We start from the raw sequence: 57,671 nt of genomic DNA on the forward strand, positions 1-57,671 counted from the left end.
TTATAGAGGATATAGTTATAGAAATGAATGGAAATCCAGTTGTAGAGGCAGAAAAAATAAAATAATTGAATAAAAGAGTAGTTTAGTTACGCAAAATATATTAAAATATATTATATAATTAACCAATTATTTAGATTTTAGGAGAGTTGAAAGATGGAAAATTTACATGAAGAGTTTTATAGAGAAATGCAAAATCTTGAAGAAAAAATAAATTGTTCACTTAAAATAAAGATGGATTTAAAAGCGTTTGAAGATAATAGTGAGCTTATAAGTTATGTTGAAAAAGTTATAGAAAAAAATGGTGGTAGAGCAACATTTACTAAACTTTGGGGAAAAGGAAGACTTGACCTTAGCATAGAATATCTTGTTTTAAAAGATAGATATAAGAGTTTATTTTCAGATTATATAAAAGAGAAAAGCAGAGAAACACTTCGACAATATGGATTTGAGATTGACTAAAATAGAAAAACTAAAGAGAAGATGAGGATTTAGACTTTAAATATTTAAATGAAAATTTAAGTTTAAAGCATAAATTAGAGTCAGGAGGAATTTGTATGAAATTAATATCATGGAATGTAAATGGAATAAGAGCTTGTGTGAAAAAAGGCTTTATAGAGTATTTTAAGGAACAAAATGCTGATATATTTTGTATTCAAGAAAGTAAGCTTCAAGCAGGTCAGATTAACCTTGATGAAGAGCTTAAAGATTATCATCAGTATTGGAATTATGCTGAGAAAAAAGGTTATTCAGGAACAGCTATATTCACAAAAAAAGAACCTATAAGCGTAAGTTATGGAATGGGTATAGATGAACATGATAAAGAGGGTAGAGTTATAACACTTGAATTTGAAGATTTCTATATGATAACAGTTTATACACCAAATTCTAAATCAGAACTTTTAAGACTTGATTATAGAATGGAGTGGGAAGATGCATTTAGGGAGTATATGATGAAGCTTGATAATATTAAGCCTGTTGTTGTATGTGGTGATTTAAATGTAGCACATAAGGAGATAGACCTTAAAAACTTTAAGACAAATAGAAATAGTGCAGGATTTACACAGCAGGAGAGAGGTAAGATGGATATTCTTATGACATCAGGTTTTGTAGATAGTTTTAGATATTTTTATCCAGAAGTTAAAAGCCGATATTCTTGGTGGTCATACAGAGCTAATGCAAGAAATAATAATGCAGGATGGAGAATTGACTATTTCCTAGCATCAGAAAAACTTAAAGAAAGAATAAAAGACGCAGACATACATCATGATATACTTGGTTCAGATCATTGTCCTGTTGTTTTGTATATGGATTAAAAGATAGGTGGTTGTAAATAATACAGCCATTTATTTTTTTTATCTGATATTTAAAGGGTAAAAAAGGACAGGTTGAAAAACAACCTGTCCAGATATAGAATTATTTTATTAAGTTAGATTCAGCTATGTGAGATTTTAATAACTCACCTGATTCTTTTAATTTAGCCTGCTCTGAAACACTTAAAGGCATTTCGATAATTCTTCTTCCTCCACCTCTATTAACAATAGTAGGTATAGCTAAGTGAACATCACTAATTCCATATTGACCTTCGAATAATGAAGATAATGGAAGGATTGAATTTTCATCTCTTAAGATAGCTTCAACTATTCTTGCAACAGATAATCCGATAGCATAGTTTGTATATCCTTTTCTGTTTATGATTTCATAAGCAGCATGTTTAACCTTCTCAGGTATTTCAATTCTCATAGTAGTATCACATTTTTCATGTGATTCACAGTATTTATCAACTGGCATACCAGCAATATCTGTTAAACTCCAAGCAACGATTTCTGAATCTCCGTGCTCTCCAACAATATAAGTATTAACATCTTGAGGAGCTATTTCTAAATGCTCACCAAGCATGTACTTAAGTCTTGCAGTATCAAGAACAGTTCCTGATCCGATAACTCTTTCTTTTGGGAATCCTGATATTTTGTAAGCTATGTGAGTTAATATATCAACTGGGTTTGAAACAACTAATAATATTGAGTTAGGGCTATATTTAACGATTTGAGGTATTATTTGATTAAATACTCCAACGTTTTTGTTTATTAAATCAAGTCTTGTTTCACCTGGTTTTTGTCCAACACCAGCTGTAATAACAACTATATCTGAGTTAGCTGTATCAGCATAATCTCCTGAAGTTACATTTACAGATTTAACGAAAGATGCTCCGTGAGCAAGATCCATTGCCTCTCCTTCAGCTTTTTCTTTATTTATATCAACTATAACTATTTCTGAAGCTAATGATTGAATCATTAATGCGTAAGCAGATGCTGATCCAACGAATCCTGCTCCAATTATAGAGATTTTGTTAGTCTTTTTATTTATCATTAAAATCACTCCTAAAGTTTTTTCTTATAGTATGTTTAGATTTATTATCTTAAGTAAGATATGAACAACTGTGTTATAAAAAACACAATGTTTTAAGTTTTTATGTACAAACCTATCATATATTATGATTATATACTATAAAAATGACATAATCAATGGATTTTCGACAATTCAAAGTTTGTTAACAATTAGGCAAAAAAACTTTGAAAAAAAGTAAAAATGATTAAAAAAGAGAAAAATAAGAGGTGAAGAATAATTAAGCTATTTTAAAATAAAGGTCTAATAAAGCCTTAAATACATTAATTTGGAGTGAATTTTTTTTGTTTAACTGAGCAATAAGTAATATAATGATTATAAATATAAATGTTAAAAATATGTGAATATTGTGAAGGGGTGGAGTTTTGGAACATGGACAAATTAAACATATGCTTAATAATCGTAAGAATTTAAAGACAAAACTTATTATTGAAGGAGCTTTAGTTGGTCTGATTGCTGGGGTAGTCATGGTACTAAATAAAGTTATAGTTGATTTATTATTCTCACATTTTAAGGAATTATATGCTTGGGCAAGAGAAGACTATACTGGTATGGTTGTTGTTTTCTCATTACTAATAGTAAGTGGACTTATTGTTGGTAGAATGGTTAAAAAAGAACCTATGATAGCAGGAAGTGGTATTCCACAAGTTGAGGGTATACTTAGTAGAAATTTAAAAGTAAGTTGGATTAGAGTATTAATCTATAAATTCTTTGGTGGGATCTTAGTTCTTGGAACAGGATTATCAGTAGGTAAAGAAGGTCCATCTGTTCAGATGGGGGCATCTATTGGACAAGGTTTTGGAAAACTTTTTAAACGAATTAACATAGAGCAAAAGTTTTTAATTACAGCTGGAGCATCAGCAGGACTTAGCTCAGCATTTAATGCTCCGTTATCAGGAGTTATTTTTGCATTAGAAGAAGTACATAAAAATTTCTCGCCAATTGTTTTAATATCTGCAATGACAGCATCACTTAGTGCTGATTTTGTATTAAGACAAGTACTACATGCGGGACTTGCATTAGATTTTGGAGTGCAAATGCAAACATTGCCACTTGAATATTATTGGACACTTATAGTACTTGGTTTAATTATAGGAGTAGGTGGTGCTATTTTTTCAAAAGGAATAGTTGTAGCTCAAAATTTATATGGAAAAATTAAATTACCAGTAGAATTTAAAGTAATAATTCCATTTTTACTTACAGGAATTATAGCTTTAACGCTTCCTGTATTACTTGGTGGTGGGCATCAGTTTATTATGAGTCTTCCAAATGGAAACTATACACTTATTATGCTATTTGCACTTCTTGTAATTAAGTTTTTATTTACAATATTATGTTTTGGTTCAGGTATACCAGGAGGTATTTTCTTCCCACTCCTTGTACTTGGTGGAGTTATAGGAGATATATTTGGAATTATAATATGTCACTATCTTGGGCTTCCTAGTATATTTATACTGAACTTTATAATTCTTGCAATGGCAGGGAATTTTGCATCAATAGTAAAAGCACCAATAACTGGGATGGTACTAATAATGGAAATGACAGGTTCATTTGAGCATTTACTAGCACTTTCAATAGTTGTAATAGTATCATATACAGTATCAGATTTATTAAAGATGGAGCCGATATATGAAACTCTCCTTGATAGGCTTTTGGTGAAAGTTGGATATAAGAAAGGTGAAATTATTTCGAGTAATAAAACTTTAATAGAAACTGTTGTTGAAGTTGGATCAATTGTAGAAGGTAATCTTGTTAAAGATTTAAATCTTCCAGAATGTTGTCTTCTTGTTTCAATTAAAAGAGGAGAAAAAGAAATTATACCAAGAGGCTACACTAAAGTAATTGCAGGAGATTATCTTGTTGTTATGGCTAGTGAAACTAAAGAAGCAGAAATGTTTGAGATTTTAGAGAGAATATCAGTTGCTAATAGATACGTAATTGATGATATAGAGTAAAAGAGAAAGGTAGTCTAGTTTTTAAAACTAGGCTACCTTTTTTTGTACATTTAGACTATGTCCCAATGCTCTTTTTATACTAATAACTGAAATTCCAAGACATAGAAGTTCAGTTATAGGTGTTGATATCCAGATTCCATTCGCTCCAAGTAATTTTGTAGAGATAAATAGAACTGCAATAATTATTACTATTCCTCTTGAAAGTGAAATTACAGTAGCAATAGCAGGCTTTTCAATCGCAGAAAAGAATCCTGATATGATAATGTTGAATCCCATAAGTAGGAAGGTAAGGCTATATATTTTTAGAGAAATATTAGCTAAATTATTTAGAGATGGATCAGATCCATCTATAAAGATTGAAACTATACTTGATGTGAAAACATTTGTTAGTAAAAATGTAGTAATTGATGCAATTAAAATTGCAGTAATACTCATTTTAAATAAATAACGTACTGATTTTATAGAACCTTTTCCAAAATAATAACTTACAAGTGGTTGCATTCCTTGAGTTATACCAATCATTGTCATAAGAACAAGTGAACTTGTATAACTTATAATACTATAGGCAACAACACCATTTTCTCCGATATACATTAAAATATACTTATTGAATAATAATATAACAATACCAGCAGCAAGTTCAGTTAATGAATCAGGGAATCCAATAGTAACAATTCTTAGAATTTGCTTAAAGTTAATTTTAAATTTAGCAAATTTAAGAGTAGATCTTTTACTAAGGAAATGGCTTAAGAATATTGCACCAGATAAAATCTGAGAAAGTCCAGTAGCAAAAGCTGCTCCTTCAATTCCCATATTAAGTTTTGCTATAAATATATAATCAAGTAAAACATTTGTAAGAGCAGCTACACCAACGGCTATAATTGATAGGTATGGTGAGCCATCAGTCTTACATAAAACTTCTAAATAATATGAAATCATAAAGAAACCATTGAAAAACACTATTGTTTTTAAATATTTTAGGACTAAATTTATATTATTAGGTTCCGCACCTAAGAAATATGCAAATGAATCAATATTAAAATATATTAGTATAAAAGTCACGATACTTATTGTGATAAGACACACAAGTCCAAGTGTGAAAGTTGAATTTGCTTTATTAGCTTGTTTTTTACCAAGGTACATAGCTATAATTGTCGATGATCCTATGGCAAAAAGTATAGACACAGCAAATATAATATTAATAAATGGCATTGATATGTTTACAGCAGCTAGTGCTGATGGTCCAACATATTTACCTACAAATATACCATCGATGATAGTATATAATGAAAACACCCACATCGCACAGATTGATGGGATTAAATAATTGAAAAATTGTTTTTTAAGAGATTTCTTCTCTTGCGAGCTCATTTTATCACTTCCTTATATACCATACTAAACTATGGTATAATACTATAGTCAATAGGTTAATTTACTAAAAGTGGAAAATTAATTTTAAGGGGGAATATTTTATGAAAGAATATTATAAAATTGGTGAGATATCAAAGATATATGATATAGGAAAAGATTCGCTTATGTACTATGAAAGACTTGGTATTTTAAAGCCAATAAGGGATGAAAATTCATATAGGCTTTATAGTATAAATGATATATGGAAGTTAAACCTTATAAAGGAACTTAGAGCTTTAAATTTTCCAATGAGTAGAATAAAGGAGTATATTGATAATAGATCAACAGAGTCTACAATAGATATTTTTAATGAAGAAGTAGATATTTTAGATAGAAAAATAAGTGAGTTTAAGAAAAAAAGAAAAGAAGTTTCAGAGAGAGTTAATATAATAAAGAGAGAAAGTACTTCTGAAAAAATTGGAATGATAGAACTTAGAGATATACCAGAGCGAAAAGCTATAAGGTTAAATGGAAATATAAAAAGGGATGAAGAAGCAGATTTTCTTATAAAAAAATTACATGAAAAGTTTGAAGAGAAGTTTAATATTCTTGGAAATAATAATATTGGTTCAATATTTTCACTTGATAAGGTTAAATGTGGAGAATATAACTATTATAAAAGTGTTTTTTGTTTTTTAAAGAGTAATAATATAGAAAAAAATGATTATAGTAATATGAGTTTTAATGAAGGTAAGTATTTATGTTATACATATAAGGGAGATTATTCTAAAAAAGAAGAAGTTTTAGATTTTATGTTCAAGTATGTAAATGAAAATGAACTTACTATAATGGGTGATATAATAGAGGTTTATAAGATTGATATACATGAAACTTCTAATAAAGATGATTTTATAACTGAGATACAAATAGAAGTTAAGGATAAAAATACCTCTAATAAAATTTAGAGATAGTGATAATACTAGTAGTAACTAATTGAAAGAGGAGTGAAGATAGTATGGGAAAAAATAAAAAGAAAAAAGCTAAGTTTGATAATTTAAATGAGTTTACAAAAGGTGATAGTAATCAACTTAAACAGAATATAAATAACAATAATACTTTTGAGGAAAGATTTGATAATACTAAAAATAGATTTTCTTAAAATCGATAGTATTATTAAAAAGAGTATAAGGTTTTCATAAAGATTTGGCATTATTTTTAATGCTAAATCTTTTTTTTATGTCTAAAAACAGAATAAGATGGCTATATTAATACATAGAATTATATATCTAAGTATATTGGAGGGATGTAAATGAGATATGAAAGTATATCTGTAAAAAGAGTTATAACATATTTTAATAACCCTATCGAGCAAGGTGGTTTTTGGCTTCCAAACATAGAAAAAGAGTTTGTTTGGAGAGAAGAACAAATAGAGGCTATTGCTGATAGCATTATGAGAGAATACCCAATTGGTACATTTCTAGTTTTAAAAACTAAGAAACCTATTAATTACAGAAGATTTGTAAATACTTATAGCGAAGGTGTAAATATAAATAGTAATCCAGAAGCAATAACAGAAAATCAAAAACTTTTGGTTTTAGATGGACAGCAAAGACTACAAAGTTTATATATAGGGCTCAATGGTAGCTATAATGGAAAAGAATTATATTTTAATGTTCTAAGTGGGTATAAATCTAATGATAAAGGACTAAAATATGATTTTAAGTTTATGGATGATGATGAAAAGGAAGATTACTGGGTTAAGGTAAAAGAAATTATAAACTCAGATAAAAAAAATAATGCTAATAGAAGAAATGCTATAGCTAGAATTGAAAAAGAAGCTAAAGAAGAATTTAGTCAAGAAATTAAAAATATAATTGATGATAATTTAGATAAGCTTATAAACTGTTTTACAGTTAAAGAAATAGTTTGTTTTGCACTGCTTGATGATGTTGATAGTGATGGATTATATAATAGAAATGATATTTGTGATATTGTAACAAGGCATAATTCTATAGGGTCTGTTTTTAATAGGGATGATTTAAGCAAAGCACTAACATAGCAAAAAAGATTTTACTAATGCATTTAGTAAAGTCTTTTTTCTTTTTAGTAGGTTACATAAGAATTTTATCAAAAAATGTTGTTTTTACTTACTAAAAGAAGAAACTTTTGAATATATATTAAGGAATAAATATATATGGAGGGTTAATTTATGAATCCAATGGTTATAGTTATACTTATAGCAATATTTGCTCTTATTATAGCATTCTTTATAGCAAAAGAGGTGAGTGCTAAACCTGATGGTAATGAGAAGATGAGAGAAATTGCTGGATGTATTTCAGAAGGTGCTATGGCATTTTTGAAAAAAGAATATCAGTATATAAGCGTTTTTGTTGCTGTTATAGCTGTCGTTATTTGTATATTTTTAAGCTTTAAAACAGCTATTAGTTTTATTCTAGGAGCAGTTTTTTCTAGTTTTGCTGGATATGCAGGAATGAAAATTGGTGTTAAAGCTAATGTTAGAACTACTGAGGGGGCTAGAAAAGGACAAAAGGAAGCTTTATCAGTAGCATTTTCAGGTGGAGCAGTTATGGGACTTTGTGTAGTAGGACTTGGAATACTTGGGCTTGCTATGCTTGTAGTTATTTTTGGTCTTGATAAAATTGGTGTGGATAGTATAACAGGTTTTGGACTTGGAGCATCTTCAATAGCTTTATTTGCTAGAGTTGGTGGTGGGATTTATACAAAGGCAGCAGATGTTGGAGCTGACCTTGTTGGAAAAGTTGAAGTTGGAATTCCAGAGGATGACCCAAGAAATCCAGCTGTTATAGCAGACAATGTTGGTGATAATGTTGGTGATATTGCAGGAATGGGAGCTGATTTATTTGAGTCTTATGTTGGTTCAATAATTGCAGCAATAACACTTGGACTTGCTGTGAGTGGAAATATTGGAATGGAAAATGCTTTGATTTTCCCAATACTTATTTCAGCCGCAGGAATTATAGCTTCAATAATAGGGATTTTTTATGTTAAAGTTTCTAAAGTTGATAATCCACAAAAAGTTTTAAATATAGGTATGTATATTGCAGTTGCTATTATGATAGTTTTTGCAGGGGTTTTAAGTAATATGCTTTTGACTAGTATGAAACCATTTATTGCAGTTATAGTTGGAATAACAGTTGGAACTATAATTGGGAAAATTACAGAGGTATATACATCAAGTGAGTATGCTTCTGTAAAATCAATAGCTGATAAATCAGAAACAGGAGCAGCTACTAATATTATTCAAGGGCTTGCAGTAGGAATGAAATCTACTGTTTTACCTATTATTGTTATAGGTGCAGGAATAATTGTTTCATATGCAGCAATGGGAGGAATGCAAGAGCCCAATATGGGACTATATGGAATAGCTTTATCAGCTGTTGGAATGCTTGCAACATCAGGAACTATAATTTCAGTTGATGCTTATGGACCAATAGCAGATAATGCTGGAGGGATTGCTGAGATGGCAGGACTTGATGAAGATGTTAGAGATATAACAGATAAACTTGATTCAGTTGGAAATACCACAGCGGCAATTGGAAAAGGTTTTGCAATTGGATCAGCAGCACTTACATCTTTAGCACTTTTTGCCTCATATGCACAGGCTGTTAAAATTGATACTATAAATTTATTAAACCCATTAACACTTGTGGGACTTTTAATAGGTTGTATGCTTCCATTCCTTTTTGGAGCTTTAACTATGGAGGCAGTAGGAATTGCAGCTACAGAGATGGTTGAAGAAGTTAGAAGACAGTTTAGAGAAAAGAAAGGTATTATGGATGGAACAGAGAAACCAGATTATAAAAGATGTATTGATATCTCGACAGCAGCAGCACTAAGGCAAATGATATTACCAGGAATACTTGCAATAGTTATTCCACTTAGCGTAGGTTTATTATTTGGAGTTGAAGCTTTAGCAGGAACAATAGCAGGTGGAGTTGGTTCAGGAGTTTTAGTTGCAATATTTATGTCTAATGCAGGTGGTGCTTGGGATAATGCTAAAAAGTATATAGAATCAGGTGAGCATGGTGGAAAAGGAAGTCAGGCACATAAGGCAGCAGTGGTAGGGGATACAGTTGGAGATCCATTTAAGGACACTTCTGGGCCTTCTATGAATATTCTAATAAAACTTATGACTATCGTATCAGTAGTTTTTGCAAGTGTTATATTAGAATATGGTAATATAATTGGAAAATTATTTTTTTAAGTAAATATATAAATAAAAATCAGGCATCTAATTTAAGATGTCTGATTTTTTTGTTGTGCTAAGTGAGAAGTAGAATAAAACTCCATTCTCTGTATTTCTAGAACCAAAATCACTATGATGAAGTTCTAGAATGTTTTTAGAAATAGAAAGCCCAAGACCTGTACTTCCACTATCTCTGTTTCTAGAATTATCAGCTCTAAAGAACTGTGTCCAAATTTTGCTATGAGTATCTTCAGTTAAGGTAACATCTGTATTTTCTATATAAAATATAACTTTAGTGGATTCTCTTATAAGCCTTATGTTTATACTTGCATTAGTAGGACTATATTTTATAGCATTGGTTACAAAGTTAGTTATAACTTGCTCAATTTTAAATGAGTCGCCAAGGGTATAAAAACTATCATCCTTATCAATATTAAGTGTTAATTTAAGCTTATTTCCAGAAAAATTATTTTTATGCTTAGCTATTATTGATAGAACAACTTCTTTTAAAGAGAAATCTGATATTAATAAATCTGTTTTACCTGATTCAAGTTTTGTAAGGTTCAACATATCAAGTACAAGTTTATTCATTTTAGAAGCCTCATCAATAATTACATCAAGATATATATCACGAGATTCATCATCAGCAATACCATCTTTTAGTCCTTCAGCATATCCAGAAATTATTCCGATAGGAGTTTTAAGCTCATGAGATACTCCAGCTATAAAATCTTTTCTAAATTTATCAACTTCTCTTTCTTTTGCAATTTCTTGCTCTAAGTGATTGTTTTTGATTTTTAAATCTTCAAGAGCATCTGAGAGTGTAGTTGATAGAATATTTAAAGAAGTAGCAAGGCTACCAATTTCATCATTTCTTTTGACTACGCATTTTTCAGAAAAATCCATGCTACTCATTTTTTTAGCAGTTTCATTTAATTTAAGTAGTGGTTTAGAAATTAAGTTAGAAAATATATATGCTAGTATAAGGCATATAAATATAAGTACAAAAAATATTGCTTTATAAAAATCATTCATTATTACACTAGCTTCTTGTATTGGTCTAAGTGGTGATATGGCTATAAGCACAGAATCATTTTGGTGATAGAGTGAAAATGGAGCCATAGATACAATATGTTTTTCATTTGTATCACTTGATAAAAGAGTGGTAATTATTTTATTTGATTCAATTAATTGGTTTGTATATCTTTTATCATAGTATAGTTTATTAAATATGCTATTTAACGTTGATTCAAGGCTAGGATTAGCATTTTCACCAACTATATACCGAAGCTTACCATCAGTTGAGTAAATGGCTATTTTAGCTGTATTTTCAATATCAAAAAGAGCCATAGCAGCATCTAGTTCTTTTGGATTAGTAGCTGCTTTGAATTGGTACGTAGTTCTAAATTTTAAAACAGAGTTTTGCAAATCATCACTTTTTTTGTCTGTATAGTACATTTGAAAGAAAAAACTTTGAAATATCATAAATCCAATTACAAGTGATGATATTAATGCAAAGATTATAAGTATTAATTTTTTTGAAATACTATTTTTCATCTTTAACTTCAAATTTATATCCACTTCCTCTTACTGTTGTAATATATGAAGATTTATGTAAAAGTTTTTCTCTAAGTCTTTTTATGTTTGTATCTACTGTTCGGATATCTCCAAAATAATCATATCCCCAAACATTGTCTAAAATTTTATCCCTTGATAATGCAATTCCTTTATTAGATGTTAAATAAAGGAGTAAATCGTATTCTTTTGGTGATAATGCAAGTATATTCTCATCAAGAGCTACTTCATGAGAAAGTTTATTTATTTTTAAGCCGTCAAAATCAGATAGGTTTTTATTTATATTTATATTTTCAGTTCTTTTAAGTAAAGCGTTTACTTTTGCTACAAGTACTTTTGGACTAAATGGTTTAGTAACATAATCATCAGCACCGAGTTCGTAGCCATGTAGTTTATCTTCTTCTTCTTCTCTTGCTGTAAGTAACACTATAGGTATATTTGAAACTGATCTTATAGTCTTACATACATCAAAACCATTAATTTTAGGCATCATTATATCAAGTATGACAATGTCTATATTATTTTCAGAAAAATTTCTAAGAGCTTCCTCTCCATCACTAGCTTCAAGGATATTAAATCCACCCTTTCTAAAGTAGTCACGCAGGAGAATTCTTATTCTAAGTTCATCCTCAACTATTAGTATATTTTTATTCATTTTAAAAATCACCCCAAATTTATATTGCGTTAATCATAATTATTATTATACAATGAAAATTAGAATATAGTAAGAAATATAGTAAATAGAGAAGATAAAATGGAGATTTTTATGGATAAATGGAATTTTGATAATAAAGTTAAAACATTAAACAATGGTTTGAAAATTATAACAGTTAAGAAAAATACGAATATAGCAGCAGTAAATGTTGGAATTAATATAGGTTCACTTTATGAAAAAGAAAGTGAAAAAGGAATTTCTCATTTCTTAGAACATATGATGTTTAAAGGAACTGTAAAGAGAGATAATGAAGTTCTTAATACGGACTTAGAATTTTTAGGTGGGGACTATAATGCATATACAGATAATTTAACAACTGTGTATAGTGCAAGTTCTTTAGAAGATGAGATTGGAAATGCTACAAATATTATTGCAGATATGGTTATGAACTCAGTTTTTGATAAAAAGGAAATTAAAAGAGAAAAAGGTGTAGTACTTGCAGAGATTAGAGGTAGTAAAGATAGTGTTGAGGATTTAAGCTTTAGAAGACTTAATGAACTTGCATTTAAAACATCAGCACTAAGATATGATGTTCTAGGTACTGAGAAAAGTGTTGCAAGTTTTAAAAGAGAACAACTTTTGAGTTATTATAAAAATTATTATACACCAGATAATACAACAGTAGTTTTAGTTAGTTCAATGGAACATGATAAAGCTATGGGGATGATAGAAGATATATTTAAAGAATGGAAAGGTGTATGTGCAAGTAAGATTAGTATAGAAGATGAAAAAAATGTTGAGGGTGTATTTATAACTTATAAAAAACAAATAGAGCAAAATACAATTTCATATTTATATTCACTTAATAATGTTGAAGAAAGAGATGAAATGGCATTAAAAATACTTAATCATAAACTTGGAGAGAGTTCAAACTCAATATTATTTAGAGAACTTAGAGAAAATAGAGGACTTGCCTATGATGTGTATACAGGAATTGATTTAAGTAAACATATAAAGCTTATGAATATTTTCATAGCAGTTGGTGAAGAATCAGTAGATGAAAGTAAGGAAGCTATTGATGAGATTATAGAAGACGTGAAAAATGAAGTTATTAAAATTGATGATAAAACTTTAAATCTTATGAAAAAGATTCATAAAACAGCAGTATTATCAACACTTGAGGACTCATTAGAACTTTGTTCTTATGTTATCAGTCAAAGTCTTGAAGGACTAAAGCTTGATGAGTTTACAGAGGATATGCAAAAGCTTAATAGTCTAAAAAGAGATGATATAACTAGAGTCGCAAATAAATATTTAGTAGCTCCAACTGTTCATATTTTAAAATCAGAGGAATAAGACATGAATAAAATAACAAGTATAGAAATTCAAAAAAGAAATCAAGAAAGAGTAAATGTATATGTAGATGGAGAATTTACATTTGCATGTAACTCTGAATTTGTTTATAAAGAAAATTTAAAGCAGGGGGAAGGAATTGACCTTGCTAAAATAAAAAAAATATTAATAGCTGATGAAGTGAAAAAATGCAAAGCGACAGCAATTAGAATTATAGAGAGAAGTCAAAAATCAGAAAATGAAGTTTATAAAAAACTATTAGAAAAGGGGTATGAAGAAGAGGCATGTGCTAGTGCAATTGCCTTTTTAAAAGAATACTCATATATTGATGATAGTAAATATGTTGGAATGTATATTAGAGATAGAGTAAAATCACAGGGACAAAATAAAATAAAGTATGATCTTATAAGAAAAGGGATAAGTGTTGATATTATAAAACTAGGCTTTGAAGAGAATATTGATGAAGATGCAGAATTTATAGCAGCACTTAACCTAGCAAAAAAAAGGTATGATATTTTAGCAAAAAGAGAAACTGATAAATATAAATTATCGCAAAAGCTTTATAGATTTTTAGTTACTAAAGGTTATGCTTTTGATTTAGTTTCAAAGATTGTAAAAAAAGTAACAAATGATGGTTTTGAGGAGGAGTATTATGAAGGCTAGTTATCTAGACATATTACTTATAGCGATATTTTTTATAACGATTATCGCAGCTAGTTTTAAAAAGTTTGATAAAAAAGAACTTTTATCTGATTTTTTATTTGGGGTGAGAGTTATATTTGCATATATAGGAGCATTTATAACTTATTATATAATCCAAACTAATTCACTTGCAGATAAAGGGATAGCAAGACTTGTATCATATGTTGATACATATATTATTTCACCATCTTTTACAGCATATATTCTTACAGTTGCAATATATGCTATTTCAATAATTATAATATATATAATTTTAAATATATTTTTAGGAATGTTTAGAAGAGTATATCTTATAAATAAAGTGAATAAGATTGAGAGTAAAAAAATTATAAAACGAAGAAAAAAATCAAGTTTTGATGGGATGATTTTTAATATTCCAACGGCTATATCATACTGCCTTATAGTAGCTAGTATATTTGTTCTTTTATCAGTAAAAGGAATATTACCGATAAAAGGAGAGTCAGCATTTGTATCTCATGCATTAGAAGGATTTGAAAGTGTAAAAGTTAACAATAGTAATAACCCTTTTAATGATTTTGAGTTCACTAAAGGTGATGACCTTATATCAGCAAATTCTAAAACAGGAACGCATGAGGATGAAGAAAATGTCATTGTTTATTATAATGGTGTAACATTAGACCAAGCGATTACTAGTAATTCAGCTATTGATGCTAAAGCTAAAGAGCTTGTTAGTGGAGATACTGATGCTATAGAGAAATCTAGAGCATTATATAACTGGGTAGGAAGTAATATAACTTATGATGATGCTAAAGCAGAAGAAATAACAGTAGATAAAGGAAAAGGTGTTAAATCAGGTGCAATTGAAGCATTTGATACTCGTACAGGAGTTTGTTTTGACTATGCTAGTTTGTATACAGCAATGGCAAGAGAAGTAGGATTAAAAGTAAGGATGGTTTCTGGTGAAGGATATACAGGAACATCATGGGGACCACATGCTTGGAATGAAGTTTATATACCAAGTGAGAAAAAGTGGATTCCAGTAGACACAACTTTTGCAAGTTCAGGAGATTATTTTGCAACAACAGATTTTTATGACACACATAGAGATAGTAAAATAATTGGGCAATGGTAAAATAGTAAAACCTATCTTTTAGATTTCTCTAAAAGATAGGTTTTTTCTATATTTTTGCATCATATAATTTTTTGCTAATAAGCCTTATGGCTTTTTCACATTCTCTATCTGTATTATCAAGAGCCCAAGCAAGGTTAAATAATCTTAATGCTTTTTGATTATCTTGTTTCATTGAGTAACAATATGCAAGATTAAAAAAATACTTTGATTCCTTACAGTATTTTAAAGCTGAAGAAATCATCTCTATGGCTTTATCAAATTCTTTTAACTTTATATAACAAACACCAGCATTATAATATGAGTGTGATTCATACTGACTGCTATCAATAGCTTTTGTATAATAATCTAATGCAATGGCATAATCTTGATTATTATAAAATTCATTAGCCTTTGAAAAATAATTCATATTAAACCTCCTAAGAATAATTCATATGTTATATTATTGACGAGTTTTTTTTAGAATATACGTCTTTATATAAATAATATGTCAAGTGTAGAAATTTATTCTATATTTATTTTTTCTTAAAATTGTTGACAGTATACAGGCGTGAATAGTATTATATTAAATATAATTGAATATTTACAAACTTTGATAAAGAGGAGTAAAGATAGGAAAAATATTTTAGAGAGAAAATCCATTGGCTGTAAGATTTTTATATTTGATATCTTGAAGGTAGCTTTTGAGTTTCTTTGGTGAAATTAAGTAACTAAAGACGGCAATTCTGTCGTTATTATAGAGAGCCCTTATATCTATGAGGGAAAAAAGGTGGTACCGCGAACTTTCGTCCTTTTGAGGATGAGGGTATTTTTTTATACTTTTTTAGGGGGAAATTACTATTTAAACTATATTATTTTATGATAGTAGAGTGTAAAATAATAATTTGAAATCTAAAAATAGAGCTTGTAAATAATTAGATGAAATAATAAGCAGTAGCTTAAAATAAAGAGGAGGATTTTTTATGGATAAAATGAATGGCCAAAATATAGCAACAACTTATGATCCAAAAGAATTTGAAGACAGATTATATGCAGAGTGGATGGAGAAAAAATACTTTACACCAAAAGCTGATAAGACTAAAAAGCCTTATACAGTAATAATGCCACCACCAAATATAACAGGTAAATTACACCTTGGACACGCACTTGATAATACACTTCAAGATATTCTTATAAGATTTAAAAGAATGCAAGGGTTTGAAACTTTATGGCTTCCTGGAGAAGACCATGCAAGTATCGCAACTGAAGTTAAGGTTGAGAATGAACTTATAAAGCAAGGTCTTTACAAGAAAGAAATGGGAAGAGAAGCTTTCCTTGAAAAAGTTTGGGAATGGGCAGAGGAGTATAGAGCAACTATCAGAGGTCAAGTTCAAAAACTTGGATGTTCTGCTGATTATACAAGAGATACATTCACAATGGATGAGAATGTTAGTGAAGCTGTTAGAGAAGTATTTGTAAGATTATATAAGAAAGGTCTTATATACCAAGGAAATAGAATAACTAACTGGTGTACTAAGTGTCAAACTGCTTTATCAGATGCAGAAATTGAACATGAAGAAAAAGAAGGTCACTTCTGGCATATTAAATATCCAGTAGCTGGTTCAGATGAATTCTTAGAAATTGCTACAACAAGACCTGAAACTTTACTTGGAGATACAGCAGTTGCTGTAAACCCAGAAGATTCAAGATATAAGCACCTTGTTGGAAAAATGCTTATATTACCACTTGTAGGAAAAGAAATTCCAGTAATAGCAGATGATTATGTTGATGCTGAGTTTGGAACAGGAGCAGTTAAAATTACACCTGCTCATGATCCTAATGACTTTGCAGTTGGACAAAGACATGACCTTCCAATTATAAGAATTATGGATGATGCAGGAGTTATCAATGGACTTGGTGGAAAATATCAAGGATTAGATAGATATGATGCAAGAAAAGCTATTGTTGCAGATTTAGATGCACAAGGTTTACTTGTTAAAGTTAAACCTCATAGTCATAATGTAGGAACTCATGATAGATGTGGAGTTGTAGTTGAGCCAATCATATCAAAGCAATGGTATGTTAAAATGGAAACTCTTGCAAAACCTGCTATTGAAGTAGTTAAAGAGAAAGAACTTAAGTTTGTACCAGAAAGATTTGAAAAAACATACTTTAACTGGATGGAAAATATCCAAGATTGGTGTATTTCAAGACAATTATGGTGGGGACATAGAATACCAGTTTGGTACTGTAAAGATTGTAGTGGGATAACTGTTGCAACTGAAGCACCATCATGCTGTGAACACTGTAAATCAGAAAACTTAGAGCAAGAAACTGATGTGCTTGATACATGGTTTAGTTCAGCACTTTGGCCTTTCTCAACACTTGGATGGCCTAAGAAAACAGAAGATTTTGATTTCTTCTATCCAACAGCTACACTTGTAACTGGTTATGATATCATATTCTTCTGGGTTGCTAGAATGATATTCTCAGGAATTGAATGTACAGGCAAAATACCATTTGATACTGTATTAATGCATGGAATAATAAGAGATGAAAATGGAATAAAAATGAGTAAATCTCTTGGTAATGGAGTAGATCCTATAGAGGTTATAGATGAAGTTGGAGCAGATGCTTTAAGATTCATGCTTATAACAGGAAATTCACCAGGAAACGATATTAGATATATTCCAAGCAGAGTTGAAGCTGCAAGAAACTTCGCTAATAAAATTTGGAATGCTTCAAGATTTGTTATGATGAACCTTGATAGAGATTTAATGGAAAAATATAAAGATAATAAAGATTATAGCTTAGCTGATAAATGGATATTATCAAGAATGAACTCAGTAGTTTCAGAAGTAACAGATAACTTAGAGAAGTTTGAGCTAGGAATAGCACTTCAAAAAGTACATGATTTCTTATGGACAGAGTTCTGTGATTACTATATAGAATTAGTTAAACCAGTATTATATGGTGAGGATGAAGCTGAAAAAGGAAGAGTATTTAATGTATTATATACTGTTTTAACAACAGGACTTAAACTTCTTCACCCAGCTATGCCATTTATCACAGAAGAGATATTCACACACCTTAGCACAGAATGTGATTCAATTACGATTTCTGCTTGGCCTGTATGTGAAGAAGCTATGGTTGATACTAAAGCAGAGAAAGATATGGAGTTCATAATGGAAGCTATAAAATCTCTTAGAAACTTAAGAGCTGGTATGAATGTACCACCTTCAAGAAAAGCTAAGGTATTTGCATTTGCATCAGAAGAAGCTAAGGAAGCATTTAAAAATGGATCAGCTTACCTTGAAAAACTTGCTTCAGCATCAGAAGTTGAGTTCTTAGACAATAAAGAAAACTTAGATAAAAATTTAGTTTCAGTTGTTGTTAAAGGTGGAGAGTTATTCTTACCATTACTAGAGCTTGTTGATAAAGATCAAGAACTTGAAAGACTTGGAAATGAGAAAAAGAAATTAGAAGGTGAAATATTAAGAGTTGAGAAAAAACTTTCTAATGAAAGATTTGTAAGTAAAGCACCAGAAGCGGTTGTTGCAGAAGAAAAAGCTAAAGGTGATAAATATAAAGAAATGCTTGAAGCAGTTCTTGAAAGATTAGAAGCTTTAAAGTAATTTAAAATTAATATAGGAGGGGAATTTATGAGGTATGAAGAGGCTATGGAATATATAGCTAGCACTTCACGCTTTGGTATGAATTTTGGTCTAGATAGAGTTAAAGCTATGCTTTCTCATCTAGGCAACCCACAAAATGATTTTAAATGTATTCATATTGCAGGTACGAATGGTAAAGGTTCAACAACTGCTATGATTTCTTCAATTTTAAAAGAGGAGGGGTATACAATAGGAATGTATACCTCTCCTTATTTAGAAGAATTTGAAGAAAGAATACAAGTAAATGGGGTAAATATACCAAAAGAGAAGTTAGCAAGTCTTGTAACAGAAATAAAAGATATTATTGAGAGCGTAATAGCAGATGGTTTTGATGACCCTACACAATTTGAAATTATAACAACACTTATGTTTTTATATTTTTCAAGAGAAAAAATTGATTATGCAGTTATAGAAGTAGGACTTGGAGGAAGACTTGATGCTACGAATGTTATAGATAATCCACTAATTAGTGTGATAGCTTCAATAAGCAAAGACCATATGAATATACTTGGTAATACTATAAAAGAGATTGCATTTGAGAAGTGTGGGATAATTAAAAATACTTCTGTTATTTCATATCCACAAGTAAGTGAAGCTATGGAAGTTATAGAAGAAGTTTGCATAAAAAGAGGCGTAACTCTTATAAAAACAAATTTAGGTGATATAAAAGAAGTAGTAAGTAATAAAGAGAGAAATACTCAAATTATAACTTATAATTTAAATGGTAGAGAAGTTGAAGTTGAACATACTCTTCTTGGTGATCATCAGGTGAAAAATACACTTGTAGCAATTAATGTTATTGATGAATTTTCAAAAAAAGTTAGGAAAATATCTGATGATACAATAAAAAATGGACTATCTAAAGCAAAATGGATTGGTAGAATGGAAGTTATGAAAAAAACTCCTCTTGTAGTAATTGATGGTGCTCATAATCTTGATGGTATAAATAGTCTTAAAAATTCAGTATCTAAGTATTTTAACTATAAAAATATAATTTTAGTTCTTGGAATACTTGGAGATAAAGAAGTTGAAAAAATGGTTTCTGATATATCAGAGATTTCAAAATTTATTATTTTAACAGAACCTCATAATGATAGAGCTAAAAGTATAGATGAAATGGGTGAATATCTAGAAAAGCTTGAAAAACCATATGAGAAAATTTTAGACTATGAAAAAGCTTATAAAAAAGCATTAGAAATTGCAGGAAAAGATGATTTAATTCTTGTATGTGGTTCACTATATATGATTGGTGATATGAGAACTGTAATCAAAAATTCTTAAATTTGAGTAAATTATTAAAGTCTTAGTAATGATATAGTTAATATATTATGATAAGATTTAAGTAATAATAGATTTAAAAGGGGGGAGATTTATGAGTGATGAAATGAATTTTTATACACTAGGTGAAGAAATAGCTAATGCTATAACTCATGGTGTTGGACTATTACTTGCAATTGCAGGTGCTGTGGTACTTATAATAATGGCTGCCTTTACAGGAGATCCATATAAAATAGTTAGTGTTAGCATATATGGAGCATCATTAATTATACTTTATCTAGGTTCTACACTGTATCATAGTATACCAGGAAAAACTTGCAAAAAAGTTTTTAGAATTATAGATCATTCATCTATATTTATTTTAATAGCTGGTTCATATACACCATTTATGCTTATTGTTTTAAGAGATGGACTGGGATGGTATATGCTTGGTAGTGTTTGGGTAATTACAATTCTTGGAGTGGTTTTAAAAGCTGTTTGCTTGAATAGATTTACTAAAGTATCAACATATTTATATATTTTAATGGGATGGCTTATAGTTATTGATATTAAAGGATTATATAATGGGGTTGATATGACAACGCTTGTTCTGCTTGTATGTGGAGGTCTTTCATATACATCAGGGTGTATATTTTTTGCAAAAGATAATTGGAGATATAACCATTCAATATGGCATATATTTGTTATGATTGGAAGTATATTCCACTATTTTGCAATTATGAAAATAGTATAGTAAAAAACTCGTAGATTTAAAATCTACGAGTTTTTGTTGTATATTAAGTAAATTGTTATAGATGCTAAAAGTGTAGCAATCATATCAAAAATATCAAAAGGACTATTTATAAAAAAGTGATGGATAATTTCTGATATAAATCCAAGTACAAAAATTGAAGTAATAATTATAATAGAATCTCTTTTAGTGCAGATAGACTTTTTAAAAAATAAATTTTTAAAAAATACAAAAAATAAAAATGGTGCAAATAAATTAGGGGCAATACCAAGAAAAAATCTTATAGGTAAATAGTTTATAAGAGTAGTTTCTCTTAATAGTCCACAAGCAAGCCATAAAACACCTATAAAGATTAATAAATTATCTTTTGAGTTTGATATAGTACCATTACTAAAGTTAAGAGTCTTTAGAGATAGTTTATCAAAAAAATTAGATTTGTTTTTCATAAATTATTGATAACTCCTTTACTAAATATTTATTTAAATATATGAAAAGACAGAAGTAAAAATTACTTCTGTCTTTTGCTTAAGTGATAATATTAGATTTCATATTTAATAGATATTTAAGTTATTACCTATTAATATGTTCATCTGTTTTTTTTAGTGCTTTTTTATTTTTTAATCTATAGTCTAAATATCTAACTGCATAGTTTCGGATTAGTGCAGCAATTGGAACACTTATAAACATTCCAAGAATTCCACCAAGTCCACCACCTACTGTTACAGCAAAAATGATAAGTAGTGGAGAAACTCCAACTTTATCACCAAGTATTTTAGGTCCTAGATACCATCCGTCAAATTGTTGAAGAAGGAAGATAAAGAATAAAACCCATATTGCCATAGTAGGGCTTACAAACAGTGTTAAGATGAATGCTGGAACCATACCTATAAATGGCCCAAAGTAAGGTATCATATTTGTAATACCAACTATTAGAGCTATTAATGCAGCAAACGGTGCTTGCATTAGAAGTAATCCAACATAACACATAATTCCGATTATAAGAGAATCTATTGTTTTACCAACAATGAATCTTGAAAATAAATAGTTAGAGTCTTCTAAAAAGTCTAATGCGAATTTAGCTTTATTATTTGAGAATAAAGCATTTACCACTTTTTTAGTACCATCTATAAGTTTATCTTTTTCAGCTAACATATATATTGAGATAATAAATCCAAATATAAATTTAACAAATGAAGATGTGAAAGCAATAGTTTGACCAACTAATGTTCCAGCAAATCCAGCAAAAGCACTACTTACAGCTTTGAATGTATCAAGAACTGAAGATTCAAGTTTTTGTGAGATTTCAGGTGAACTTTTACTAAAGTCAGTGAAAAACTCTGTTATAAAACTTTCGGCCGTATGCATATAAGCAGTTATATTATCTGCTAAATCAGATAAGCTATTAAGTATAGTCGGAAGTATTACAAGTAATAAGAATATAAATACTATAACAGTAACTATATAGCATATTAGAATACTAAGACTACGTTTAAGTTTAAACTTTTTCTCGATAAATAGCATAAGTGGGTTTAATAAATATGCTATTCCAAATGCCCAAAAGAATGGAGTCAAGATTGAAAGCATATCTGCAAAGAAACCTTTAAAGATAATTTCAATACTAAATACTGTTTTTAATATTAATATAGAAATTAATATTATTGGAATTAAATTAAAGTGTAATTTGAATTTTTTAAACAAAATTTGTCCCCCTTTGATGTAGCGTAGTTACTCTATAAGAGCTTCCATTATTTTAGTATATATAACTGATGAATTACCTTTCCACTTAGAACATAATTCCTTAGCCTGTGCCTTTGTTGGAACACTAACATTTAAATCGAGCAACGTACAATTCCCCTCAATTGCTTTTAGATTTACTGAAAATGAATCATTATTATCTGGAGTATAGTCGGCAAATATGTTAAGTTCATTTTTTATTGAATCTATTTGCTCAGAAAGATAGTCATCTATTGATTTAATCTTTCCAGGAGATAGCCTGTCATTGAATAAGTCAAGAACAGAATCACCTTTCTTTGTAAGAAGGACAAGTTCCTTGTTATCAGTTACTTCTAGTTTAATAAAGTTAGACTTTTCTAACTCTGCTATATACTGTTGAAGTGTAAAATAGTTAATAAAACTATGTTCTAAAACTATATCAGTAAGCTTTGAATTAGATATAGTATATCGTATAGATTTTATTATATATAAAAGTAAAAGCTTATTTTCTGCAAGTTCTACAGTGTTATCATACATTTCTTTTTTTCCTCCATAACCTTGATACAATACTTAAAATAATTATAGCACATAATTAAAGGTATAAGAAGAATATTTAAAAGTCAAAATAAGTATGAAAGAGAGGTTTTATGTTATGATAAAAAAAATCAAAAAAAGTTTAATTACAGTTTTAATATTATTATCTTTTAGTAATGTAAGCATATTTGCACAAGGTACAGATCAAAGAGATAAAGTTCCAATTTTTTCTGTTGATACAAGCGAAAAAAAAATAGCTTTAACATTTGATATAAATTGGGCAGATGATGATAAGCTTTATGAAATTTTAGGTGTATTAAATAAATATGATGTGAAAAGCACATTTTTTGTTATTGGAAAATGGGTAGAATATCCTGAAGATAAAAGTCAACAAATAAGAGATATTTTTAATGCAGGGCATGAGATTGGAAATCACAGTTATAAACATCCGAACTTTTTGCAAATAAACGGAAAACAAATTGCAAATGAACTAGGAAAGGCTAATGAAATAATATATGATATAACTGGAAAGAGGTGTAATACCTTTAGATTTCCATCAGGATATTATTCAAGTGAAGCTGTTCAGATAGCAAATTCTATGGGATTTAAATCTGTGCAGTGGAGTAAAGATAGTTTAGATTGGATGAATAAAAGTTTAGAAAGTGAATATAACAGAGTTATGAAAGATATAGGATCAGGTGATATTGTATTATTTCATAATAATGGTAAGTTTACACCCAATAATTTAAATAGAATAATACCAGAATTACAAAAACAAGGATATAAGCTAGTTACAGTTGACGAAATACTATATAAAGAGGGTTTTTATGTAGACAAAAATGGTAAACAATTTAAAATAAGTTAACAAACATTACATTGAATAAATACCTTTATTTGTTTATAATGGAAAAGTAAAGAAAATTAATGGTTGATACAAAAGAAGTGAAAATCCGTATCAAAAAATAACTGATTACGAAATTTACTAAACACATTGGGGAGAGGGGTTAAGTTAACATGGATAATTTAATGTTAAACAATAAGATTTATTTAGAGGGGACTATACTTTCAGAGCTTGAATATAGTCATGAAATGTATGGGGAAAAATTTTATACTTTTGATTTAGAAGTTATGAGACTTAGTGATTCAAAGGATAAACTTAATATCACAATTTCAGAAAGATTAATTTCAGAATATGATTTAGAGGTTGGTAAGGACATAATTGTTGAGGGGCAATTAAGAAGTTACAATAAATTCCTTGGTGGAAATAATAAGCTTATATTAACTGTATTTGCAAGAAATATAGAGAGTTGTTTAGAAAGAAGTAAAAATCCAAATGAAATATATTTAGATGGGTTTATATGTAAAGATCCTATTTATAGAACAACACCTTTTGGAAGAGAAATAGCAGATGTATTACTTGCTGTAAACAGAAGCTATAACAAATCTGATTATATTCCTACAATAGCTTGGGGAAGAAATTCAAGATTTTGTAAATCATTAGAAGTTGGAGATAATATAAGAGTTTGGGGTAGACTTCAAAGTAGAGAATATCAAAAGAAGATATCTGAAACAGAAGTAATAAAGAAAATAGCTTATGAAGTATCTATATCAAAAATGGAAAAAGTATCAGATGAAGAAATTGCTCCAGATGAAGCAATAAATGATGTAGTAACAGAAAAAGTTATAATTAGTGAAGAAATAATATAATGTTTTATATAAAGGTCAGAATTTAAATTCTGACCTTATTTTTTTGCTTTTATTTATGGGAAAAATATATAGTATATACTGACTTAAATTTTGTGTTATTATAAATTCTAGAAAAAACTTTGAAATAAGGAGAATATATTATGCTTAAAAGAGGATATACACAAGTTTATACAGGTGATGGAAAAGGAAAAACAACAGCAGCTATGGGGCTTGCATTTAGAGCAGCTGGTAATAAAATGAATGTTTATATAGTGCAATTTTTAAAAGCTTGGAAAACAGGGGAGCTTGATTCAATAGACAAAATTGATAATATAAGTTTATTTAGATTTCAAACTATAAAAAAATTTACTTGGGATTTAAATGAAGAAGAACTTATAGAATATAAAAGAGAAACTAGAGAGGCATATTTTTTTGCAAAAGAGTGTGTGGAACAAAGAAAATGTGACATTTTAATTTTAGATGAGATAATGGGTGCTTTCCATGGTGGATTTATCACAGAAGAAGAGATTGTATATTTAATAGATAATAAAAGTGATAATATGGAGCTTGTTTTAACAGGAAGAAATGTACCAGAGAAAGTTTTTGAAAAAGCTGACCTTGTAACAGAAATGAAGCCTTTAAAACACTATATGGATAAGGGTGTAAATGCAAGACTTGGAATAGAGTTTTAAAAGAAAAAGCACTATTAAATCTATTATTGTAGATTTAATAGTGCTTTTATTTTGCTTAAAATTCTAAGTTTAATACATTATCCATATCATACTTACCAGCTTTAGTTATATCAGACATATAAACAGCAGCTTTTAAAGCTCCTAGTGCAAATACATCTCTTGATATAGCTTTATGGCTTATTTCTATAACTTCACCATCTCCAGCAAATATAACATCATGGTCACCTATGATTCCACCACCTCTTACAGTATGGACACAGATTTCCTCTTTTTCTCTTTTGTGAGTTCCTTCTCTACCATAGATAATTTCTGTTTTATCTTTAATAGCATCTTGAACTGTAGTGGCAAGAAGAAGAGCAGTACCTGATGGTGCATCAACTTTTTGATTATGATGTTTCTCAATTATTTCTATATCAAAGTTATCATATAACATTGAAGAAACTTTTTTTAATATGTTGTTAACAACATTAACACCAATGCTCATATTAGCTGATTTAAAAATAGGTATTCCTTTTGTAGCTTCTTCTATAAGAGATAAATCTTCAGGTGTATATCCTGTTGAACAAAGAATTATAGGTTTTTTAGTTTCTTTAGAGAATGAAAGTAAAGTAGGAAGAGCTTCAGCTCTTGAAAAATCAATTAAGACATCATAATCTACATTACATTTTGATAATTCACTAAAGATAGGGAAATCTCCATCAATTCTATCAATTCTATCAAATCCAGCAACAATTTCTAAGTTATTAAATTTTGTTTTTGCTATATTTATTATAGTAGCACCCATTTTACCAAGGCAACCACTAAGTAATATTTTAACCATAATAGTTTTCTCCAATCTTATTTTAATAAGTTTTGTGATTTTAAAGCATCTTTAAGTTGTAAAAGATTAGAATCTTCCATTTCACAAAGAGGTAATCTTAAGTCACCGCAGGTAAATCCCATAAGATTTAATGCAGTTTTAACTGGAATAGGGTTTGTTTCTATAAATAATTTATTTATAGCATCAAGATATTTAAGTTGCATATCTCTTGATTCTTTAACTTTCCCATCAAAGAATAATTTACAAATATCATGAGTTTGTTTTGGTGCTATATTTGCAAATACAGATATAACTCCAGCACCTCCAAGTGATAATAAAGGAACAATTTGGTCATCATTACCTGAATATATATCTATATTTGGGCAAAGTGCAGCCATCTCAGCTATTTGTGAAAAATCTCCACTAGCTTCCTTTATAGCAACGATATTTGAAAATTTAGAAAGTTCAAGTAAAGCACTTGGACTAATGTTCATATTTGTTCTTGATGGAACATTATAAAGAATTATAGGTGTTTTCACAGCATCATTAATAGCTTTGAAATGTGCAATTAATCCTTTTGGAGAAGTTTTATTGTAATAAGGTGTTATTACAAGAAGTCCATCTACACCTATATTTTGTGCAAATAAACTCATATCTATTGAAGCTTTAGTATCATTTGAACCAGTTCCAGCTATAACAGGAACTCTACCATTTACTTCTTTAACAGTAAATTCTATAACACTTTTTCTTTCCTCAAGACTCATAGTTGTAGCTTCACCAGTAGTTCCACAAACTAATATAGAATCAGTTTCATTTTCTATGTGCCAGTTGATAAGTTCTTTTAGTTTATCAAAGTCAACTCCTGTTTTTGCAAATGGTGTAACAAGTGCAACACAAGATCCTCTAAAAATTGACATAAAAATACCTCCGAAAATTTTATTTTATTAGGTGTTCTGCAATTTGAATTGTATTAAGAGCAGCACCTTTTCTTATATTATCAGCAACAACCCAAAGATTTAAGCCATTGTCTACACTAATATCTCTTCTTATTCTACCCACATAAACATCATCTTTACCATCACAGTAAAGGGCAGTTGGGTAAATGTTATTATCTAAATCATCCATAACTGTTAAGCCTTCAAAATCAGCAAGAAGTTTTTTTACATCTTCAATTTCAAATTCTTTTCCAAGTTCTAAGTTTATACTCTCACTATGTGAATTTATAACAGGAACTCTAACAGCAGTAGCTGAAATTCTAAGATTTTCATCATGAAGAATTTTTCTACTTTCCTCAACCATTTTCATTTCTTCCTTAGTATATCCGTTTTCTAAGAATACATCTATATGTGGAAGAATATTCCCTGCAATTGGATAAGGGAATTTTTTTGGAGCTTCTCCTTTAATACCATCTTCAAGATCTCTAATTCCTTGAATACCTGCACCAGATACAGCTTGGTAAGTTGAATATACAACTCTTTTAATACCGTATTTATCTTTAAGTGGCTTCAATGCGACCATAGCTTGTATTGTAGAACAGTTAGGATTAGCAATTATTCCATTATGAAGTTTTATATCTTCAGGATTAACCTCTGGAACAACTAATGGAACATTTTTATCCATTCTAAAGGCACTACTATTATCTATTACGATTGCTCCATAATTTACAAATATAGGAGCAAAGTCAAGACTAGTATCACCCCCAGCTGAGAATAAAGCAAAATCTATTTTCTTGTTCTTCACATTTTCTTCGCATAATTCCTCAACTATATATTCTTCATTACTAAATGTCATAACTTTACCAGCAGATTTTTTTGAAGCAAATAAAAATAATTCTTTTATAGGAAATTTTCTTTCTTCAAGAATTTCTAAAAATTTTCTACCAACATTACCAGTAGAACCAACTATTGCAACGTTATACAAAATAACCCCTCCTTAAATTTATATATATATTAAATATAGTTCAAAAGGTATGTATTTATCAAGTTTTATTAAGAAAAAATAAAAAATAACTGAGGTTTTCTGAATAATATAGGCAGCAGATGGAGAAAATAAGAATAAAAATTATTAAAGGGATGATAGATTTGAGTAAAACGCCACTAAAAAAAATAATAAAGGAAAAATTAAAAGGAAATAAGCAGTTAACAATAGCAGAAGAACTTAGGGAAACAATGAAGTATGAAATAGCAGATGAGCTTGGACTTACTGATAAAGTAATAGAGTGTGGATGGGGAGGACTTACAGCTGAAGAGACAGGAAGAATTGGAGGAGTAATGACTAAAAGAAAGAAGGAACGTAAAATTCCAAGCAATGATGAAATTCTTGGAAGGAAGAAATTTATTGACGAAAAATAGCAAAGTATTATAATATGATAGTTAGTATGAAGTAATAGAAGGGAGAACGTGATGAGTAGTTATAATAAAATGGCAAAAGTTTACGATCAGCTTATAAATGAAGATATTAACTATAAAGATATAGCTGACTTTCTTTTAAGTGTCGCAAAAAAAGAGAATATTAAATTTGATAATTACTTAGACTTAGCATGTGGTACAGGAAATGTTGGAATACATGTTGGGGAAAAGTTTAAAGAAAATTATTTTGTTGACCTTTCAGCAGATATGTTAACAGAGGTTGAGCAAAAGCTTAGAGATAATAAACTTAAAGCAAAAATAATATGTCAGGATATGTGTGAGCTTGAACTTGGAACACAGTTTGATTTAATAAGTTGTGTACTAGATTCTACAAACTATATACTTGATGAGAATGATTTAAAAGATTATTTCAAAAGTGTTTATAGACATTTAGAAGATGATGGTGTGTTTGTATTTGATATAAACTCATATTATAAACTTTCAACGGTGCTTGGAAATAATATTTATACATATGATAATGAAGAAATTTTTTATACATGGGAAAATGTTTTCGAGGATGATATAGTTGAAATGAGCCTTACATTCTTTATAAAAGATATGTATCTTTATGAGAGATTTGATGAAGTTCATGAGGAAAGAGCTTATAAAGAAGATGAGATTGAGAGTATATTTAAAAGTGTTGGATTTGAAATGATTTCAAAGCATGATGGATATACAGAGGACTCAGTAACAAATGAAACTGAAAGAATATTATATATTCTGAAAAAATAGATGGAGGATTAAATTATATGGATAAATTAATAAAAGCAACTGCTAAAGGCGGAATGGTAAGAATAATAGCAGCACAAACTACAGAACTTGTTAATGATGCTAGAAAAGCACATAATTGTACACCTACTGCATCAGCAGCACTTGGAAGAATGCTAACTGCTGGAGTTTTAATGGGATCAACACTTAAGTCAAAGAAAGAAGTATTAACACTTCAAATGAATGGTGGTGGAGATGCTAAAGGTTTAACAGTAACAGCTTACTCAGATTGTAGAGTTAAAGGATTTATAGGTAACCCTAGTGTGAACCTTCCTTTAAATATAGCTAATGGTAAATTAAATGTTGGAGAAGCTATTGGTAAAAATGGTATGCTTGCAATTATAAAAGACCAAGGGATGAAAGAGCCATACGTTGGGCAAGTTCCAATATATAGTGGAGAGATTGCAGAAGATATTGCATATTATTATACAGTTTCAGAGCAAGTTCCTTCAGCAGTAGCACTTGGAGTTTTAGTAGATAGAGATTTAAGCATAAAGTCAGCTGGTGGATTTATAATTCAAATGCTACCAGGGGCTGATGAAATGCTTGGAGATTTAATAACATATAGATTAGAAGAAATTCCACCAGTTACAACAATGTTATCAGAAGGAAAGACTATGACTGAAATCATAGAGTATATATTTGATGGTATGGACCTTGAAATATATGATGAGGGAATTGTTCCTAAATTCTCTTGTGATTGTTCAAGAAAAAAAGTTGAGAAAGCTTTAATAACAATTGGAAGAAAAGATTTACAAGAATTATATGATGAAGGTAAGTCAGAAGAACTTAAATGTCATTTCTGTAATACAGGATATACATTTAATCATGAAGAAATTGGAGAGTTATTAAAATAATTGTAACAATTTAATTTGATAAGTATAATATATAGTATTGTTAGAGGAATAATCAATACTTCAACTACATACTATATATTGTATGGCGCCATAGCCAAGTGGTAAGGCAGAGGTCTGCAAAACCTTCACCCCCAGTTCAAATCTGGGTGGCGCCTCCAAAAAAACATCTTTATTTAAATATAAAGATGTTTTTTTTCGTTAAAATATAAATTTATTAAAGAAAAAATTAAAGTTAGTTACAATGATTTGATTGGCTATTATTTAAGAAAAAGAAAATAAATTTAAAAAAGAAATTAATATGAAATAAAGAGAAAATATGGTAAAATTATCTTGAATACATTTACGGTGAAAAGGGAGATTGTTTTATGGATAAAAAAATACAAAAGTATTTAGATAGCTATAAGCGTTTATATTTTAGGGGGGCTATTAAGAATTCTAAGACTAAAGACCTTTTAGAGAAAAAAAGAATGAGTTTAGGACTAGATGCAGTGGAAACTGAAGAAATAATTTTAGAACTTTCTAAAAGTTTAGAAGCTGTTGTAGACTATATAAAAGGATTTTTAGATTTAAATTATGATGGAACAACTGAAAGTTTAATATTAGATGAGTTTGATACACAAGAAATTCAAGAATTTTGGCAGGATATGAATTTATCTGATGAAGATGGAATGAAATGCTTAGAGTTTGCTAAAGGTACATTTACAAATATTAAGGCTGTACCTGAAGTTACAATAGTTAAGACAGAAGAGATAGCTATAAATAATAATGTTACAAAAAGTAACTTTACATTAACAGAAGAAAAAATGAATAATGATTTTATAAAAGATGGCAATTTATATACATCTAATGTTGAGAGTAAAGAACTGATATATACTAATGAAAGTTCAGTGTCTGTGGTAGATAGTAGTAATGAATTTATATTAAATCAATATAAGTCAATACTTGCTATGGCAAAGAGAAGTGAAGATGATAGTATACAAATGAGGTTTTTAAATCTTGTTTTATCATATACAATGTCATACCAGAATGATATATTGGATTTAGAGGATAGGAAAGATTTAAATATAGATAATTTGACAAATATTTTTTATACGAGATATGAAGATTTTTTAGAAGATTTTATGATTATCATAAAAGAAACAGAAATAATATCTATTGAAGATGTACCAAATTATAAATTAGATGAAATATTTGAAGTTAAAAACATCAGGAATTATACAAGCTTTTTAGAACAGATAAATGATGAGTTAGATAAGGGGAATAATGAAGAATTTGCTTGGATGCCAAAAGTTGCACTTCAGTATGAATCAGCTAAGGTTAACACTATTATAGGAAGAAAAACTAGTGAGTATATTTTTAAAATATTACAAGGGTGTATGAATAGTGGAAAGAAAAAGTATGAGGGTAATATAGCAAATAGAGCATTTAGAACTGTAGACATATTATTAGCACAGTTACTTTCTAATCTTACAAGTTATGCAATTTATGTAATTAAAACGTTGCTTGATAAATCAGTTAGTGGACAAGTTAAGTTAGAAGAGATTATAGAGTCTAAAGAAAATGCTATAAATTATATAGCACTTGCAAAATCTATAAATAAAAATAAAGAGTATGAACGTTATATTGGTGGTATTATTGATTCATTAAAAGAATATCCGTATTATGAAGAATCTCATATTGAGATTATGAAAATTTTAGATATTAATGTAGATGAAGAAAGAATGTTATTAGATTTCTCACATAGCATAATAGTAGGAGCAGGTGAGAACTGCGCTAATATAAATAGAAGACTTATAGAGCTTAACTCAGATTTGTATAATTCTTCAATAGAAGAACTTAAAAAAGAAAATGTTGAGTTTACAAAGCTACGAGGTGTTTGTGAAAATTTAAGACAAAAATTTAAGATAAGAGATGTTAATACTATTGTTAGATGTGAACTTCAAACATTTGGAAAAGTTATAAGTACAGTAAATTACTCAGAAGTGGATGAATCTTTAAGGCTTGAATTATATAAAGCTCAAATGATTGTTTATAGAAATCAAGATTTAGATTTAGAGAAGAAAGGTAATCTTATTAGAGGTCTTAGAAATATATATAGTATTGATAGTGATGAAGTAGTAATAGAAGCAGAACTTAATAATTTTGGAATGATTTTTTCAGATGTAGATTTTTTAAAGGTAGATTTTGAAATAAGAAAAGATATGTTTAAGAAAAGAATTGAAGAGCTTGAATATGAAAGAGATCAAGATTATTTAGAAAATAAAATAATAGAATATAAGCAAACATATAGAATTGATACTAAATTTGCAATGAATCTTGAAATATCTAAATTTGGAAGATGGTTTGGTGAACTTGATTTAACTGGACTTGATAATGAAGATTTAGAAGATTTTATTGTTAAGTTATCTAAAACTATAATGTTACTTAATCTTACTAATGAGAAGAAGAATATATTACTAAATCAGCTTAAAGAAGAGAGTGGATATAGTACAAAACAATTCTATGAAATTCAAAATAGAATAGGAAATAAGGATATTGCTTTAAACAATGAAGATTCAATAGATATTGAGTTTATTGAAAAAGCAAATGAAATATTTAAAAAATATCCAAAGATAATTTTAGAAGATAAACTTTTAGCAAGTGGAGAAGCAGATTTTCATTGTGGAGTGTTTATAAAGAAGTTTGAAGATATAAGAGAATCTTTAAGAGATGAGGATTTATTCCTTCTTAGAAAAAGTAACAATATGGATGGTTTTCTTATTACATCAAAAGCTATATATCATTCAAATTGGTCAAATGCACTGTTCATAAAGGATATTACTAGAATTTTATGGAAAGAAAAAAGCACTTTAAAAGGTGGACAAAGATATTTCAGACCATATATTCACTTAGAAAGTAATCTTGATTCATTTAGGTTTGATTTTGTAGGATTTAGACAAATTGATGTATTTATTAAATTTTTAACTGACTTGATTAATACAAATAGAAATCTTAGAGGGCTTTCAAACTGTGAATATAGCATGAAAAGTATTGCTGAGAGTTCATTAACGCCTAGCGAAATGTTAGAGGGAAATGAATTTAAAGAAAAATATACAGGTGATATAAATATACTAAAGGATAATAATGAAATTTATGGATTTATAAAAAATGGAATATCAAATGAACTTAGAAGAGGTATAAAACTTCAAGATATAAATACTAAGCTTGATAGTAAAATAAAAAATGCTATTGCTGCATATGCGCCTATAGAGCAAAATGAAGTGCCTTTAATTTCTTATGATAGTACATTGTTTAAGTCTGGAAAAGAAGGTTTTATGTTAACGACAAAGGCATTGTACTGTAAGAATAAATTTGGTACACCTTGGAAAGTTACGCATAAAGATATGAGATTTATAAAGCTTGAAGATGAGATTATTATATTTAATGACAAGCAGACAACTATATCTTCAATTTCAGAAAAAGAAAGAATTGAGTTTAGAGCTCTTTTAGAGTTCTGCTCATATATATTTAAGGTTAGTTAAGAAAAAATCTGAAGAGGAAAGCCTCTTCAGATTTTTTTATTTTGATAAAGATTGATATAATAAAAGTAGATAAAGGTAAAATTAGAATTAGAGGAGTGTTAAAATGGAATTAGTGGGCGTGAAGAAACTTGTAGATTGTAAGTTTTTAAAAATGTATGAGCTAGATTTGTTAAATAAGAATAATAAGCCAAAGAAATATTTTGTTGCAAGTAGAAGAAATGAAGAAGAACTTAGTTGTAGAACGAATAATCATAATAAGGCAGATGCTGTAATGATAGTGCCGATAACAAAGGATGATGAATTTATTATATTAAAACAGTTTAGACCTCCAATAAATGATTATATATATGAATTTCCAGCAGGACTTATAGATGCAGGTGAGGAAATAGAAGAATCAGCAAAGAGAGAATTGTTTGAGGAAACAGGACTAAGTATAATATCAATGGAGTTATTATTAAAAGCAAGTTATACATCAGTTGGAATGAGCGATGAATCTGTTGCAGTAGTAAAAGCTATTGTAGAAGGGGAAATATCAACAGATAATACTGAGGATGATGAAGAAATAGAAGTTTTAAAAATTAAAAGAGAAAATGTAAAAGAATTTATTGCAAATCATAATACATCAATAAAAACAGCACTTGCCTTATTAAGTGTTTAAAAGATAAGAAAGAAAAGTATTCTATTTTATAGAATACTTTTCTTTTTTTATTAACAAATAAGGCTATGAAAACGTAAAATGTATTAATGGTTAAAGCATAGTAAGAATACTACCTTTATCAATAAGTTTTGAGTCTGATAAGTAAATAGGCTCAACATCATATTTTGATAAAAAATTTAAAATATCATTTCCATAAGTATGATATTTTAAGTCACCAAAGAAAGCTATTTTATTTTTTGAAATTAATCCACAGGCACCACCAATAAATCCATATGGTAAATCAAGTAATGTGATATCACCAGAGGGGATTAAAAGTACATCTATATCAGTATAAGGTTTAAGTGTGTTATAGATACCTATATCAGAGGTGATAAGAGCATTATCACTAACAATAGCACAAGAACATTTACTATAACCTTGTTTTATATTTATAAGTGTTTTGTTATTAACAGCACTTAATAAATTTTTATCAGTATATTTTAAGTTATGAATAAAATAGTCTTTAAGGTTAATTGCATTTAAAAAAATATTTTCTGGATATTTATTTTTAAGTAATTTATCAGAAAATTTAATATCTATATTATTGAAAATTTCATTTGTGATATCCAAAGATGAATTTTTTGCAATAATAAAACTTGAACCTGATAATATATTAACCTGAATATCAGGATGAGAATTAATTGCATCATATAAATATGGTGATGTAGGGATTAAAACAATATTTAAATCTTCTTTATAAAGTTTGCTAAGTTCTTCTTTTGAAACTTTAGAGTCTAAAAAACATATATTCATAAAAATACCTCCTAGAATATGAATAAGGATATATTACTAAAATATGAGTATTATGTCGATTATTTTCTAATTATATTTTGTATAGTGAAAGGAAAATAAAGCATACTAAGAATGAAGAAAGGAGTGAGACTTTTGCTTTTAGTAAAAATAGCTTATAAGAATGAAGAAAATTTCATACAGGACATACAGGAAGTTAAAGAGGTTTTAAAAAACAAAGGTATAAAAATAGGCATTTCAGAATTTATAGAAAATGACACTCACTTCATAAAAGTATTTTGTGATGATGAAGATTTGCAAAGTAAAGAAAATGTTAAAAATAAGATATTACTTTATATTTCAAACTTGATATATAGAGTTATAATAAATAATTATAGAAAAAATGAACTTTTTGAATATTTAACAGAAAATTATTTCTTTTTAAAACATGAAGAGATAATTGAAGTTGATAAGAAGATAAAAAGTGTATTTGAGAGTGAAACATATTTAAAGAGTGAAAGGAAATTACAGTGTATAAACAAGATAACAGAAATAGAAAATACGATTAATAGTTTTATGAAAGAAGATAATTTTATAAATATAGAAGGATTTATGAGATTTAGAGTTAAAACAATTAGACCTATACTCGAGGATATAGTAGATAAGATAATAGAAGAATATATGGTTGAAAAAGAATATGATGAATTTATAGATTTATTAAAATATTTTGTAGATATTCAGGAAAGCAGAATAGATGATGTAAATATATTTTTAATGGAAAATGGAGAGTATATAGTTAAAGATACAGATGGAAAAGATTTGCTAAATCAATTTTCAAATGAATTGTTAGAAGATAAGGAAGTTGGTGCTACAAGTCAAGAGGATGTTATAATAAGTGGACTTATAGCTAACTCACCTAAATGTATAAAAGTATATAATCAAAAGTATTGTTTGAATGAAGAATTTTTAATAACAATAAGTAAAGTATTTAGAGATAGAGTGGATTTTTTAGAAAGCAAAAATATATTATAAATATAGTTGACATTAATTTGTTATAATGATAGAATAGTTTTTGTTAAGAAGGAACGCCGTTTCTCACCTTGCAGTTATGCTAGTAAGGTTTTATAAGATTATTACATCAATTTTGATTGAGATAATAACTGGACGGCATTTATGCCGTCCTTTTTTTATTATTATATATTATGTTGGCTAAAATCTGTCGGAGGTGAAAATTATTAGCAAGAAAATTATAATGAATGATGATATAAGAGTTAAGGAAGTTAGAGCAATAGCTGCTAACGGAGATCAGTTAGGTATATTAGATACTAGAGATGTCAAAAGAATGGCTGAAGAGCAGGACTTAGACTTAGTAATGATATCACCAACAGCTGTTCCACCAGTTTGTAAATTAATGGACTATGGAAAACAATTATATGAACAGACAAAGAAAGAAAAAGAAGCAAAGAAAAACCAAAAAATTGTTAGTCTAAAAGAGATAAGAGTTAGCCCAACTATTGAAGAGAACGACATATGTATAAAAGCTAAAAATGCTATGAAGTTCTTAACAGCTGGAGACAAAGTTAAAATTACTGTTAGATTTAGAGGTAGAGAAGCTGAGCACTCATTCATAGGGAAAAGAATATTAGATAACTTTATTCTTAAACTTGAAGAAGTATCAATTATCGAAAAGCATGCTAGATTAGAAGGTAGAAACATGATTTTAATATTAGCTCCAAAAAAAGCTTAACTTGAGAGGAGGATTACACTATGCCAAAAATGAAAACTCATAGAGGTGCAGCAAAAAGATTTAAACTTACAGGAACTGGTAAACTTAAAAGAGCTAAGGCTTTCAAAAGTCATATCTTAACTAAGAAAAGTTCTAAAAGAAAAAGAAATCTTAGAAAAACTGGATATGTTTCAGTAACACAAGAGAAAAACATTAAGAAATTATTACCTTATTTATAGGAAGAACAAAAGTAGGAGGGTTACAACATGGCAAGAGTTAAAAGAGCTACGAACGCTCGTAAAAACCATAAGAAAGTTTTAAAACTTGCAAAAGGTTATTACGGTGGAAAAAGTAAATTATTCAAAACTGCGAATGAGTCAGTTATAAGAGCATTAAGAAATGCTTACGTTGGAAGAAGATTAAAGAAAAGAGATTACAGAAGATTATGGATCGTTAGAATAAATGCTGCTTCAAGAATGAGCGGATTATCATATTCAAGATTCATGAACGGAATCAAATTAGCTGGAATCGACATTAACAGAAAAATGCTTTCAGAAATCGCTATACACGATGCTAAAGCATTCGCTGATTTAGTTGAAGTTTCTAAAAAGCACTTAAACGCTTAATAATTAAAATGCGACTTTATGTCGCATTTTTTTTATATAAATTTAATATGGAATTAATATATATAACAAGTGAATTAAATTAATATTAATTTAAAAGTTTACACAAACTTAAAAGGAATATTTTTATTATTTCGGAGGTGTGGGTATGCATATAAAAATAGCAGGCAAATATAAGCTTAGTGCTGTACAAATTTTAGCACTTGGTTTTGCGGCTGTTATATTATTAGGAGCAATATTACTTAGTTTACCGATTTCAACTAATAGTGGAAACAGCACAAGCTTTATAGATTCGCTATTTACTTCTACGTCTGCAGTCTGTGTTACAGGACTTGTAACTCTTGATACTGCAACGCATTGGAATTATTTTGGTAGAACAGTAATTATTGTTTTAATTCAAATTGGTGGACTAGGGTTCATGTCATTTACTACGTTACTTGCAGTAATAATTGGGAAAAAGATAACGCTAAAGGAAAGATTATTATTACAGGAAGCTTTAAATACTTTTGGAATACAAGGTATGGTTAAGCTTATGAAATATATATTTTCATTTACTTTTGCAGTTGAAGGTCTAGGGGCACTTCTTTTATCAACTCAATTTATACCGCAGTTTGGATTCTGGAAAGGATTATATTATAGTGTATGGACATCTATATCAGCTTTTTGTAATGCTGGTTTTGATCTTATGGGTTCTGTATCTGGGAAGTTTAGTAGTATAACTTCATATCAGAATAATCCTGTCATTATATATACCATTTCAGCGCTTATTATAATTGGTGGACTTGGGTTTGCTATATCAAGTGAGTTTTATAATTATAAAGAGAGAAAGAAATTGTCATTACATACAAAAGTAGTTTTGATTATAACTGGAATTCTTTTATTTGGTGGAGCTATACTTATGTTTATATTTGAATATAGTAATCCAGCAACACTAGGACCAATGGGACTAGGAGAGAAGATAAACAATGCTTTCTTTGCATCAGTTACAACAAGAACAGCAGGTTTTAATACTATCAATACGGATGGTATGACTATGGCTGGTAAGTTCTTAACAGTTCTTCTTATGTTTATTGGAGGATCACCAGGGTCTACTGCTGGTGGACTTAAAACAGCAACATTTGGTATTCTTGTAGTTACATTAATATCAATTATAAAAGGAAGAGATGATGTTGAGATATTTAAAAGAAGAATATCTAAAGAAACAGTATATAAAGCATTTGCTATATTTTTCTTATCACTGAGTCTTGTAATAACTGTAATTCTTCTTCTAGCTGCAACACAACCAGGGGCAAACTTTATGTGGATTGTCTATGAGTCAGTATCAGCATATGCAACTGTAGGGCTAAGTCTTGGACTTACTCAAAAGTTGAATTTTATAGGTAAGATAATAATTTTAGTTACAATGTACCTTGGAAGAGTTGGACCTATGACTGTTTTACTTGCATTAACAAGTAAAATGAAGAAGAAAAAAGTAAATATTAAATACCCAGAGGATAAGATATTAATTGGTTAGGAGTGAATTAGATGTCAAATAAACAATTTGTAGTTATTGGTCTTGGAAGATTTGGTGCATCAGTTGCCAAAACTTTATATGGACTTGGACATGATGTATTAGCTATTGATAAAAATGAGGATTTAGTGCAGGAAATTGCTGATGATGTGACGCATGCAGTTCAGATGGATGCAACAGATGAGGCAGCACTTAAGACTTTAGGGATTAGAAATTTTGATGTAGCGGTTGTTACAATAGGGGCAAGTATACAATCTAGTGTTATGACTACACTTCTTTTAAAGGAAAATGGAGTTAAACATATAATTGCAAAAGGTCATAGTGATCTTCATGCAAAAGTTTTATATAAGATTGGTGCAGATAGAGTTATTCTTCCTGAAAAGGATATGGGAATAAGAGTTGCACATAATCTTGTATCAACTAATATTTTAGATTATATAGAATTATCATCAGATTATAGCATAATTGAGGTTAATAGTCCTGGTGATTGGCATGGGAAAACAATAAATGAATTAAGTCTTAGAAGTGAATATGGAATAAATGTTGTTGCAATTAAGAGAGGTGGAGATGTAAATGTATCTCCTTATGCAGATGATTTAATAGAGCCGGGTGATATAGTTGTTGCTATAGGTTCAGCTTCAGATTTAAGTAAACTTGAAATGAAAATTTCAAAATAAGCAAATAATAAAAATTCAGGTAGAGAAAATTCTCTATCTGAATTTTATTTTTGTAGAATTTTATGTATAATACAAATGGAATAATAATTTTACTAAGGGAGGTTTTTTATTTTGTTAATAATAGAAAGTAAAAGTAACTCTTTATTTAAAAATCTTAAAAAGTTAAAAGATAAAAAATATAGAAATCAAACAGGGACATATTTAATAGAAGGATTAAGATTTGTAGATGAAGCTTTTAAAAGTGGTGTAAATATCGAAAGTATAATGTATACACAAGAATTTAAAGAAAAAAATGATGAATTTTTAGCGCGTGGTAAGGATATAAATAATATAATGTTATCGCTACCTCTTTTAAAAGAATTATCATTTACAGGAACTCCGCAAGGTGTGATGGCTATAGTTCATATGGAAAATAAAGAATTAAAAGATGGGAATATTGTTGTTTTAGTTGATAAAGTTCAAGACCCAGGAAATATGGGGACTATTATAAGAACAGCTCATGCGGTAGGTGCATCAGGGATTATAATGACTAAAGGAACTGTAGATATTTATAATGACAAAGTTTTAAGATCAACAATGGGTTCAGTATTTTATTTACCAATAATTGAAGACTTTGAACTAAGCAAGATAAATGAGCTTAAAGAAAATGGTTATAAGCTTGTTGTTAGCTCACTTCAAGGAGAAAAGAATTTCTTTGAGGAAGATTTAAAAGGAAATATAATAATGGCAGTTGGTAATGAGGGAAATGGAGTTTCTGATGAAGTTTACAATATTTCTGATATAAAAGTTAGAATACCTATGCCAGGAAATGCTGAGTCTTTAAATGTAGCTGTTGCAACTTCTGTTATGCTATATGAAAAAGTTAGACAAAATATTGTTAAATAGTATTGAAAAAATAGGATTATATAGATATAATTAAGTTTAAACAAATAATTTATATAAATGTTGATAGAGATAAGTACATATTAAAATTTCTTTTTTAGGGAGGAAAAACCTCGACTGTAAGTTTTTCTAAAGAATGGATATGGAAATTCACTCTGGAGTTCTAATTGTGAATAACAGTAGCGATTAGCGGTAAAAAGCCGTTATTTTTTTCTAAGTGAACATATTTTATTTTTTTATATGTTAATTAGGGTGGTACCACGGATATAGATGACCCGTCCCTTGTATAGGGATAGGTCTTTTTTTATGTCTATTTTTATCACTTTTAAGTAAAATCTGAAAGGAGAGATAATAATGCAAGAAAAATTACAAGCAATTGAAACAAGTGCATTAGAAGAGTTAAAATTAGCGAGTGATAGTTCTGAAATAGAAACTATAAGAGTTAAGTACCTTGGTAAAAAAGGTGAACTTACAGCTATTTTAAGAGGAATGAAAGATTTATCAAATGAAGAAAGACCTTTAGTTGGTAAAATGGCAAATGAGGTTAGAGCAAATATTGAAGCAGAGCTTGAAGTATTTACTAAATCTATAAAAGATAAAGAAAAAAATGCTAAGCTAGATAGTGAGGTTATTGATATATCAATGCCTGGTAAAAAGAACTTAATAGGTAAAAAACACCCACTTGAGTTAACTTTAGACCATATGAAGGATATATTTGTATCAATGGGATTTGCAATTGAGGAAGGTCCAGAAGTTGAAAAGGATTATTATAACTTTGAAGCTTTAAATATTCCTAAAAATCATCCTGCTAGAAGTGAGCAAGATACATTCTATATTAATGATAATATAGTTTTAAGAACTCAAACTTCTCCAGTTCAAATAAGAGTTATGGAAAATCAAGAATTACCTATAAAGATGATTTCTCCAGGTAAGGTGTTTAGATCAGATTCAGTTGATGCTACTCACTCACCAATATTCTACCAAATGGAAGGGCTTGTTATAGATAAGCACATAACATTTGCTGACCTTAAAGGAACACTAGAAGTATTTGCACATAAAATGTTTGGTGATGCAATGAAAACTAAATTCAGACCACATCACTTCCCATTCACAGAGCCATCAGCAGAGATGGATGCAACTTGTTTTGTATGTGATGGAGCAGGTTGTAAAGTTTGTAAAGGTGAAGGTTGGATAGAACTTTTAGGTTGTGGAATGGTTCACCCTGATGTTTTAAGAAACTGTGGAATTGACCCTGAAGTTTATAGTGGATTCGCTTTTGGATTCGGTGTAGACAGAATGGTTATGCTTAAATATGGAATAGACGATATTAGGTTATTATATGAAAGTGATATGAGATTCTTAAATCAATTCTAGGAGGGAACAAAGATGAAAGTACCATTTAATTGGCTAAAAGATTACGTAGATGTAAACATGTCAGCTGTAGAACTAGGAGATTTATTAACTCTTACAGGTTCAAAGGTTGAAGGTGTAGAAATAGCAGGAGATACTATACAAAATATTGTAGTATGTAAAATAGAAAGTATAGAAGGGCATCCTGATGCTGAAAAATTAAAAATCTGTCAATGTAATATAGGAGAAGAAGAACTTCTTCAAATAGTTACAGCAGCAGATAATATGAAAGAAAATGATTTTGTACCAGTTGCACTTCATGCTTCAGTTCTTGCTGATGGAACAAAAATCAAAAAAGGGAAACTTAGAGGGATAGTATCAAATGGTATGTTCTGTTCTGAGGAAGAACTAGGTATAGCTGATAATATAGAAGTTCATGGACTTATGATATTAGCAGAGGATTCAGTTCCTGGAATGTGTATTAAAGAAGCGTTAGGTCTTAATAAAGCTATCATAGATTTTGAGATAACTTCAAATAGACCAGACTGTTTAAGTGTTGTAGGTATAGCTAGAGAAACAGCAGCAACACTTAAAACAGTTTATAAAATGCCAAATACAAGTTTTGAAGTGAAAGCTGATGGAAATATCAATGATATAATCAGTGTTTCAGTTAATGATGAACTTTGTAGAAGATATATGTCAAGAGGAGTTAAGAACGTTAAAGTTACTCAATCTCCAGCTTGGATGCAAGAAAAATTAATTGATGCAGGAATCAGACCTATAAATAACATAGTTGATATAACAAACTACGTTATGCTTGAAATTGGTCAACCAATGCATGCTTTTGATAAAAGGGAAATCAAATCAGGAACTATTGTTGTTGAAAAAGCAAATGATGGTGATAAGTTTATAACTTTAGATGATGAAGAAAGAACTTTAACTTCAGATGTTTTAACAATAAAAGATGGAAGCAGTGTTATAGCTGTTGCTGGAATAATGGGTGGAGCTACTTCAGGAATTAATGATGATACAACAGAAGTTATTCTTGAATCAGCAAACTTTGAAGGAACTAACATAAGAGTTAATTCAAAGAAACTTGCTCTTAGAACAGAGAGTTCATCAAGATTTGATAAAGATATAGATCCAAACCTTGCACTTCTTGCACTTGATAGAGCTTGTGCTTTAATAGTTGAGCTTGGCTGTGGAGATATAATGGATGGAACTGTAGATGTTTATAACGCTAAAAAAGAAATTGGACACATGAGTGTTAGTGCTACATGGGTTAACAAATTCCTTGGAACAGAGTTATCATCAGAAGAAATGAAGAGATGTCTTGATAGTTTAGATATTATGACAACTATTAATGGAGACAGTCTTGAAATAGAAGTTCCAACATTTAGAATAGATGTAGCTATAAGAGAAGATATTGCTGAAGAAATAGCAAGAATCTATGGATATAATAATATCCCTACAACTATAATAACAACAAATACAAATAAAGAAGCTAAAAATGAAAAGCAAAAACTTGATGATGTGGTAGTAAGCACAATGATTTCTTCAGGTGTTAATCAATCAATAAGTTATTCATTTGGTAGTGTTAAGGCATTTGACCTTATAAATCTTCCAGCTGATTCAGAGCTTAGAAATGTTGTTAGAATAAAGAATCCACTTGGGGAAGATTTTAGTGTTATGAGAACATCTATACTTCCATCAATAATGGAATCACTTGCAAGAAACTACGCTAGAAATAATGAATATGCTAGTTTATTTGAAATTGGAAAAGTTTATATTCCAAATGAAGATGAAAATGAACTTCCAACAGAAAAGAATGTTTTAACAGTTGGGCTTTATGGAGATGTAGATTACTTTGATTTAAAAGGAGTAGTTGAAAATCTTATAGATAGTCTTGGAATTACTAAATTCTCATTTAAAAGAGAATCAGAAAATCCAAGTTACCATCCAGGTAAAACAGCAATGCTTACAGTTGGAAAAAATATTGAAGTTGGAGTTTTAGGAGAGGTTCACCCAAATGTTACAGAAAACTATGGTGTTGACACTCTTTGCTATACAGCAGAACTTGACTTAGATTTATTATATGCAGCTGCAAAGACTGAAAAGTCTTATAGTGTAATTGCTAAATTCCCAGCAGTAACAAGAGATATTGCACTTCTTGTTAATGATGAACTTTTAGTATCAGAACTTGAAGATACTATTAAAAAAGCAGGTATGCCACTTGTAGAATCAATCAAATTATTTGATGTTTATAAAGGTGAACAAATACCAGCAGGTAAGAAAAGTATAGCTTACGCTATAGTTTATAGAGATCCTAAGAAAACTCTTGATGAAAAATCAGTAGGTAAGGTTCATGATAGAATACTTAGAGCGTTAGAGCATAAGTGTGGAGCAGAACTTAGATAGGATATTTTTGTAAATAAGAAAGTTAAATATATTTTAAAATTGCTATGTATATGATAAAATATACATAGCAATTTATTATGTAAAATAAATTTTAATGAGGTGTAATATGGCAACCGTTACTGTGAGAATTAATGGGATGGAATATAATTTAAAAGGAAAAGAAGATGAGGCATATCTTAAGCAATTAGCAAGTTATGTTGAGGAAAAGTTACAAGAGATACTTAATAAAAATAATAAATTAAGTGTATCTGCAGCATCTGTATTAACAGCCATAAACTTAGCGGATGATTCTTTTAAGAGTAAAAAAGAAACAAATAATTTTTTAGATGATAATGAAACTTTAAAAGCTGAAATAAAAGTTATGAATAAAGAGATTATTATGAGTAACAGTAATAAAGAAAAGGCGGTTAAAGTTAAGGAAATAGAAATGAAAGCTGTTATAGATAATTTAAAAGGCAGAATTTCTAAAGAAATAAAATTAAAAGAACTTGCAGAGAAGGAAATAGTAAGTTCAAAAGAGGTTTTAAGTGTTTTAATTAGTGAGAAAACTAGATTAGAGCAAGAAAAAGTAGAACTTCAAGAAGAACTTCATGAAGAGATTCAAAATTCTTCAAATGATTCAAGTGAAGAAATTGCATTATTAAGAAAGCAAATAAGTCTTATAGAGAAGGAAAATATAGACTTGAAAAAAAGGAATGTAATGTATAAAAATTCTAGCAGAGATTCAAAGTTTGAATTACAATCTTGTAAGTATAGAATGTTAGACCTTGAAAATAAATATTTAGAGGGTCAAATTACTATTGCAACAGAAAAAGCGAAGAATAATAAGCTTATCGTAAAGAAAATAAAATAAAATTTTGCTCCTGTATATTGTATGGGGGTATTTTTTTGCTTTAATCTGAAAACTTTTTTGAGATATTTTAAATGTTTGTGTATAATGAAGTATTGAATTAATTTGTTAAATTTATTTGTTTACTAAAGCAAAATATTAGGAGTAGTGAATTTTTATGAACAACGTAGAATTATTAGCCCCAGCTGGGTCAATGGAAAGTATTGTAGCAGCTATCAATAAGGGTGCTAATGGAATATATTTAGGTGGAGATAAATTCTCAGCTAGAGCTAGTGCATCAAACTTTGATAGACCGAACTTAGAGAAGGCAGTAGACTATGCACATAGTTATAATATACCTGTATATGTAACTTTAAACACTTTAATAAAAGAAAGTGAATTTAATGAAGTAATAGACTATGTAGGATTTTTATATAGAGTAGGTGTGGATGCTGTTATAATCCAAGATACTGGAATTCTTAAAAGAGTTAGAGAAGTTTACCCAGGATTTGAAATACATGCATCAACTCAAATGAGTATACATAATGCAGAAGGATCATTATTCTTCAGTGAAAATGGATTTAAAAGAATTGTTTTATCAAGAGAGCTTTCTTTAGATGAAATTAAATATATATCAACTGATTTAAATATAGAAACAGAAGTTTTTGTTCATGGAGCATTATGTGTTTCATATTCAGGACAATGTCTTATAAGTAGTATGATAGGAGATAGGAGTGGAAACAGAGGGAGCTGTGCCCAAACTTGTAGAATGGAATATAGTCTTATAAGAGATGCTGATGGAAAAGAAACAGAGGGACACCTTTTAAGCCCTAAAGATATGTGTAATGTAGATAATATAGAAGATATATTAAAAACAGGAACAAGTTCTTTAAAAGTAGAAGGTAGAATGAAAAAGCCTGAGTATGTAGCTGGAGTTATTGGTAGCTATAGGGAAGCTATAGATGAAGCGGTTGCAAAAGGTAAGAATACTAAAAAGAGGGAAGGCGATTTATTAAAATTATTTAATAGACAAGGTTTCTCAAATGCATATCTTTATAAAAATACTGGAAAAGATATGATGGCTTATAAAAACCCTAAAAATACAGGAATCTTTATGGGTAAAATAGGAGCAAATTCTGAAATTGTTTTAAGTGAAGATATAACAGTTAAAGATGGACTGAGATTCGGTGAAACTGGATTTGTACTTGTTAAGATATTAATGAATGGTAAAGAAGTTAAATCAGCTAGTAAAGGTGATAAAGTTGTTTTATATCCTAGAAAGTATAAGCAAGGTGATGAATGTTATAAGATGAATGATATTCTTCTTATGAATGAGCTTAAAAAATCTTATGAAAAATTATATGGAAAGAAAATAGCACTTACTACAAATGTTATCTTTAAACTTGGAATGCCATTTGAGATGAGAATTGATTATAATGGGAATTCTTATACTAAAAAAGGTGATATAGTTGAAGCAGCTGTGAATAGTCCATTAGATATGGGAAGAGTTGAGAAAAATTTAAAGAAATCAGGAGAAATTCCTTATAAAATAGAGAATGTTAATTTTGATTTATTTGATGATGGATTTATGGCAATGGCATCTATTAATAATGTTAGAAGAGAAATCCTTGATGAAATTTTTGCATTTGAAATTTCAAGATATAAAAATGAAGTTAAAAGAGAAACTTTAGATATTTTAAGAGTTAAATCTGATAGAAAAGATTATGGTAAAGTTATACCTAAGGTTAGTAATAAAGAGCAACTACAAGCTGCACTTGATTTAGGTATAGAAAATATAATTGTAGATATATTTGGTAAAAATAAAGATACATTAAATAAAGGTATATTTGCTCATTTAGAAAATTATGATGCAAAGATATACTTAGAAATCCCTAATGTTGTTAAAGAAGAATTTGAAGTAGTATGTAAGATAATTGATTCTTTAGAAGGTAAAATAGAGGGTCTGTTAACTGGAAATACTGGTATAATTAGAAGATATGATGGAAAGCTTAAAATGCTTGGTGGATATAAGTTAAATGTATTTAACTCAGATGCACTTAAATTCTATAACCAATATTTAGAGGCAACATCACTTAGTCTAGAGATTAATAGAAAAGAAATTAGTTCTATTTTATCTAAAAATGCTGAAGGTGCAATGTTCTTTATTTATGGTAAACCAGAGGTTATGATAAGTGAATATTGCCCAATTGGTAGTACATTTGGTGGTAAGACTACTAAAAGAGAATGTGATGACCAATGTATAAATAGTACATTTAGATTAAGAGATAGAATGGATGAAGATTTACTTGTGATGACAGATTTATTCTGTAGAGCACACATATACAACCCAGTTCCTGTAAATATTACATCAGAGATAAAGGACATCAAAAATATTGGAATCAAGACTTTTAGAGCTGATTTCATAGATGAAACTTATGATGAAACAAAAATAGTTTTAGAGGCTATTATAAATGATCAAACTCTAAGACTTAAAAAGTTTGCAAAGGGACATTACAGAAAGGGTGTACAGTAAGAATAGGAGAGAAAAGAATGAACAATAAGGTTATTAAATCTTTAGAATTTGATAAGGTAAGAAAATTAGTAGAGAAGTATGCTATTACAAAAAGTGCTAAGGAAAAAATCTTAAACCTTGCACCATATGATAATAAATATGATGTTATAGAGCATTTAGAGGAAACAAAAGAAGCTTTGAATATTTCTATAAAAAAAGGAGCTGCACCATTTGAAGGACTTTATGATGTTAGTGAAGATTTAGTTCGTATTTCAAAAGGTGGTTCTGTTGAAGCTTTTTCACTTTTGAAAATTGCTAATATGTTAAATTGTGCTAGAAGATTTAAAGAGTTTTTTGTAAGAAAGGAAGAGGAAGAGAGTTATAGAATTTTAGAGGATATAGCTTTTGGACTTATACCTTATAAAAATATAGAGGATGCAATTTTTAGAGCGATTGTTGGAGAAGATGAAATTTCTGATAGAGCTAGTGAAAAATTATACTCTGTAAGAAGAAAACTTAAAGAAAAAAATGGTTCAGTAAGAGATAAAGTTAACACTTTAGTTAGAGATAACGCAGAATTCCTTCAAGATACACTTTTCACTGTAAGAGGTGATAGATATGTTATACCTGTAAAGGCACAGCATAAAGCGTCTGTTAAGGGGCTTATTCATGATCAAAGTGCAAGTGGTTCAACTGTTTTTATAGAACCGATTGCTCTTGTTAACTTAAATAATGAGATTAAAGAACTTATGCTTGAAGAAAGAAAAGAAGTTGCAAGGATTTTAGCAGAGCTTACAGCGCTTGTTTATAATGAAATAAAATTTGTTAAAGTTAACTTTGAAATTATTTTAGAGTTTGATTTTATATTTGCAAAAGCAAGTTATGCTAGTTTCATTGATGGAACAATACCAAATATTAATACAGATGGTAGAATTGATTTAATTGAAGCAAGACATCCTCTTATAGAAAGAGAAAAAGTAGTACCATCTAATATTTATCTTGGTGGAGAATTTACTAGCCTTGTTGTTACAGGTCCTAATACTGGAGGGAAAACTGTTACTATAAAAACTGCTGGGATAATTCAGCTTATGGGACTTTCAGGTCTTTTAATACCAACTGAAGAAAATTCAACAATAGCATATTTTAATGAGATATATGCAGATATTGGAGAAGAGCAGAGTATAGAGCAAAGTTTATCAACTTTCTCAGCGCATATGACTAATATAGTTAGAATTATGGAAGTTGCAGATGAAAATAGTTTTGTACTATTTGATGAACTTGGTTCAGGAACAGACCCAACAGAAGGTTCAGCACTTGCTGTAGCTATTTTAGAAACACTTAGAAAAAGAGGGTGTAGACTTTTATCTACAACTCATTATAGTGAACTTAAGGCTTATGCACTTAAAACTATTGGAGTAGAAAATGCTTCGGTTGAATTTAGTATAGAAACACTTAGCCCAACTTATAGACTGTTAATAGGAGTTCCTGGTAAGTCTAATGCTTTTGAAATATCAAGAAGACTTGGATTATCAGATAATCTTATATCAGAAGCTAAGGAACTTATAGCTAGTGATTCACTTGCTTTTGAAGATTTAATACAAAGTCTTCAAGATAAAAATATAGCAGCAGAAAATTATGCTAGAGATGCAGAAAAATATAAGATACAAGCTAAAATGACTAAAGATAAACTTGATGTTAAACTTTCAAGGATTGAAGTAGTTAGAGAAAATGCATATGCGGAAGCTAGAAGAGAGTCTAAATCTATTTTAGATACTGCAAAAGAAGAAGCAGATGCAATCCTTAAAAATATGAGAGATCTTGAAAGACTTGGTATTACAAGTGAAGCAAGAAGAGAACTTGAAAAACAAAGAGGGAAGCTTAGAGAAAAAATAAATGATGTACAGTCAGCACTTCATAATAGACCAGAAGAAGAACGTGGTGAAGAACTTACAGAGGTTTATGAAGGGATGGAAGTTATGCTTCCTAGAATAAATCAGAAAGTTATTATCTTATCTATGCCTGATAAAAAAGGTGAAGTTATGGTTGAGGCTGGTATTATGAAAATAAGTGTTAAACTTAAAGAACTTAGAAAAGCTAAAATTTCTAAGCAAGAAAAGAAAATGCAAAAAAGAGAATCAAAACTTAATATGAAAGTAGTACCAATATCTGTTGATTTAAGAGGACTTGATTCTATTGATGCTGTTATGACTGCTGATAAATATCTTGATGATGCAGCTATAGGAAGACTTGGAGAAGTTACTATAGTTCATGGGAAAGGTACAGGAGTTTTAAGAGATGAGATAGGAAAGATGCTTAAAAGACATCCACATGTTAAAAAACATAGACTTGGAGTTTATGGTGAGGGTGGAAATGGAGTTACTATAGTAGAACTTAAGTAAAAATACAAGTCGTATTAAATTTAGTAAAGCTAAATTTAGTACGGCTTTTTTGAAAATTAGAATTAATTGATATGGAGAGGGGTAGTATAAATGATTATGGTTAGTGCATGTCTGTGTGGAGAGAATTGTAAGTATAATGGTGGGAATAATAAGAGTGAGAAGGTTCTAAATTTTATAAAAGATAAGGAAGTTATATATGTATGCCCAGAAGAACTTGGAGGTCTTAGCACACCAAGAGAGCCAGCAGAGATAATTGGAACATCAAAAGGAGTTATAAATGGCTGTGATAAAATAAAAACATATACAGGGATTGATGTCACAGTAGAATTTTTAAATGGAGCAGTAAAAACTCTTGAAATAGCAAAGAAAAATGATATAAAACTTGCTATTTTAAAGGCAAAAAGTCCATCTTGTGGAAAGGGATTGGTCTATGATGGGACTTTTAGTGGTAGTAAGATTATAGGGAATGGAGTAACAGCAGAACTTTTAATGAAAAATGGTGTTAAGGTTTTAACAGAGGAAGAGGTCTAAGTAGCTTTATGTAAGGCTTTTGTTATGATATATATCTACAAAATTTTACAAGAAAGTGGTATAATATGAGTATTATTATGGATTGAAATATCTAAGCAAAGGAGGAAGTTTATTATGAAAAAGAAAATTGCAGCTTTTTTTGATATTGATGGAACAATATACAGAGAGGGACTTATAACAGAAGTGTTTAAGAAAATAATCAAATATGAACTTGTTAAAGGTGAAAAATGGGATGATGAGGTTAAACCAGCATTCTTAAAGTGGGATAAAAGACAAGGGGATTATGATGATTATCTTTTAAAAATGGTGGATATATACATAGATACTATAAAAGGTTTAAACAAATATCACATAGAACATATTGCTAAAACTGTTATAGAACAAAAAGGTGATAGAGTATATACATTTACTAGAGAGAGAATTAAATGGCATAAAGAGCAAGGGCATGTTGTTATAGCTATCTCAGGTTCACCAATAGAACTTGTTACACAAATGGCAAACAAATATAATATGGACGACCATAGGGGAACAATATATAAAATTGATGATAATGAATGTTATACAGGTGAGATTATTCCAATGTGGGATGCTGATAGTAAGGAAAAAGCTATAAATGAACTTGTTGAAAAATATGATATAGATTTATCAGAAAGTTATGCTTATGGAGATACATCAGGAGATTTTACAATGTTTAAACATGTAGGAAAACCTCATGCAATAAACCCAACTAGAGAACTTATTGGTAAAATTAAAGAAAGTAAAGATATTAAAGAAAAAATTAATGTTGTAGTTGAAAGAAAAGATGTTATCTATAAAATAGATTTAGATACAGTTGAAATAATATAATTAAAAATGAATAAAAATAATCCCGGTTGTTAATAATAATAAGCATGTAATGAATTAACAGGAGGGATTATTTTTTATGGGAAATTTAAATATTAATCAAAGAGAAAAACCAACTCATCATGAGGCAAGAAAAAATAGAAAAGCAGGTAGAATCCCAGGAATACTTTATGGAAAGGCTATACAAAACACAATGATTGAAATAGCGAGTCTTGAACTTAATGAGTATCTTTATAATGAAGGTGCAACAGGGATTGTTAATGTTTGTTTAGATGGAAATGAGCATAAAGCTATAATTAAAGAAGTACAAAGAGATGCTATAACAAGAGATATAGTGCATATAGACCTTGAAAAAGTTGAAGCTAATTCAACAGTTACAGCAAGTGTTCCTGTAAGTTTTACAGGAGAAGAAAATTTAGTAAGACATGGTGTTGTTCTTCAAAAGCAGAAAGACAGTGTTAAAGTTAAATGTGAAGCAGATAATATACCAAAAGTTATAAGTTTAGATGTTACAAATGCTAAAATAGGTGACAGTTTTAGACTTACTGATGTAGAATTTGCGAGTGAAATTTGTATAGTTGATAGTTTGGATTCAGTACTTGCAACAGTTAGTGCAGAGCAGAAAAGACAAGATCCAATTGTAGCAGAGGTTGTTCCTGAAACACAAGCAGAGGAAATAGTAGAAGAATAAAAAAAATTTAAATATTAAGCATCTCTTGAAATAAGAGATGCTTATTTGTTTTGTAAAACATTTACAGTAAATGAGAAGTGAAAATTCTTTTATGAAATTGTTAAAAATAGACGATTTATTTAAAAATTAGTATTATAATTCTACTCCATATAATATAATTATGTATATTGAAAAAGTAGGGAGATGAGTTTATGTATAAAGAAAAATATGAACAATGGTTAAGTTCTAATATGATTTCAGAGGATCTTAAGGCGGAGCTTATAGCTATAAAAGATGATGAGAAAGAAATAGAAGATAGATTTTATAAGGAATTAGATTTTGGTACAGGTGGACTAAGAGGAATTATAGGAGCTGGTACTAATAGACTTAATGAAACTACAGTTGGGAAAGCAACACAAGGTTTTGCTAACTTTTTAAATAATGAGAATAAAGGTAATATATCTATTGCAATAGCTTATGATTCAAGAAATAAATCAGTTGAGTTTTCAAAAGCAGCGGCATTAAATCTTGCGGCTAATGGAATAAAGGTTTATTTATTTGAAAGTTTAAGACCAACACCTTTATTATCATTTGCAGTTAGACATTTAGGGTGTAATGGTGGAATAGTATTAACAGCTTCACATAATCCTAAGATTTATAATGGGTATAAAGCTTATGATGAAAATGGTTGCCAGTTAACTGATGAGCCAGCAGAAAAAGTTATAACTTATGTTAATAATATAGAAGATTATAGTGAGATAAAAACTATGAATGAGAGTGAAGCAATAGAAAAAGGACTTCTTGAGTATATTGGTGAAGAGGTTGATGCTGCATTTATAGAAGAACTTAAAAAAGTTACAATAAGAGAGGATTTAGTTAAAGAAAATGCTAAAGACTTAAAAATTGTATTTACACCTATTCATGGTTCAGGGAATGTGCCAGTTAGAAGAATTTTATCAGAACTTGGATATGAGAATGTTCATGTTGTAAAAGAGCAAGAACTTCCAGATGGTGAGTTCCCAACAGCTCCATATCCAAACCCAGAAGATCCAAAAGTATTTGAACTTGCTTTAAAGCTTTCAGATGAAGTTTGTGCAGATGTTATATTTGGAACAGATCCAGATTGTGATAGAATTGGTGTAGTTGTTAAAGATAATAAGGGTGAATATAAAGTGTTATCAGGAAATCAAACAGGAATACTTTTAACACACTATATAATATCATCTCTTAAAGAAGTAAATAAACTTCCTAAAAATGGGGCTGTAACAAAAACTATAGTTACAACTGAAGCAGTAAGAAAAATTACTGATGAGTATGGGGTTAAATTATTTGATTTATTAACAGGATTTAAATATATTGGAGAAAAAATGACTGAGTTTGAAAAAACTTCAGAGTATCAATATATCTTAGGATTTGAAGAAAGTTATGGATATCTTATAGGAACTCATGCTAGAGATAAAGATGCAGTAGTTGCAGCTCAAATGATAGCTGAGATGACATTATACTATAAGACTAAGGGGAAAACTTTATATGAGGCGTTAGTGGACTTATATAATAAATATGGATACTTTAAAGAAAGTTTAGTATCAGTTACTCTTGAAGGAAAAGAAGGGCAAGAAAAAATAACTGCTTGTATAGATGCTTTAAGAAATACAACAATTTCAGAGGTTGCAGGGGCTAAAGTTATAACTTCTTTTGATTATAAATTAAGTACAGAACTTAATAACTTAACAAATGAACAAAAAAACATAGACCTTCCAAAATCAAATGTGTTAAAATATGTTTTAGAGGATGATTCTTGGTTTGTTGTTAGACCTTCAGGTACAGAACCTAAAATGAAAGTTTATTTATCAGTTAAAGGGCTAAGTCTTGAAGATGCAGATGCTAAGAGTACTCAGTTTGAGAAAGACGTAATGTCTATAATAAATGAGAAATTAAACTAATAAATAATGGGTTGCCCTTTTATAGGGCAGCCTATATTTTTAGCAAAAGGAGTGTAATTAATATTGGATTTTAATGAATATTCAAAAGAAAAATTAGCAAAATTACTTTTTATGGAGATAAATGCAGAAGGCTTTTTAAAAGCAATAGGAGCAGAAAAAAGTAATGTAGAAATAGAGGAACTATACATACCAGTTGACCCAGTACATTTAAACCAAGATGTTAAAAGTGGTTTAAAGCTTGATAAACTTCCTATAAATTATTTTATAGAGGGAATGTTTTTTGCACTAGGTGGAGACAAAAATTTAAAATTTAATAGTGATTACAAGAAAATAATTCCTTTAATAAAAGATAGTGAAAAAATAGTTAAAAGTCTTATAGCGGATAAGAGTAAAAACAATGAGCTTCCAGATGCACTTGTACTTCTACTTGGAATGTGTGAATATAAAGCAGATAAAGAAATATTTGAAAAAACATTACTTGTTTGCGAAGCATTAAGAGAAGTAAATAGCGAGTATAATGATACGCAAATTATAATTGCAGATAGAGCAAAGGAATTATTTGAAATAGAGTCATTCCCATATTTATATTCTGCGATTGCACAAAAAGATAAAGAAAATTTAAGTAAGGCAGTAGTTGATATAAATGAATATATAAGACTTGGTGGAGAGAAAAATTCTGAAATAGAAGCACTATTTGAAGAGATTTCTGATGCATCAGCATATGAAGAAGGAAAAGAAGCCTTAATAGAAGATCCAACAATGGCACTTACAAAATTCTTACCACTTGCCGATAAGTTTACAGAAGATGCTATACTTAGATTCTATATAGGAACTTGTTATAGAAGACTTGGGAATTTTGAGAAGGCTATATATTATCTTCAAGAAAGTCAGGCAATGGATAGTAATATTGTAGAGGTTGTAAATGAACTAGGAATAAACTTTGCATCACTTGGAAGTTATGATAATGCTATAAATTGCTTTAGAAAAGCTTTTGAAGGAACAAAAGATGTTGAGATATGTACAAATCTAATTATGTGTTATGTGCATAATAATGATTTAGAAAATGCTAAGAAACATTTAAAACTTGCTGAGGCAATTAATAAAGATGATGAGATAGTTAAAGAAATTAAAGCGGCATTTAAAGATTTATAAAAAAATGGAGGTAGTAGAGGGAGTATGAGAGAAGTGAAAATTGAGGAATTTATGTGTAACCTTGCATCAGAGAAACCAGCACCAGGTGGTGGTGCTGCATCAGGTATGGTTGCATCATTATCAGGGGCGCTTTGCTCTATGGTTTATAGCTTAACAATTGGGAAAAAAGTTTTTGATGAGCTTGTTGATGATGATAAAGAATTAATGCGTGAAAATATAGAAGAGGCTAAAGGTTTTTATAATGAAGCATTAAACTTTGCTAGAAAAGATGAGGATGCATTTAATGCACTTATGGCTACTTATAAATTACCAAAATCTACGGATGAGGAAAAGAAGAAAAGAAGTCATGAGATTGAGAAAAAAACATTAACTTGTATGATAGTTCCACTTAGTCTTGCTGAAGAAAGTATTAATTTTTATAAAAATATAATGTTTGCAGCAGAAAAAGGGAATAAAAATCTTGTATCAGATGCAGCAATTTCTGCAATTATGCTACATGCGACAATTGAATCATCAATTATAAATGTTAGGGTGAATTTAGGATTTATAAAAGATGAGAATATACAAAAAAGTGTAAAGAAAAAGCTTAATATGATAGAAGAAAATAATAATATAATGAAAATGGAATGCATGGAAGTAGTTAATAAATATATGTAGTACATTTAAAAAGCCACAAGTTAAGTAAGATAACTTGTGGCTTTTACTATTTATTAAAATCATTAAGTGATCTAAATTCATATCCTTCGGATTTTAAATGTTTTATAAGACTATCTAAAATTGTAGCATTAGTTTTAGAACAAGCATGAAGTAGCAATATTTGCCCATTATGAATATTAGACGTTATTTTATTAAATGCATATTCAGGAGTAGGTTGTTGGTCTGTTAACCAATCTTTATATGCAAAACTCCAAAATACTGATATATAACCAAGCTTTTTAGTTTCCAAAAGGCTTTTATGACTATATTTACCCATAGGAGGTCTAAAGAATATAGGCATTTTATCACCAGTTATTTTAGTATATTCAACCTCAACTTCTTTAAATTCTTTTGTGAAATTTTCAGTTCCAACAAGTGTTGGCATAGATTTATGTTTTGCTGTATGGTTGCACACAAGATGATTTCCATCATACATTTTTTTTATAAGCTCAGGTTGTGAAGTTATATAAGGCTTTGTAACAAAAAAAGCTGCAGTAACATTATTTTTATTCAAAGTATCAATTATTGATGGAGTAAAACCATTCTCATAGCCCTCATCAAAAGTTAGATATAAAACTTTTTGCGATTCATTTCCTTTAAATATTGCTATTTCATCACTAAGGAAGGGAGCTTCTCTTGGTGAGAGGAGGGTGTTTAAGTTTTTATCAAAAGAATAGTACCAATTTAATTCTTCATTACTTGTAGTAGTAGCTAAAACTTTAATTGGTGAGATTAAAAATAAAGCTGCTAGTAGTAGAGAAAAAAAGTTTATCATATATATCACCTCTTTAAACATATTATGTCTATATAAGGCAAATACTATAAAAAAACTTTGATGGATATAGAGGTAGGATTTTACATCACTTGAAATATAATAAAAGCTAGAGTATAATTTTATAAGGTAATTAATTAAGTTTAAAATGAAAGGACTGTACATAGATGAAATTAGGAATAGTTGGACTACCAAACGTAGGAAAAAGTACATTATTTAATGCAATAACAAAAGCTGGAGCAGAAGCAGCAAACTACCCATTCTGTACAATAGAACCAAATATAGGGGTTGTAAGTGTACCAGATAAGAGAATGGACGTTTTAGAAGAAATGTATGGAACAAAGAAAAAGATCTATACAGCAATAGAATTTTACGATATAGCTGGACTTGTTAAAGGTGCTAGTAAAGGTGAAGGACTTGGAAATAAATTCTTATCACACATAAGAGAAGTTGAATCAATAGTACACGTTGTAAGATGTTTTGAAGATGAAAATGTAGTACACGTAGATGGTTCAGTTGATCCAATCAGAGATATTGAAACTATAAGTCTTGAGCTTATATTTGCAGATATTGATGTTATTGAGAAAAGAATGGAAAGAGCTTTAAAAGGAGTTAGATCAGGAGATGCTGCTATAAAAGCTGAATATGCTTTAATGGAAAGACTTAAAGCACACTTAGAAGCAAGTAAACCTGCTAGAACTTTAGAAGTTACAGAAGATGAAGAGGCTATTATGAAAGGATTATTCCTTATAACATCTAAGC

At 29.2% G+C, this 57,671-nt stretch carries 53 protein-coding genes, 1 tRNA gene and 3 other annotated features (1 of these 57 running past the window's edge); of the genes, 41 read left to right on the forward strand and 13 right to left on the reverse strand.

Features of this window, described 5'->3' with window-relative positions:
- Nucleotides 1-153 precede the first annotated feature (153 nt).
- Complete coding sequence (locus tag Q0V15_RS00005) at nt 154-459, forward strand: hypothetical protein (RefSeq protein WP_297434938.1); 306 nt, start codon at nt 154-156, stop codon at nt 457-459.
- Between the two features lie 95 nt (nt 460-554).
- The gene (locus Q0V15_RS00010; RefSeq protein WP_297434939.1) at nt 555-1,313 is read left to right on the forward strand and encodes an exodeoxyribonuclease III; all 759 of its coding nucleotides are present in this window, start codon (nt 555-557) and stop codon (nt 1,311-1,313) included.
- A gap of 100 nt (nt 1,314-1,413) precedes the next feature.
- Here Q0V15_RS00010 and Q0V15_RS00015 read toward each other — a convergent pair whose 3' ends face one another.
- A complete protein-coding gene (locus tag Q0V15_RS00015) occupies nt 1,414-2,367 on the reverse strand; it encodes an L-lactate dehydrogenase (protein WP_297434940.1) in 954 nt (317 codons plus the stop codon).
- Nucleotides 2,368-2,792: 425 nt separating this feature from the next.
- Between Q0V15_RS00015 and Q0V15_RS00020 the strand changes: the two genes are divergently transcribed.
- Nucleotides 2,793-4,358, forward strand: coding sequence for a ClC family H(+)/Cl(-) exchange transporter (locus Q0V15_RS00020; RefSeq protein ID WP_297435041.1), 1,566 nt, complete (start codon nt 2,793-2,795; stop codon nt 4,356-4,358).
- A gap of 27 nt (nt 4,359-4,385) precedes the next feature.
- On the opposite strand, the gene Q0V15_RS00025 is transcribed toward Q0V15_RS00020, so the two are convergent.
- Entirely contained in the window at nt 4,386-5,729 is a 1,344-nt protein-coding gene (locus Q0V15_RS00025; RefSeq protein ID WP_297434941.1) for an MATE family efflux transporter, read from the reverse strand.
- A 101-nt stretch (nt 5,730-5,830) separates the two neighbouring features.
- Between Q0V15_RS00025 and Q0V15_RS00030 the strand changes: the two genes are divergently transcribed.
- The 4 genes from Q0V15_RS00030 to Q0V15_RS00045 all read left to right on the forward strand — a co-directional run bounded on the left by Q0V15_RS00030 (nt 5,831) and on the right by Q0V15_RS00045 (nt 9,954).
- Nucleotides 5,831-6,673: a MerR family transcriptional regulator gene (locus tag Q0V15_RS00030; RefSeq protein WP_297434942.1), complete on the forward strand. Its 843-nt coding sequence runs from the start codon at nt 5,831-5,833 to the stop codon at nt 6,671-6,673.
- A 50-nt stretch (nt 6,674-6,723) separates the two neighbouring features.
- The gene (locus tag Q0V15_RS00035; protein WP_297434943.1) at nt 6,724-6,867 is read left to right on the forward strand and encodes a hypothetical protein; all 144 of its coding nucleotides are present in this window, start codon (nt 6,724-6,726) and stop codon (nt 6,865-6,867) included.
- A gap of 150 nt (nt 6,868-7,017) precedes the next feature.
- Nucleotides 7,018-7,767 (forward strand): DUF262 domain-containing protein, encoded by a 750-nt coding sequence (locus Q0V15_RS00040; protein ID WP_297434944.1) that lies wholly within the window; start codon nt 7,018-7,020, stop codon nt 7,765-7,767.
- A gap of 150 nt (nt 7,768-7,917) precedes the next feature.
- Entirely contained in the window at nt 7,918-9,954 is a 2,037-nt protein-coding gene (locus Q0V15_RS00045) for a sodium-translocating pyrophosphatase (RefSeq protein WP_297434945.1), read from the forward strand.
- A gap of 27 nt (nt 9,955-9,981) precedes the next feature.
- On the opposite strand, the gene Q0V15_RS00050 is transcribed toward Q0V15_RS00045, so the two are convergent.
- Both Q0V15_RS00050 and Q0V15_RS00055 read right to left on the reverse strand, forming a co-directional pair.
- On the reverse strand, nt 9,982-11,493 hold the full coding sequence (locus Q0V15_RS00050; RefSeq protein ID WP_297434946.1) for a HAMP domain-containing sensor histidine kinase: 1,512 nt from the start codon (nt 11,491-11,493) through the stop codon (nt 9,982-9,984).
- Complete coding sequence (locus Q0V15_RS00055; RefSeq protein ID WP_297434947.1) at nt 11,483-12,166, reverse strand: response regulator transcription factor; 684 nt, start codon at nt 12,164-12,166, stop codon at nt 11,483-11,485. Before Q0V15_RS00055 ends, Q0V15_RS00050 begins: the two co-directional genes overlap by 11 nt.
- Before the next feature lie 111 nt (nt 12,167-12,277).
- Here Q0V15_RS00055 and Q0V15_RS00060 point away from each other — a divergent pair, with 111 nt between their 5' ends.
- From Q0V15_RS00060 to Q0V15_RS00070, 3 genes are read left to right on the forward strand one after another with little or no spacing between them, the layout of a single operon-like run.
- Nucleotides 12,278-13,522, forward strand: a complete 1,245-nt coding sequence (locus tag Q0V15_RS00060) for a pitrilysin family protein (RefSeq protein WP_297434948.1) — start codon at nt 12,278-12,280, stop codon at nt 13,520-13,522.
- Nucleotides 13,523-13,525: 3 nt separating this feature from the next.
- Complete coding sequence (gene recX / locus Q0V15_RS00065) at nt 13,526-14,182, forward strand: recombination regulator RecX (RefSeq protein WP_297434949.1); 657 nt, start codon at nt 13,526-13,528, stop codon at nt 14,180-14,182.
- A complete protein-coding gene (locus Q0V15_RS00070; protein WP_297434950.1) occupies nt 14,172-15,314 on the forward strand; it encodes a transglutaminase family protein in 1,143 nt (380 codons plus the stop codon). The genes recX and Q0V15_RS00070 overlap by 11 nt, the downstream gene beginning before the upstream one ends.
- A gap of 46 nt (nt 15,315-15,360) precedes the next feature.
- Here Q0V15_RS00070 and Q0V15_RS00075 read toward each other — a convergent pair whose 3' ends face one another.
- Complete coding sequence (locus tag Q0V15_RS00075; RefSeq protein WP_297434951.1) at nt 15,361-15,720, reverse strand: tetratricopeptide repeat protein; 360 nt, start codon at nt 15,718-15,720, stop codon at nt 15,361-15,363.
- 174 nt (nt 15,721-15,894) lie between these two features.
- Nucleotides 15,895-16,107: a binding site (T-box leader), on the forward strand.
- A gap of 175 nt (nt 16,108-16,282) precedes the next feature.
- Between Q0V15_RS00075 and Q0V15_RS00080 the strand changes: the two genes are divergently transcribed.
- From Q0V15_RS00080 to Q0V15_RS00090, 3 genes are all read left to right on the forward strand, one after another.
- Nucleotides 16,283-18,925, forward strand: coding sequence for a valine--tRNA ligase (locus Q0V15_RS00080; RefSeq protein WP_297435042.1), 2,643 nt, complete (start codon nt 16,283-16,285; stop codon nt 18,923-18,925).
- Nucleotides 18,926-18,952: 27 nt separating this feature from the next.
- Nucleotides 18,953-20,245: a folylpolyglutamate synthase/dihydrofolate synthase family protein gene (locus Q0V15_RS00085; protein ID WP_297434952.1), complete on the forward strand. Its 1,293-nt coding sequence runs from the start codon at nt 18,953-18,955 to the stop codon at nt 20,243-20,245.
- A gap of 91 nt (nt 20,246-20,336) precedes the next feature.
- Nucleotides 20,337-20,975, forward strand: a complete 639-nt coding sequence (locus Q0V15_RS00090) for a hemolysin III family protein (protein WP_297434953.1) — start codon at nt 20,337-20,339, stop codon at nt 20,973-20,975.
- 23 nt (nt 20,976-20,998) lie between these two features.
- On the opposite strand, the gene Q0V15_RS00095 is transcribed toward Q0V15_RS00090, so the two are convergent.
- The 3 genes from Q0V15_RS00095 to Q0V15_RS00105 all read right to left on the reverse strand — a co-directional run bounded on the left by Q0V15_RS00095 (nt 20,999) and on the right by Q0V15_RS00105 (nt 23,222).
- A complete protein-coding gene (locus Q0V15_RS00095) occupies nt 20,999-21,418 on the reverse strand; it encodes a hypothetical protein (RefSeq protein WP_297434954.1) in 420 nt (139 codons plus the stop codon).
- A gap of 124 nt (nt 21,419-21,542) precedes the next feature.
- A complete protein-coding gene (locus Q0V15_RS00100; RefSeq protein WP_297434955.1) occupies nt 21,543-22,670 on the reverse strand; it encodes an AI-2E family transporter in 1,128 nt (375 codons plus the stop codon).
- A 27-nt stretch (nt 22,671-22,697) separates the two neighbouring features.
- Complete coding sequence (locus Q0V15_RS00105) at nt 22,698-23,222, reverse strand: DUF4364 family protein (RefSeq protein WP_297434956.1); 525 nt, start codon at nt 23,220-23,222, stop codon at nt 22,698-22,700.
- Nucleotides 23,223-23,337: 115 nt separating this feature from the next.
- Here Q0V15_RS00105 and Q0V15_RS00110 point away from each other — a divergent pair, with 115 nt between their 5' ends.
- The 3 genes from Q0V15_RS00110 to Q0V15_RS00120 all read left to right on the forward strand — a co-directional run bounded on the left by Q0V15_RS00110 (nt 23,338) and on the right by Q0V15_RS00120 (nt 25,597).
- Entirely contained in the window at nt 23,338-24,084 is a 747-nt protein-coding gene (locus Q0V15_RS00110; protein WP_297434957.1) for a polysaccharide deacetylase family protein, read from the forward strand.
- 149 nt (nt 24,085-24,233) lie between these two features.
- Complete coding sequence (locus Q0V15_RS00115) at nt 24,234-24,926, forward strand: single-stranded DNA-binding protein (protein ID WP_297434958.1); 693 nt, start codon at nt 24,234-24,236, stop codon at nt 24,924-24,926.
- A gap of 140 nt (nt 24,927-25,066) precedes the next feature.
- A complete protein-coding gene (locus Q0V15_RS00120; RefSeq protein WP_297434959.1) occupies nt 25,067-25,597 on the forward strand; it encodes a cob(I)yrinic acid a,c-diamide adenosyltransferase in 531 nt (176 codons plus the stop codon).
- A 55-nt stretch (nt 25,598-25,652) separates the two neighbouring features.
- Here the strand turns inward: Q0V15_RS00120 and dapB are convergent, their stop codons facing one another.
- From dapB to Q0V15_RS00135, 3 genes are read right to left on the reverse strand one after another with little or no spacing between them, the layout of a single operon-like run.
- Nucleotides 25,653-26,417, reverse strand: a complete 765-nt coding sequence (gene dapB / locus Q0V15_RS00125) for a 4-hydroxy-tetrahydrodipicolinate reductase (RefSeq protein ID WP_297434960.1) — start codon at nt 26,415-26,417, stop codon at nt 25,653-25,655.
- Nucleotides 26,418-26,434: 17 nt separating this feature from the next.
- Nucleotides 26,435-27,307: a 4-hydroxy-tetrahydrodipicolinate synthase gene (gene dapA / locus Q0V15_RS00130; protein ID WP_297435043.1), complete on the reverse strand. Its 873-nt coding sequence runs from the start codon at nt 27,305-27,307 to the stop codon at nt 26,435-26,437.
- A gap of 25 nt (nt 27,308-27,332) precedes the next feature.
- Complete coding sequence (locus Q0V15_RS00135; RefSeq protein WP_297434961.1) at nt 27,333-28,316, reverse strand: aspartate-semialdehyde dehydrogenase; 984 nt, start codon at nt 28,314-28,316, stop codon at nt 27,333-27,335.
- Between the two features lie 161 nt (nt 28,317-28,477).
- Between Q0V15_RS00135 and Q0V15_RS00140 the strand changes: the two genes are divergently transcribed.
- The 6 genes from Q0V15_RS00140 (at nt 28,478) to Q0V15_RS00165 (ending at nt 34,608) form a co-directional block, all read left to right on the forward strand.
- Nucleotides 28,478-28,747 carry a small, acid-soluble spore protein, alpha/beta type gene (locus Q0V15_RS00140; RefSeq protein WP_297434962.1) on the forward strand — a complete coding sequence of 90 codons (270 nt, stop codon included), beginning with the start codon at nt 28,478-28,480 and terminating at the stop codon, nt 28,745-28,747.
- Between the two features lie 51 nt (nt 28,748-28,798).
- On the forward strand, nt 28,799-29,536 hold the full coding sequence (locus Q0V15_RS00145) for a class I SAM-dependent methyltransferase (RefSeq protein ID WP_297434963.1): 738 nt from the start codon (nt 28,799-28,801) through the stop codon (nt 29,534-29,536).
- Nucleotides 29,537-29,553: 17 nt separating this feature from the next.
- A complete protein-coding gene (hslO, locus tag Q0V15_RS00150; protein WP_297434964.1) occupies nt 29,554-30,429 on the forward strand; it encodes an Hsp33 family molecular chaperone HslO in 876 nt (291 codons plus the stop codon).
- Between the two features lie 84 nt (nt 30,430-30,513).
- Nucleotides 30,514-30,587: transfer RNA gene (locus Q0V15_RS00155), tRNA-Cys, on the forward strand.
- A 207-nt stretch (nt 30,588-30,794) separates the two neighbouring features.
- Nucleotides 30,795-33,950 (forward strand): hypothetical protein, encoded by a 3,156-nt coding sequence (locus Q0V15_RS00160; RefSeq protein ID WP_297434965.1) that lies wholly within the window; start codon nt 30,795-30,797, stop codon nt 33,948-33,950.
- Nucleotides 33,951-34,053: 103 nt separating this feature from the next.
- Complete coding sequence (locus Q0V15_RS00165) at nt 34,054-34,608, forward strand: NUDIX hydrolase (RefSeq protein WP_297434966.1); 555 nt, start codon at nt 34,054-34,056, stop codon at nt 34,606-34,608.
- A gap of 90 nt (nt 34,609-34,698) precedes the next feature.
- Here the strand turns inward: Q0V15_RS00165 and Q0V15_RS00170 are convergent, their stop codons facing one another.
- Nucleotides 34,699-35,400 (reverse strand): DUF6873 family GME fold protein, encoded by a 702-nt coding sequence (locus Q0V15_RS00170; RefSeq protein WP_297434967.1) that lies wholly within the window; start codon nt 35,398-35,400, stop codon nt 34,699-34,701.
- Between the two features lie 132 nt (nt 35,401-35,532).
- Here Q0V15_RS00170 and ytxC point away from each other — a divergent pair, with 132 nt between their 5' ends.
- The 18 genes from ytxC (at nt 35,533) to Q0V15_RS00260 (ending at nt 56,098) form a co-directional block, all read left to right on the forward strand.
- Nucleotides 35,533-36,408 carry a putative sporulation protein YtxC gene (gene ytxC / locus Q0V15_RS00175; RefSeq protein WP_297434968.1) on the forward strand — a complete coding sequence of 292 codons (876 nt, stop codon included), beginning with the start codon at nt 35,533-35,535 and terminating at the stop codon, nt 36,406-36,408.
- A 39-nt stretch (nt 36,409-36,447) separates the two neighbouring features.
- Nucleotides 36,448-36,570: a sequence feature (ribosomal protein L20 leader region), on the forward strand.
- A gap of 58 nt (nt 36,571-36,628) precedes the next feature.
- Nucleotides 36,629-37,123, forward strand: coding sequence for a translation initiation factor IF-3 (gene infC, locus Q0V15_RS00180; RefSeq protein WP_297434969.1), 495 nt, complete (start codon nt 36,629-36,631; stop codon nt 37,121-37,123).
- Between the two features lie 20 nt (nt 37,124-37,143).
- Nucleotides 37,144-37,341: a 50S ribosomal protein L35 gene (gene rpmI, locus Q0V15_RS00185; RefSeq protein WP_297434970.1), complete on the forward strand. Its 198-nt coding sequence runs from the start codon at nt 37,144-37,146 to the stop codon at nt 37,339-37,341.
- A gap of 27 nt (nt 37,342-37,368) precedes the next feature.
- The gene (gene rplT / locus Q0V15_RS00190) at nt 37,369-37,728 is read left to right on the forward strand and encodes a 50S ribosomal protein L20 (RefSeq protein ID WP_297434971.1); all 360 of its coding nucleotides are present in this window, start codon (nt 37,369-37,371) and stop codon (nt 37,726-37,728) included.
- Nucleotides 37,729-37,873: 145 nt separating this feature from the next.
- The gene (locus Q0V15_RS00195; protein WP_297434972.1) at nt 37,874-39,238 is read left to right on the forward strand and encodes a TrkH family potassium uptake protein; all 1,365 of its coding nucleotides are present in this window, start codon (nt 37,874-37,876) and stop codon (nt 39,236-39,238) included.
- Between the two features lie 11 nt (nt 39,239-39,249).
- Nucleotides 39,250-39,912, forward strand: coding sequence for a TrkA family potassium uptake protein (locus tag Q0V15_RS00200; RefSeq protein WP_297434973.1), 663 nt, complete (start codon nt 39,250-39,252; stop codon nt 39,910-39,912).
- A gap of 111 nt (nt 39,913-40,023) precedes the next feature.
- The gene (locus tag Q0V15_RS00205) at nt 40,024-40,797 is read left to right on the forward strand and encodes an RNA methyltransferase (RefSeq protein WP_297434974.1); all 774 of its coding nucleotides are present in this window, start codon (nt 40,024-40,026) and stop codon (nt 40,795-40,797) included.
- A gap of 51 nt (nt 40,798-40,848) precedes the next feature.
- Nucleotides 40,849-41,080: a binding site (T-box leader), on the forward strand.
- Between the two features lie 68 nt (nt 41,081-41,148).
- Entirely contained in the window at nt 41,149-42,168 is a 1,020-nt protein-coding gene (gene pheS / locus Q0V15_RS00210) for a phenylalanine--tRNA ligase subunit alpha (protein ID WP_297434975.1), read from the forward strand.
- A 12-nt stretch (nt 42,169-42,180) separates the two neighbouring features.
- Nucleotides 42,181-44,562 carry a phenylalanine--tRNA ligase subunit beta gene (pheT, locus tag Q0V15_RS00215; RefSeq protein WP_297434976.1) on the forward strand — a complete coding sequence of 794 codons (2,382 nt, stop codon included), beginning with the start codon at nt 42,181-42,183 and terminating at the stop codon, nt 44,560-44,562.
- 106 nt (nt 44,563-44,668) lie between these two features.
- Nucleotides 44,669-45,415, forward strand: coding sequence for a cell division protein ZapA (locus Q0V15_RS00220; protein ID WP_297434977.1), 747 nt, complete (start codon nt 44,669-44,671; stop codon nt 45,413-45,415).
- Between the two features lie 154 nt (nt 45,416-45,569).
- Nucleotides 45,570-47,924 carry a U32 family peptidase gene (locus tag Q0V15_RS00225; RefSeq protein WP_297434978.1) on the forward strand — a complete coding sequence of 785 codons (2,355 nt, stop codon included), beginning with the start codon at nt 45,570-45,572 and terminating at the stop codon, nt 47,922-47,924.
- A 17-nt stretch (nt 47,925-47,941) separates the two neighbouring features.
- Entirely contained in the window at nt 47,942-50,302 is a 2,361-nt protein-coding gene (locus Q0V15_RS00230; RefSeq protein WP_297434979.1) for an endonuclease MutS2, read from the forward strand.
- Nucleotides 50,303-50,392: 90 nt separating this feature from the next.
- Nucleotides 50,393-50,833, forward strand: coding sequence for a DUF523 domain-containing protein (locus Q0V15_RS00235; RefSeq protein WP_297434980.1), 441 nt, complete (start codon nt 50,393-50,395; stop codon nt 50,831-50,833).
- 114 nt (nt 50,834-50,947) lie between these two features.
- Nucleotides 50,948-51,679: an HAD family phosphatase gene (locus Q0V15_RS00240; protein WP_297434981.1), complete on the forward strand. Its 732-nt coding sequence runs from the start codon at nt 50,948-50,950 to the stop codon at nt 51,677-51,679.
- Nucleotides 51,680-51,755: 76 nt separating this feature from the next.
- Nucleotides 51,756-52,367: a 50S ribosomal protein L25 gene (locus tag Q0V15_RS00245; RefSeq protein WP_297434982.1), complete on the forward strand. Its 612-nt coding sequence runs from the start codon at nt 51,756-51,758 to the stop codon at nt 52,365-52,367.
- A gap of 191 nt (nt 52,368-52,558) precedes the next feature.
- Complete coding sequence (locus tag Q0V15_RS00250; RefSeq protein ID WP_297434983.1) at nt 52,559-54,289, forward strand: phospho-sugar mutase; 1,731 nt, start codon at nt 52,559-52,561, stop codon at nt 54,287-54,289.
- Nucleotides 54,290-54,352: 63 nt separating this feature from the next.
- Nucleotides 54,353-55,441, forward strand: coding sequence for a lipopolysaccharide assembly protein LapB (locus Q0V15_RS00255; protein ID WP_297434984.1), 1,089 nt, complete (start codon nt 54,353-54,355; stop codon nt 55,439-55,441).
- Nucleotides 55,442-55,465: 24 nt separating this feature from the next.
- Entirely contained in the window at nt 55,466-56,098 is a 633-nt protein-coding gene (locus Q0V15_RS00260) for a cyclodeaminase/cyclohydrolase family protein (protein WP_297434985.1), read from the forward strand.
- A 46-nt stretch (nt 56,099-56,144) separates the two neighbouring features.
- Here Q0V15_RS00260 and Q0V15_RS00265 read toward each other — a convergent pair whose 3' ends face one another.
- Complete coding sequence (locus tag Q0V15_RS00265; RefSeq protein ID WP_297434986.1) at nt 56,145-56,912, reverse strand: polysaccharide deacetylase family protein; 768 nt, start codon at nt 56,910-56,912, stop codon at nt 56,145-56,147.
- Nucleotides 56,913-57,076: 164 nt separating this feature from the next.
- Here Q0V15_RS00265 and ychF point away from each other — a divergent pair, with 164 nt between their 5' ends.
- A protein-coding gene (gene ychF, locus Q0V15_RS00270; protein ID WP_297434987.1) for a redox-regulated ATPase YchF crosses the window boundary here: on the forward strand, nt 57,077-57,671 show its 5' portion. 503 nt of this gene lie beyond the right edge of the window; only the first 595 of its 1,098 coding nucleotides appear in the window; the start codon lies at nt 57,077-57,079; the stop codon falls past the right edge of the window.

Source organism: uncultured Clostridium sp. (assembly GCF_947036855.1).
Classification (GTDB): Bacteria; Bacillota; Clostridia; order Clostridiales; family Clostridiaceae; genus Sarcina.

Bases quoted from the DNA above. Each gene is read 5' to 3' on its own strand.
- Q0V15_RS00095 (WP_297434954.1), bottom strand. From the start codon at position 21,418: ATGAAAAACAAATCTAATTTTTTTGATAAACTATCTCTAAAGACTCTT.
- dapB (WP_297434960.1), bottom strand. From the start codon at position 26,417: ATGGTTAAAATATTACTTAGTGGTTGCCTTGGTAAAATGGGTGCTACT.
- Q0V15_RS00195 (WP_297434972.1), top strand. From the start codon at position 37,874: ATGCATATAAAAATAGCAGGCAAATATAAGCTTAGTGCTGTACAAATT.
- Q0V15_RS00060 (WP_297434948.1), top strand. From the start codon at position 12,278: ATGGATAAATGGAATTTTGATAATAAAGTTAAAACATTAAACAATGGT.
- Q0V15_RS00235 (WP_297434980.1), top strand. From the start codon at position 50,393: ATGATTATGGTTAGTGCATGTCTGTGTGGAGAGAATTGTAAGTATAAT.
- Q0V15_RS00250 (WP_297434983.1), top strand. From the start codon at position 52,559: ATGTATAAAGAAAAATATGAACAATGGTTAAGTTCTAATATGATTTCA.
- Q0V15_RS00265 (WP_297434986.1), bottom strand. From the start codon at position 56,912: ATGATAAACTTTTTTTCTCTACTACTAGCAGCTTTATTTTTAATCTCA.
- Q0V15_RS00045 (WP_297434945.1), top strand. From the start codon at position 7,918: ATGAATCCAATGGTTATAGTTATACTTATAGCAATATTTGCTCTTATT.
- recX (WP_297434949.1), top strand. From the start codon at position 13,526: ATGAATAAAATAACAAGTATAGAAATTCAAAAAAGAAATCAAGAAAGA.
- Q0V15_RS00025 (WP_297434941.1), bottom strand. From the start codon at position 5,729: ATGAGCTCGCAAGAGAAGAAATCTCTTAAAAAACAATTTTTCAATTAT.
- pheT (WP_297434976.1), top strand. From the start codon at position 42,181: ATGAAAGTACCATTTAATTGGCTAAAAGATTACGTAGATGTAAACATG.
- Q0V15_RS00055 (WP_297434947.1), bottom strand. From the start codon at position 12,166: ATGAATAAAAATATACTAATAGTTGAGGATGAACTTAGAATAAGAATT.
- Q0V15_RS00120 (WP_297434959.1), top strand. From the start codon at position 25,067: ATGCTTAAAAGAGGATATACACAAGTTTATACAGGTGATGGAAAAGGA.
- Q0V15_RS00225 (WP_297434978.1), top strand. From the start codon at position 45,570: ATGAACAACGTAGAATTATTAGCCCCAGCTGGGTCAATGGAAAGTATT.
- Q0V15_RS00070 (WP_297434950.1), top strand. From the start codon at position 14,172: ATGAAGGCTAGTTATCTAGACATATTACTTATAGCGATATTTTTTATA.
- Q0V15_RS00245 (WP_297434982.1), top strand. From the start codon at position 51,756: ATGGGAAATTTAAATATTAATCAAAGAGAAAAACCAACTCATCATGAG.
- Q0V15_RS00115 (WP_297434958.1), top strand. From the start codon at position 24,234: ATGGATAATTTAATGTTAAACAATAAGATTTATTTAGAGGGGACTATA.
- Q0V15_RS00220 (WP_297434977.1), top strand. From the start codon at position 44,669: ATGGCAACCGTTACTGTGAGAATTAATGGGATGGAATATAATTTAAAA.
- rplT (WP_297434971.1), top strand. From the start codon at position 37,369: ATGGCAAGAGTTAAAAGAGCTACGAACGCTCGTAAAAACCATAAGAAA.
- pheS (WP_297434975.1), top strand. From the start codon at position 41,149: ATGCAAGAAAAATTACAAGCAATTGAAACAAGTGCATTAGAAGAGTTA.
- Q0V15_RS00085 (WP_297434952.1), top strand. From the start codon at position 18,953: ATGAGGTATGAAGAGGCTATGGAATATATAGCTAGCACTTCACGCTTT.
- Q0V15_RS00010 (WP_297434939.1), top strand. From the start codon at position 555: ATGAAATTAATATCATGGAATGTAAATGGAATAAGAGCTTGTGTGAAA.
- rpmI (WP_297434970.1), top strand. From the start codon at position 37,144: ATGCCAAAAATGAAAACTCATAGAGGTGCAGCAAAAAGATTTAAACTT.
- Q0V15_RS00040 (WP_297434944.1), top strand. From the start codon at position 7,018: ATGAGATATGAAAGTATATCTGTAAAAAGAGTTATAACATATTTTAAT.
- Q0V15_RS00035 (WP_297434943.1), top strand. From the start codon at position 6,724: ATGGGAAAAAATAAAAAGAAAAAAGCTAAGTTTGATAATTTAAATGAG.
- Q0V15_RS00090 (WP_297434953.1), top strand. From the start codon at position 20,337: ATGAGTGATGAAATGAATTTTTATACACTAGGTGAAGAAATAGCTAAT.
- Q0V15_RS00200 (WP_297434973.1), top strand. From the start codon at position 39,250: ATGTCAAATAAACAATTTGTAGTTATTGGTCTTGGAAGATTTGGTGCA.
- Q0V15_RS00145 (WP_297434963.1), top strand. From the start codon at position 28,799: ATGAGTAGTTATAATAAAATGGCAAAAGTTTACGATCAGCTTATAAAT.
- Q0V15_RS00105 (WP_297434956.1), bottom strand. From the start codon at position 23,222: ATGTATGATAACACTGTAGAACTTGCAGAAAATAAGCTTTTACTTTTA.
- Q0V15_RS00005 (WP_297434938.1), top strand. From the start codon at position 154: ATGGAAAATTTACATGAAGAGTTTTATAGAGAAATGCAAAATCTTGAA.
- Q0V15_RS00015 (WP_297434940.1), bottom strand. From the start codon at position 2,367: ATGATAAATAAAAAGACTAACAAAATCTCTATAATTGGAGCAGGATTC.
- Q0V15_RS00165 (WP_297434966.1), top strand. From the start codon at position 34,054: ATGGAATTAGTGGGCGTGAAGAAACTTGTAGATTGTAAGTTTTTAAAA.
- Q0V15_RS00075 (WP_297434951.1), bottom strand. From the start codon at position 15,720: ATGAATTATTTTTCAAAGGCTAATGAATTTTATAATAATCAAGATTAT.
- infC (WP_297434969.1), top strand. From the start codon at position 36,629: ATGAATGATGATATAAGAGTTAAGGAAGTTAGAGCAATAGCTGCTAAC.
- hslO (WP_297434964.1), top strand. From the start codon at position 29,554: ATGGATAAATTAATAAAAGCAACTGCTAAAGGCGGAATGGTAAGAATA.
- Q0V15_RS00230 (WP_297434979.1), top strand. From the start codon at position 47,942: ATGAACAATAAGGTTATTAAATCTTTAGAATTTGATAAGGTAAGAAAA.
- Q0V15_RS00110 (WP_297434957.1), top strand. From the start codon at position 23,338: ATGATAAAAAAAATCAAAAAAAGTTTAATTACAGTTTTAATATTATTA.
- Q0V15_RS00050 (WP_297434946.1), bottom strand. From the start codon at position 11,493: ATGAAAAATAGTATTTCAAAAAAATTAATACTTATAATCTTTGCATTA.
- Q0V15_RS00030 (WP_297434942.1), top strand. From the start codon at position 5,831: ATGAAAGAATATTATAAAATTGGTGAGATATCAAAGATATATGATATA.
- Q0V15_RS00160 (WP_297434965.1), top strand. From the start codon at position 30,795: ATGGATAAAAAAATACAAAAGTATTTAGATAGCTATAAGCGTTTATAT.
- Q0V15_RS00260 (WP_297434985.1), top strand. From the start codon at position 55,466: ATGAGAGAAGTGAAAATTGAGGAATTTATGTGTAACCTTGCATCAGAG.
- Q0V15_RS00020 (WP_297435041.1), top strand. From the start codon at position 2,793: ATGCTTAATAATCGTAAGAATTTAAAGACAAAACTTATTATTGAAGGA.
- Q0V15_RS00170 (WP_297434967.1), bottom strand. From the start codon at position 35,400: ATGAATATATGTTTTTTAGACTCTAAAGTTTCAAAAGAAGAACTTAGC.
- Q0V15_RS00240 (WP_297434981.1), top strand. From the start codon at position 50,948: ATGAAAAAGAAAATTGCAGCTTTTTTTGATATTGATGGAACAATATAC.
- Q0V15_RS00080 (WP_297435042.1), top strand. From the start codon at position 16,283: ATGAATGGCCAAAATATAGCAACAACTTATGATCCAAAAGAATTTGAA.